Annotated in this window: 52 protein-coding genes (1 of these 52 running past the window's edge); 15 read left to right on the top strand and 37 right to left on the bottom strand. The window is 56.2% G+C overall.

What is annotated here, in order from left to right:
• Nucleotides 1-871: the 3' portion of an LL-diaminopimelate aminotransferase gene (locus tag H8E27_15060; GenBank protein MBC8326938.1), read on the top strand. Its footprint begins 368 nt before the window's first position; only the last 871 of its 1,239 coding nucleotides appear in the window; its start codon lies beyond the left edge, outside the window; the stop codon is at nt 869-871.
• 92 nt (nt 872-963) lie between these two features.
• On the opposite strand, the gene H8E27_15055 is transcribed toward H8E27_15060, so the two are convergent.
• Complete coding sequence (locus H8E27_15055) at nt 964-2,517, bottom strand: PQQ-like beta-propeller repeat protein (GenBank protein ID MBC8326937.1); 1,554 nt, start codon at nt 2,515-2,517, stop codon at nt 964-966.
• 139 nt (nt 2,518-2,656) lie between these two features.
• On the opposite strand from H8E27_15055, the gene H8E27_15050 reads away from it, so the two are divergent.
• Genes H8E27_15050 through H8E27_15040 form a run of 3 tightly spaced genes read left to right on the top strand, consistent with a single transcriptional unit; the run spans nt 2,657 to nt 6,399 of the window.
• Nucleotides 2,657-4,222, top strand: a complete 1,566-nt coding sequence (locus H8E27_15050; protein ID MBC8326936.1) for a GntP family permease — start codon at nt 2,657-2,659, stop codon at nt 4,220-4,222.
• On the top strand, nt 4,223-4,984 hold the full coding sequence (locus tag H8E27_15045; protein MBC8326935.1) for an aldolase: 762 nt from the start codon (nt 4,223-4,225) through the stop codon (nt 4,982-4,984).
• On the top strand, nt 4,981-6,399 hold the full coding sequence (locus H8E27_15040) for an amidohydrolase family protein (GenBank protein ID MBC8326934.1): 1,419 nt from the start codon (nt 4,981-4,983) through the stop codon (nt 6,397-6,399). The genes H8E27_15045 and H8E27_15040 overlap by 4 nt, the downstream gene beginning before the upstream one ends.
• Here H8E27_15040 and H8E27_15035 read toward each other — a convergent pair whose 3' ends face one another.
• From H8E27_15035 to H8E27_15025, 3 genes are all read right to left on the bottom strand, one after another.
• A complete protein-coding gene (locus H8E27_15035) occupies nt 6,400-8,454 on the bottom strand; it encodes an acetylxylan esterase (GenBank protein ID MBC8326933.1) in 2,055 nt (684 codons plus the stop codon). It lies immediately after the preceding gene.
• Nucleotides 8,455-8,659: 205 nt separating this feature from the next.
• Nucleotides 8,660-9,997, bottom strand: coding sequence for a PQQ-binding-like beta-propeller repeat protein (locus H8E27_15030; GenBank protein MBC8326932.1), 1,338 nt, complete (start codon nt 9,995-9,997; stop codon nt 8,660-8,662).
• A gap of 35 nt (nt 9,998-10,032) precedes the next feature.
• Nucleotides 10,033-11,295, bottom strand: coding sequence for a PQQ-binding-like beta-propeller repeat protein (locus tag H8E27_15025; protein ID MBC8326931.1), 1,263 nt, complete (start codon nt 11,293-11,295; stop codon nt 10,033-10,035).
• Between the two features lie 101 nt (nt 11,296-11,396).
• Between H8E27_15025 and H8E27_15020 the strand changes: the two genes are divergently transcribed.
• Nucleotides 11,397-11,609, top strand: coding sequence for a hypothetical protein (locus H8E27_15020; GenBank protein ID MBC8326930.1), 213 nt, complete (start codon nt 11,397-11,399; stop codon nt 11,607-11,609).
• Nucleotides 11,610-11,668: 59 nt separating this feature from the next.
• Here H8E27_15020 and H8E27_15015 read toward each other — a convergent pair whose 3' ends face one another.
• From H8E27_15015 to H8E27_14980, 8 genes are all read right to left on the bottom strand, one after another.
• Nucleotides 11,669-14,074: a phenylalanine--tRNA ligase subunit beta gene (locus H8E27_15015; protein MBC8326929.1), complete on the bottom strand. Its 2,406-nt coding sequence runs from the start codon at nt 14,072-14,074 to the stop codon at nt 11,669-11,671.
• Nucleotides 14,075-14,079: 5 nt separating this feature from the next.
• Nucleotides 14,080-15,084, bottom strand: a complete 1,005-nt coding sequence (gene pheS, locus H8E27_15010) for a phenylalanine--tRNA ligase subunit alpha (GenBank protein MBC8326928.1) — start codon at nt 15,082-15,084, stop codon at nt 14,080-14,082.
• An 89-nt stretch (nt 15,085-15,173) separates the two neighbouring features.
• Nucleotides 15,174-15,542, bottom strand: a complete 369-nt coding sequence (gene rplT, locus H8E27_15005) for a 50S ribosomal protein L20 (GenBank protein MBC8326927.1) — start codon at nt 15,540-15,542, stop codon at nt 15,174-15,176.
• 29 nt (nt 15,543-15,571) lie between these two features.
• The gene (rpmI, locus tag H8E27_15000) at nt 15,572-15,781 is read right to left on the bottom strand and encodes a 50S ribosomal protein L35 (GenBank protein ID MBC8326926.1); all 210 of its coding nucleotides are present in this window, start codon (nt 15,779-15,781) and stop codon (nt 15,572-15,574) included.
• Nucleotides 15,782-15,888: 107 nt separating this feature from the next.
• Entirely contained in the window at nt 15,889-16,620 is a 732-nt protein-coding gene (locus H8E27_14995) for a DUF4339 domain-containing protein (GenBank protein MBC8326925.1), read from the bottom strand.
• A 1-nt stretch (nt 16,621) separates the two neighbouring features.
• Nucleotides 16,622-17,332: a hypothetical protein gene (locus H8E27_14990; GenBank protein ID MBC8326924.1), complete on the bottom strand. Its 711-nt coding sequence runs from the start codon at nt 17,330-17,332 to the stop codon at nt 16,622-16,624.
• Nucleotides 17,333-17,389: 57 nt separating this feature from the next.
• Nucleotides 17,390-17,830 (bottom strand): type II secretion system protein, encoded by a 441-nt coding sequence (locus H8E27_14985; GenBank protein MBC8326923.1) that lies wholly within the window; start codon nt 17,828-17,830, stop codon nt 17,390-17,392.
• Nucleotides 17,831-17,936: 106 nt separating this feature from the next.
• The gene (locus H8E27_14980) at nt 17,937-18,845 is read right to left on the bottom strand and encodes a glycosyltransferase family 9 protein (GenBank protein MBC8326922.1); all 909 of its coding nucleotides are present in this window, start codon (nt 18,843-18,845) and stop codon (nt 17,937-17,939) included.
• Between the two features lie 78 nt (nt 18,846-18,923).
• On the opposite strand from H8E27_14980, the gene H8E27_14975 reads away from it, so the two are divergent.
• Nucleotides 18,924-19,985 carry a hypothetical protein gene (locus H8E27_14975; GenBank protein MBC8326921.1) on the top strand — a complete coding sequence of 354 codons (1,062 nt, stop codon included), beginning with the start codon at nt 18,924-18,926 and terminating at the stop codon, nt 19,983-19,985.
• 51 nt (nt 19,986-20,036) lie between these two features.
• Here H8E27_14975 and H8E27_14970 read toward each other — a convergent pair whose 3' ends face one another.
• Both H8E27_14970 and miaB read right to left on the bottom strand, forming a co-directional pair.
• A complete protein-coding gene (locus H8E27_14970) occupies nt 20,037-20,588 on the bottom strand; it encodes a hypothetical protein (GenBank protein MBC8326920.1) in 552 nt (183 codons plus the stop codon).
• Nucleotide 20,589: 1 nt separating this feature from the next.
• Nucleotides 20,590-21,948, bottom strand: coding sequence for a tRNA (N6-isopentenyl adenosine(37)-C2)-methylthiotransferase MiaB (gene miaB, locus H8E27_14965; protein ID MBC8326919.1), 1,359 nt, complete (start codon nt 21,946-21,948; stop codon nt 20,590-20,592).
• A 117-nt stretch (nt 21,949-22,065) separates the two neighbouring features.
• Here miaB and H8E27_14960 point away from each other — a divergent pair, with 117 nt between their 5' ends.
• Nucleotides 22,066-22,371, top strand: a complete 306-nt coding sequence (locus H8E27_14960) for a DUF4212 domain-containing protein (protein ID MBC8326918.1) — start codon at nt 22,066-22,068, stop codon at nt 22,369-22,371.
• Nucleotides 22,372-24,276: a cation acetate symporter gene (locus tag H8E27_14955; protein MBC8326917.1), complete on the top strand. Its 1,905-nt coding sequence runs from the start codon at nt 22,372-22,374 to the stop codon at nt 24,274-24,276.
• Here the strand turns inward: H8E27_14955 and bioA are convergent.
• The 9 genes from bioA to H8E27_14910 all read right to left on the bottom strand — a co-directional run bounded on the left by bioA (nt 24,273) and on the right by H8E27_14910 (nt 35,063).
• Nucleotides 24,273-25,700: an adenosylmethionine--8-amino-7-oxononanoate transaminase gene (gene bioA, locus H8E27_14950; protein ID MBC8326916.1), complete on the bottom strand. Its 1,428-nt coding sequence runs from the start codon at nt 25,698-25,700 to the stop codon at nt 24,273-24,275. The genes H8E27_14955 and bioA overlap by 4 nt on opposite strands.
• Complete coding sequence (bioF, locus tag H8E27_14945; protein MBC8326915.1) at nt 25,693-26,874, bottom strand: 8-amino-7-oxononanoate synthase; 1,182 nt, start codon at nt 26,872-26,874, stop codon at nt 25,693-25,695. The genes bioA and bioF overlap by 8 nt, the downstream gene beginning before the upstream one ends.
• Nucleotides 26,867-28,090, bottom strand: coding sequence for an amidohydrolase family protein (locus tag H8E27_14940; GenBank protein MBC8326914.1), 1,224 nt, complete (start codon nt 28,088-28,090; stop codon nt 26,867-26,869). Before H8E27_14940 ends, bioF begins: the two co-directional genes overlap by 8 nt.
• Nucleotides 28,091-28,131: 41 nt before the next feature.
• On the bottom strand, nt 28,132-28,485 hold the full coding sequence (gene raiA / locus H8E27_14935) for a ribosome-associated translation inhibitor RaiA (GenBank protein ID MBC8326913.1): 354 nt from the start codon (nt 28,483-28,485) through the stop codon (nt 28,132-28,134).
• Nucleotides 28,486-28,579: 94 nt separating this feature from the next.
• A complete protein-coding gene (gene xylB / locus H8E27_14930) occupies nt 28,580-30,109 on the bottom strand; it encodes a xylulokinase (GenBank protein MBC8326912.1) in 1,530 nt (509 codons plus the stop codon).
• Between the two features lie 7 nt (nt 30,110-30,116).
• Complete coding sequence (gene hisS / locus H8E27_14925; GenBank protein ID MBC8326911.1) at nt 30,117-31,382, bottom strand: histidine--tRNA ligase; 1,266 nt, start codon at nt 31,380-31,382, stop codon at nt 30,117-30,119.
• 59 nt (nt 31,383-31,441) lie between these two features.
• A complete protein-coding gene (locus H8E27_14920; protein MBC8326910.1) occupies nt 31,442-32,257 on the bottom strand; it encodes a heme-dependent peroxidase in 816 nt (271 codons plus the stop codon).
• A gap of 67 nt (nt 32,258-32,324) precedes the next feature.
• Nucleotides 32,325-33,986, bottom strand: coding sequence for an Nramp family divalent metal transporter (locus H8E27_14915; protein ID MBC8326909.1), 1,662 nt, complete (start codon nt 33,984-33,986; stop codon nt 32,325-32,327).
• Between the two features lie 42 nt (nt 33,987-34,028).
• Nucleotides 34,029-35,063 carry a M48 family metallopeptidase gene (locus tag H8E27_14910; GenBank protein ID MBC8326908.1) on the bottom strand — a complete coding sequence of 345 codons (1,035 nt, stop codon included), beginning with the start codon at nt 35,061-35,063 and terminating at the stop codon, nt 34,029-34,031.
• Between the two features lie 85 nt (nt 35,064-35,148).
• On the opposite strand from H8E27_14910, the gene larA reads away from it, so the two are divergent.
• Together larA and H8E27_14900 are read left to right on the top strand one after the other, a co-directional pair.
• Complete coding sequence (larA, locus tag H8E27_14905) at nt 35,149-36,414, top strand: nickel-dependent lactate racemase (protein MBC8326907.1); 1,266 nt, start codon at nt 35,149-35,151, stop codon at nt 36,412-36,414.
• A 99-nt stretch (nt 36,415-36,513) separates the two neighbouring features.
• Nucleotides 36,514-38,046 (top strand): arylsulfatase, encoded by a 1,533-nt coding sequence (locus tag H8E27_14900; GenBank protein ID MBC8326906.1) that lies wholly within the window; start codon nt 36,514-36,516, stop codon nt 38,044-38,046.
• A gap of 54 nt (nt 38,047-38,100) precedes the next feature.
• Here the strand turns inward: H8E27_14900 and H8E27_14895 are convergent, their stop codons facing one another.
• Complete coding sequence (locus tag H8E27_14895) at nt 38,101-39,069, bottom strand: formylglycine-generating enzyme family protein (protein MBC8326905.1); 969 nt, start codon at nt 39,067-39,069, stop codon at nt 38,101-38,103.
• A gap of 428 nt (nt 39,070-39,497) precedes the next feature.
• On the opposite strand from H8E27_14895, the gene rsmI reads away from it, so the two are divergent.
• A complete protein-coding gene (gene rsmI / locus H8E27_14890) occupies nt 39,498-40,190 on the top strand; it encodes a 16S rRNA (cytidine(1402)-2'-O)-methyltransferase (protein ID MBC8326904.1) in 693 nt (230 codons plus the stop codon).
• Between the two features lie 47 nt (nt 40,191-40,237).
• Nucleotides 40,238-40,480, top strand: coding sequence for an RNA-binding protein (locus tag H8E27_14885; GenBank protein ID MBC8326903.1), 243 nt, complete (start codon nt 40,238-40,240; stop codon nt 40,478-40,480).
• 58 nt (nt 40,481-40,538) lie between these two features.
• On the opposite strand, the gene H8E27_14880 is transcribed toward H8E27_14885, so the two are convergent.
• From H8E27_14880 to acs, 12 genes are all read right to left on the bottom strand, one after another.
• On the bottom strand, nt 40,539-41,912 hold the full coding sequence (locus tag H8E27_14880) for an FAD-binding oxidoreductase (protein ID MBC8326902.1): 1,374 nt from the start codon (nt 41,910-41,912) through the stop codon (nt 40,539-40,541).
• Nucleotides 41,902-42,126 carry a DUF2007 domain-containing protein gene (locus tag H8E27_14875; GenBank protein MBC8326901.1) on the bottom strand — a complete coding sequence of 75 codons (225 nt, stop codon included), beginning with the start codon at nt 42,124-42,126 and terminating at the stop codon, nt 41,902-41,904. The genes H8E27_14880 and H8E27_14875 overlap by 11 nt, the downstream gene beginning before the upstream one ends.
• A 3-nt stretch (nt 42,127-42,129) precedes the next feature.
• Nucleotides 42,130-43,302 (bottom strand): MCE family protein, encoded by a 1,173-nt coding sequence (locus H8E27_14870; protein MBC8326900.1) that lies wholly within the window; start codon nt 43,300-43,302, stop codon nt 42,130-42,132.
• A complete protein-coding gene (locus H8E27_14865; GenBank protein ID MBC8326899.1) occupies nt 43,299-44,048 on the bottom strand; it encodes an ATP-binding cassette domain-containing protein in 750 nt (249 codons plus the stop codon). The genes H8E27_14870 and H8E27_14865 overlap by 4 nt, the downstream gene beginning before the upstream one ends.
• 9 nt (nt 44,049-44,057) lie before the next feature.
• Nucleotides 44,058-44,789, bottom strand: coding sequence for an ABC transporter permease (locus H8E27_14860; protein MBC8326898.1), 732 nt, complete (start codon nt 44,787-44,789; stop codon nt 44,058-44,060).
• 90 nt (nt 44,790-44,879) lie between these two features.
• Nucleotides 44,880-47,378 (bottom strand): ATP-dependent Clp protease ATP-binding subunit, encoded by a 2,499-nt coding sequence (locus H8E27_14855; GenBank protein ID MBC8326897.1) that lies wholly within the window; start codon nt 47,376-47,378, stop codon nt 44,880-44,882.
• Nucleotides 47,379-47,507: 129 nt separating this feature from the next.
• On the bottom strand, nt 47,508-48,581 hold the full coding sequence (locus tag H8E27_14850) for a protein arginine kinase (protein ID MBC8326896.1): 1,074 nt from the start codon (nt 48,579-48,581) through the stop codon (nt 47,508-47,510).
• Nucleotides 48,581-49,144, bottom strand: coding sequence for a UvrB/UvrC motif-containing protein (locus tag H8E27_14845; protein ID MBC8326895.1), 564 nt, complete (start codon nt 49,142-49,144; stop codon nt 48,581-48,583). Before H8E27_14845 ends, H8E27_14850 begins: the two co-directional genes overlap by 1 nt.
• Nucleotides 49,145-49,156: 12 nt before the next feature.
• The gene (ilvE, locus tag H8E27_14840) at nt 49,157-50,026 is read right to left on the bottom strand and encodes a branched-chain-amino-acid transaminase (GenBank protein ID MBC8326894.1); all 870 of its coding nucleotides are present in this window, start codon (nt 50,024-50,026) and stop codon (nt 49,157-49,159) included.
• A gap of 43 nt (nt 50,027-50,069) precedes the next feature.
• Nucleotides 50,070-50,783, bottom strand: coding sequence for an ABC transporter ATP-binding protein (locus H8E27_14835; protein MBC8326893.1), 714 nt, complete (start codon nt 50,781-50,783; stop codon nt 50,070-50,072).
• Complete coding sequence (locus H8E27_14830; GenBank protein ID MBC8326892.1) at nt 50,740-52,014, bottom strand: ABC transporter permease; 1,275 nt, start codon at nt 52,012-52,014, stop codon at nt 50,740-50,742. Before H8E27_14830 ends, H8E27_14835 begins: the two co-directional genes overlap by 44 nt.
• Nucleotides 52,015-52,117: 103 nt before the next feature.
• Nucleotides 52,118-54,058: an acetate--CoA ligase gene (gene acs / locus H8E27_14825; GenBank protein ID MBC8326891.1), complete on the bottom strand. Its 1,941-nt coding sequence runs from the start codon at nt 54,056-54,058 to the stop codon at nt 52,118-52,120.
• Between the two features lie 190 nt (nt 54,059-54,248).
• Between acs and H8E27_14820 the strand changes: the two genes are divergently transcribed.
• A complete protein-coding gene (locus H8E27_14820) occupies nt 54,249-55,076 on the top strand; it encodes a shikimate dehydrogenase (GenBank protein MBC8326890.1) in 828 nt (275 codons plus the stop codon).
• Nucleotides 55,069-56,250: a prepilin peptidase gene (locus tag H8E27_14815; GenBank protein MBC8326889.1), complete on the top strand. Its 1,182-nt coding sequence runs from the start codon at nt 55,069-55,071 to the stop codon at nt 56,248-56,250. Before H8E27_14820 ends, H8E27_14815 begins: the two co-directional genes overlap by 8 nt.
• Before the next feature lie 26 nt (nt 56,251-56,276).
• On the opposite strand, the gene aroC is transcribed toward H8E27_14815, so the two are convergent.
• Nucleotides 56,277-57,359, bottom strand: coding sequence for a chorismate synthase (aroC, locus tag H8E27_14810; protein ID MBC8326888.1), 1,083 nt, complete (start codon nt 57,357-57,359; stop codon nt 56,277-56,279).
• Between the two features lie 138 nt (nt 57,360-57,497).
• On the opposite strand from aroC, the gene H8E27_14805 reads away from it, so the two are divergent.
• Nucleotides 57,498-57,671, top strand: a 174-nt coding sequence (locus tag H8E27_14805; GenBank protein ID MBC8326887.1) for a hypothetical protein, incomplete at its 3' end; no start/stop codon positions are given.

Below are 57,671 nucleotides of genomic sequence, written 5' to 3'. Positions count from 1 at the left end.
CCAAAACCGCATCGCCATCACCGACCCCGTTTACCCCGTGTACCTTGATACCAACGTAATGGCCGGCCACACCGATGACGCCGATGGCGCGGGCCAATACGGCAAAATTATTTATCTCCCGTGCACTGCGGAAAATAATTTTGTGCCCGCCACCCCCGATGAAAAGGCGGACATTATTTATCTGTGCTACCCCAACAACCCCACCGGCGCCACCGCCACGCGCGAGCAACTCGCCGCTTGGGTGGCGTACGCACAGGAAAACGATGCACTAATTTTATACGATGCCGCGTACGAAGCGTTCATCCAAGACGGCGACATCCCGCATTCGATTTATGAAATCGCCGGCGCACGCAACTGTGCCATTGAGTTTCGCAGCTTCTCCAAAAACGCCGGCTTCACCGGCACCCGCTGCGCCTTCACTGTGATCCCCAAGGAATTGACGGGCACAGATTCCAATGGTAACGCCCACAGTTTGCACAGCTTGTGGTCGCGCCGTACGGCGACAAAATTCAACGGCACCAGTTACCCCGTCCAAAAGGCCGCCGCCGCTGTATACAGTGATGCGGGCAAAACCCAAGTGCAGGAACTCATCACACATTATATGGGCAACGCCAAAATCCTCCGCGAAGCTGCCATCGCTGCGGGCCTCGAAGTTTTCGGTGGCACTAACGCCCCGTACATTTGGCTCAAGACCCCCAACACCATCCCAAGCTGGGACATCTTCGACCGCGTCCTCAACGAAGCGGCCGTGGTCATCACTCCCGGCGCCGGCTTTGGCAACGCCGGCGAAGGCTACTTCCGCATCAGCGCCTTCAACAGCCGCGCGAATGCAGAAGAGGTTGCGGAGCGGATTGGGGCGATGGCGTGGTGAGAATGACCCATCACTAAGGAAACCCCAAATGTCCACTGGGTATTGGTCGTTCCTTGGGACTTGGCTATTGAGAATTGCTTATTTGGAACCAGTCATTTCCCCGCCTTCAAATCAAAACAGGCCACTCCATTGTCCATTCGCAAAAACAATTTCCCGCGGCTGAGCACCGGCGATGGGCACCACATGGCGCGCACGCGTGCCTTGCCGATTTCGTAGTGCGCCAACGGGTCGGCGCGCAACATCACCAGCTCGCTCCCTTTTTTCTCAAAAGTAAACAGCCGACCGTCAGCGATGAAAGGCGAGGAGATGTTGCTCAGCCGTTTCTCCTTCCACTTCATCTTGCCGGTTTCCATCTCCACACACATTTGCGTGTCACCGCCGGCGAGGTAAACATGGCCATCGTAAATCATCGGCGTGGACTGTGTTCGCCGCGCCTCGATTGGAATGTTCCAGAGCATTTTGGCACCCATTGCGGAAATGCTGTAACCGGCCAGCCCGATTTTTTTGTCGTGGCTGTAAACCGCCATTCGATTTCCATCGACCACTGGCGTGGAGTCGCCCCCGCCCTTCACCCGCCACACTAGCTTGCCGTCGGCGGGGTTCAGGCAAACCACTTCCCGGCCCGCGTTCACAATTAAAAATGATTTGCCATCATTCTCCCAATATACCGGCGACGAATTTCCGCCCCGCGCATCATCGCTTTCCCACGCCACCTTACCGGAACCCGCATCCAGCGCGACCAGCCGCCCCGCCATCACGAATGCTTTCCCTTCCGCGATCAAAAATGATGATGCCACATTCCTGCCGGGCAACACCGCCGACCACACCGGCTTGCCCGTGGCCGCATCCACGCAAAGCGCCTGCCGCCCGCCCATGGCATAAACCCGCCCATCGGCCACACACGGCGTGCTCGACGACCGCCTGCCCGTTGGCTCGCCCGGCATCTCTGTCTTCCAAAGCGTCTTGCCCGAGATGGCGTCCAAACAAATCACCACGTCCTGTGCCACCTTGCGTGTAGCCGGCACGGTGTTCACCACTTGTGTCTTCACCGCATCGCTGAATTCCTGTTCACCCAGCCATTTTTTAAACGCTGCATCATCCGGGAACCGATGCTCGCGCATCGTGGCCAACTTCTGAAAATCCTTGATGGGAACCGCCGACTTTCCCTTTTTGAATCGACTGGCAACCCAACTCCCCAGCATCTCCTGTTGTTCCTTATTTAAATTCTCCGACACCCATTTGTCACTCCACTCCGTCAACTTCTCTCCTCGCAGACGCGGGCTGAGCCCCATCCGGTCCAATTCCATTTTTGCCACCAGTTTGTCGCCCAGAATGGACACCCCGCGATTACCCAGCTTACGCAACACCAAGTCATCGATGGCCCGTGTCTGCGTCGGCACATCCGTATGCCACACCAGCGCCAAGTATACCCGCTGGCCCGCCACCACCACGCTGCCGTGTCCGCCATCGTCATCGCTCGGGATAAACTCACTCACCCAAAGCCGCCTCAACCCCTCCTTCGGGAAAGCATCGAGCAACGGCACGCCATCGGCCACCACGCCATTGCGGTTCGGCCCACGCCATTGCGGCCAGTCTGCGGCAACGGTAAAGGCAACGAACAAGGATAGAATTGATATGCGTTTCATGACGGGGTTGGACTACCGCAGAATACAATAAAATTCAATTTCCAATGACCAATCGACAAGCCACAACAAACACACCGAATTGGGTTTTGGTCATTCCTTGGAGCTTGGGTTTTGGTCATTGAACAATTACCCTCCCCCCGTGAATCCGCTGCTACTACTCGCCCTCGGCCTCGCCATCGTCCTCGGCGGCATCCTTTGGCTCCGACTGCATCCGTTTCTCTCGCTCATCCTCGGGGCATTTGTGGTCGGCGGATTAACTTCATCTGAGTACATCGAGAAATCTTTAGCGGCAAAATACGAAGGCGATGAATTCCGCAAAGAAGTCAAGGCACGCGTCATTACTGAAATCATCGCCCTCAAGAAATTGGGCCAACCATTTGACGAAGCGGAAATTCGCGAGGCCGTTCGTGGCAAAATCAAAACGGAATCCGCAGAATTCAAAACCGTTGCGCACAAGAAAGCCGCCACACAGGCAAAGCAAAACACTCTGGAACGCATCACCACCGCCTTCGGAACCACCTGCGGTAAAATTGGCATTCTCATCGCTATGGCGTGCGTGATCGGCCGCTGCCTGCTGGCCAGTGGTGCCGCTGAACGCATTGTGCGCGGGGCACTTTCACTGGTGGGAATCCGGAATGCACCGGTGGCCTTTTGTGCCAGCGCTTTTCTGCTAGGAATCCCCGTATTCTTCGACAGTCTTTTTCTATTGGCCATTCCCTTGGTGAAAGCCACTTGGCTTAAAATGAAAAAAAACTACGTACTCCTCGTAGTCGCTCTCGTCGCCGGCGGCACGATGACTCATTCATTGGTGCCACCCACTCCGGGGCCACTCTTCGTTGCGGAAGAACTGGGTGTCAACATTGGCACCATGATTCTCACCGGCATGGCGGTCGGTATTTTTTGCAGTGTAGCCGGCCTGTTGTATGCACAATGGATCAACCGCCGCATGGAGGTACCGCTCCGCGAGACGCCCGAGGCCATGAAAAAACTCGAGGAACTGTCCAACCGCAATATTTCTGAACTTCCCTCTCTCGCACTCTCGCTAATCCCAATCCTATTGCCCGTGCTGCTCATCAGCGGGGTGACCATTTACAAAAGTGGACTGGATCCTACACAAACCCTCCACCCAATCCTCAACCTGTTGGGTGACAAAAATATCGCTCTCACCATCGCCGCGGGTTTGGCGATGCTCCTCGCCGCGACACGCCTGAAAGACCGCCAAGCCCTCGCCGACCACGTACAACAGGCAATGCTCGAGGGCGGCCTCATCATTCTCATTTGCTGCGCCGGCGGAGCCTTCGGAGCGATGCTACAACAATCAGGCATCGGCCCGTACATCAGCGGCATGATGGGCAGCGAACCCCTCGATTTTGGACTGCTGCCACTGGCGTTTGTTGTCACCGCCATCATCCGCGCAGCCCAAGGTTCGGCCACCGTGGCGATGTTCACAGGAGTGGCGATCGTCGGCAGCCTTGTGACCGACCTTGACGTGCTATCGTATCATCCCGTTTACCTCGCCGTGGCCATCGGCTGCGGCTCCAAGCCGTTACCGTGGATGAATGACAGCGGCTTTTGGGTCATTAGCAAAATGAGCGGCATGACCGAAAAGGAAACCTTGAAAGTCCTTACACCGATGGCGACCATTATGGGGATTACAGGCATCATCGTAACCATGGTCGCCGCAAAACTAATTCCAATGAATTAAATGCAAACCAACACCACCAAACAAAAACTCAACAATGGCGAAACGGTTTATGGCGCGTTCTTCCGCACGCCAGACAACAGCCTCATCGAACTGCAGGGCTACCTCGGCTGGGATTTTCTCGTACTCGACGGCGAACACGGCACGCTGCAGCCGCGCGACGTTGAGGACCAATGCCGCGCCTGCGAACTGCACGGCGTGACGCCCATCGCCCGCGCCACAACCAACGAGCAGTCCATCATTTTGCGCTTCATGGACACCGGCGTGCAGGGCGCACTGATCCCTTTCGTAAACACCGCCGCCGACGCCGAGCGCGCCGTGCAGTCCATCAAGTACCAGCCGCGCGGCCAACGCGGCCTCGCCGGCATCCGTGCTGCCGACTTCGGCCGCACCGGCCCGCTCGGCGATTATGTTAAAAAAGCCAACGCCGAAACCTTGGTTATCGCCCAAATCGAGACCACCGAGGGGCTCGATAATCTGGATGAAATCGTAAAGGCCGACGATGTGGACGTCATCTTCATCGGCCCCAACGACCTTGCCAATTCACTCGGCCACCCCGGCAACATCCCCCACCCCGACGTTCAGGCCGCGATGGACAAAATCGCCGAAACTACCCTCGCCGCAGGCAAAATCCTCGGACTCATGATTTACAACAGCGAAGGCGCCCGCCAATGGCGCGACAAAGGGGCGCGTTTTATCACCGTCCCCTTCGAAGCAATCATGACCACCGCCGTGACAAACTTTTTGGATGAAGCGAAACAATGAAAACTTGGCTCCCACTGTTCCTCGCGATCTTGACCACGACCGCCGCGCAACCCTTCGATACCGTCATCGCCAACGGCCGCGTGTTAGACCCCGCCACTGAACTTGACGCCATCCGTCACATCGGCATCACCGCCGGCACCATAAAATCTATTTCCAAAACCCCGCTCAAGGGCAAGACCGTCATCAACGCCAAAGGCCTCGTGGTCGCACCCGGATTTATCGACCTCCACCAACACGGCCAAACCGCGGAAGATTATCCGTACAAAGCCATGGACGGGGTGACAACCGCACTCGAGCTGGAAGTCGGCACGGCAGATGTCGACCTTTGGTACCAGCGACGCAAAGGCAAAACCCCCATCAACTTTGGCGTCAGCATCGGCCACATCCCCACGCGCATCAGCGTGATGGGTGACCAACCGGCGTTTCTGCCGCCGGCCAATTCACGCGGGGCAAAACAGCGTGCCACCCCGGAACAACTGGCCACCATCAAAAAGAAAATCGAGCACGGCCTCCGACGAGGCGCATTGGCGGTCGGGTTCGGCCTGCAATACACGCCCGAGGCCACCCAATGGGAGGCACTCGAAATCTTTCGCGTCGCAGCAAAATTCAACGCCTCTTGCCACGTCCATATGCGCAGCAAAGGATTGGCGACCGGATTAAATATTTACACCGCCGTGCACGAGGTCATCGCACTCTCTGCCATTAGCGGTGCACCCGGTCACATTGTGCACATTCAAAGCACCGGCAATCTCACCACCCCTGCACTCATTGAAATGATTGCCGCCGCACAGAAACGCGGGCTCGATGTGTCGTGTGAAGTTTACCCCTACACGGCGGGCATGACCGATATCAAGTCAGCCATCTTCGACCCGGGCTGGCGTGACCGCACAAAAATCACCTACAACAATTTACAATGGGTCGCGACCGGTGAACGGCTCACCAAAGAATCATTTGAAAAATATCGCAAACAAGGCGGCAAAGTCATCGTGCATGCCAACCCGGAAAGCCTCGTGCGAAAAGTGGTGGCGAGCCCGAACACGTTGATTGCCAGCGACGGATTTATGGGGCATCCGCGAAATGCCGGCTGCTTTTCACGCATTCTTGGCAAATACGTCCGCGAAAATAACGATTTACCACTCATGCTCGCGCTAAAAAAATGTTCGCTGTGGCCCGCGCAACGGTTGGAACGATGCGCGCCTGCGTTTAAGAAAAAAGGGCGACTGCAAATTGGGGCCGACGCAGACATCATTATTTTCGATGCCTCAAAAATCATCGACAACGCCACCTTCACTGACGCTGCGAAACATTCCAGCGGGATCAAATACACCCTCATCCACGGAGTGCCGGTGGTGAAAAACGGGGCGTTCCAGAAAAATGTTTTTCCGGGAAAAGCCGCACGCGGAGCGATCCGCTGATCACTTTTTCTTATCCAGCAAATGCACCGAAGACCGCAGCGCGGCGAGCCCCAGAATTTGCTTGGGCGTGGCGATGCGTGAAATATTCAAGTAATCGGGCTGCACTTTATCATCTTTCGGATATTCGCTGAGATTGAGCCGGCCGATGAACGGTTCGTACAATGAGGCGAGCGTCACCACACTGGCCATGTTTCCTTTGCCCCATAGTTCGGTTCGCGAACGCTCAAAACCCGGCAGCGCCTGAACCGCTTGGAGACACCGTCGAACATCCCAAACCTGCATACCCGCCAGCGTTTGCCCGAGCAGCATAAAGCGGCGACGCGTTTGAGTGATGTGGCGCTCGTCGGCGCTCAACGTGGTCAAGCCAACGCCACGCGGCATAAACGTAATGTAAACCACTTCGGATTGTTTGCGGATGTGGTTGAGCTGCTGTTCCAGCGCCTGCCCCATCTTGGCAGTGACGGGTGCATCCGCCTTGATCCCAGCCAGTTTTAATTCCTCAGCCCAAACTCCAGCAAAGGCGGGGCGCCCCAGCTTCAAATAATTACGCCAGTTCTCCTCACCCAAAACCTCGACGTGGACGGTAGACAGATTTTTTAATCCCGCGTGATGGGCCACATACATGCGCAGTCGAATCTTGTCCTGACTGTCAAAATCGTAAGCCGCAAAACGCACTCCCTTGTGATTCAAGTCAAAGGCTTTTTTGAGATTCAAATTTCCGGATTCAGAAGGCCAACCGCGAAATGTCTTGGCGCGTAATTGAGCCAAAGCTTTATCCGGCTTAAGCCGCTCCTTTCCACTGGCCACGCCGATGAAGCTGTCTTGAATCTTTGTGTTGATTTCATCGGCAGGTAGTTTTTTGAAAACCCGCAATTGCTCCGGCTCAAAAAGCTTCTCCGCAGTAATAGTAATCGGCGATTCTTTGCCTTTCAAATGTTTGTTGAACCAGTTAAACGCCGGCACGCGCAATGGTTGCGTGTCGCTGTGTCCGCCGGGGATGATGACCAGCCCGAGCTTGTCTCGCGCACCGTGGAGGTCGTAAATTTTGCGGGCGCCATTAAACACCCGCGTCACGCCATCGAGCGGAAAAATGCGGTCATCATCGGTGTTGAGGATCAACAACGGACGCGGGGCGACAAGCGCAGCCACTTGAGGGAAATCCCAGCGAAATGTGTTCACATGAAACATGCAGTCACAATGCCCCTCCACCACGCCGTGGGCTAGGCGGCCGCTGTTGGGAAACCCTGCGTACACGTGATTTTTCAAATCCGCAATGCCGGCTACCGGCGCGGAAGCTTTGATGCGTTCGTCGAGCACAGAAACCCACCAACTATACGCACCGCCGCCGCTGCGACCGGTGACGCCGAAACGGTTTTTGTCTACAAAGTTTAGCGTTTCCAAATAATCCAGCGCGCGAATGCAATTCCACGCCTCCACGGCGGCGGAGGAATAGCCGCGCGAATTCCACCACCACATATCGTGATTGTAAGTGCCGTGATGGATGCCCTCAATCTCCCCAAGCTGCAGCGTGTCGATCACCAAACACACAAACCCATTGCGCGCGAACCAAACGCCATGGTGCTGATAATGCACCTTGTTGCCGTAGCTCACCCCATTCTTTTTCACACGCCCATGACCGCACACATAAAGAATCGTCGGTGCAGGATCCTTGATGCCGTTGGGCACATACAGATTGGCGGTGACGTAAAGACCTGGCTTGGATTGAAAGTGCACCTTCCAAATTTCAAATTCCTTATGGTGCAGTTTACCGGTGACCGTGGCTTTCAGTGGCGTCCGCGGAGGCATCGGATCTAACCCCAGCATTTCATGCATCTGTTGGCGATACGTTTTTTTCTGTGCGTTCCAATCTTCGATTGTTTTGATTTTCGAAAGTGATCGTGAAGCAATTTGATCCGTTTGGTGCTTGAAGTACGCCGCGAATATTTTGTCGCCGGGGGTATTGAGCAACGCGGCCCAGACAGATTGAAGAATTGTGAATTGAAAAACACAAAGCACAATCGCTCCGATTCTTGGTGAGAGGAAAAATTTTTTCATCAATGAATTCTTTGCAATGCTGCCAGTTGAGAGATGCGTTTCCTAGTGTTTATTCAATCAAACGATAAAAACCCACGCCGCGAGTGTTTCACGGGTCAGCATCAGATTATGAACCTGAACTCTCCAGCGGCCGGTAACGCCCCCACTAACCCGTTAAAAAAATGATGAATGGACCGGCCTGTATGTGCTCGAGGAATAAACGCGCCTACTTTTTGGAATTGCTGAAGCAATAAACCCGCGCATCCGTGCGAATCAGTAGCTTGCCCCCCACAAGTGCCGGAGTGGCCATGCACATATCCTCTTTGGGATTCAACCTATTGGCGCGGAGCAGTTTGAATTCGCGACCGGCTTTCAACACATAGGTTGCGCCGCTTTCATCGAGGAAAAAGATTTTGCCGCTATATGCCCAAGGCGAGCTGGTGAAGGCCCCGCTCCGGGGCACTACCCGTTCGGGCCCGAAAACATGCTTGCCGGTGCTGGCCTCGTAACAGGCAACAAGCCCACGATCTAACAGAACGTACATAAGATCGCCGTACACAATTGTGGAAGGATTGTACGGCCCGCCGCGGCGCTGGCACCAGGCGACGTACTGGTTGCTGTCCTCATCGGATTTGAGTGAAATGTCGCCTCTTGCCCCGGGGCGGATAGCGAACACCGGCTTCCGGCGATCGCCCACGTAGCCTGAAGTTACGTACAACAAACCAAACTTCGCATACGGCGTGGCGATGGTGATGGAGGAATTCCCGCTGAACTGATACAGCAACTTGCCGTCCAGATTGTACGCCCGATTTTTGTGCGAACCCGGCGTGATAATTTCCGTGCGCAATTCATTTTTCCAAATAAACGGCGTGGACCAGTTGCTCTTCTCTCCCTCGCGTTTTACTTTCCAAATTTCCCGGCCGGTTTTTGCATCCAATGCCACGAGAAAAGATTGCTGCTCGTTGTCGTTCACAATGTACAAACGCCCCTGATGCAACACCGGCGAGGCGGCGAGCCCCCAGCCGAAACGCGTCTTGACCGCGGGCCATTCTTGTTTCCACAAAAATTCTCCACCCACCGTATAACAATAGAGACCCTGATTTCCAAAGTAGGCGTACACGCGCTCGCCATCAGTGATTGGCGTCTCGGAGGCGTAGCTGTTTTTGATGTGGATGCTGCTCTGCGGGGTGCCCGAGTGCACGGTTTGCTCCCAATCCACTTTGCCGGTCTCAAGGCTCAGGCAAATCACTTTCCAATGATGTTTGCCCGTCGGCGGCTTAAACCGTTCGCCACCGAAATATAAACCCTTGCGTGCCTCCCAAGCCTTGCCCTCGGTAACCACCGTGGTGAGAAATACCCGCTTGCCCCACACCACCGGCGAGGACCATCCGCGGCCGGGAACGTCCTGTTTCCAAACGACATTTTCCGTAGCGCTCCAACGATCCGGCAAATCCGCGTGCTCGGCCACACCCATCGCATCAGGCCCGCGAAACTGTGGCCAATTGTCCGCCGCGCCGGCATTGCCAACTATCGTGACAACCAAAAGTGATTTCAGAATGCCCATTATTAATTTCGGATATTAATCAAATCGATTCGGAATTACTCGCCGCTAATGCACCAAAGGCTTTTGTAAGTGCGAATGAATATTTCGCCATTGGAAAACGCCATCGACGACTGCGTCATTTCGCCTAACGAATTCACCGCCAACAACTGATATCGCGGTGCGGCGCGCAGAATGAACGCATCACCTGATTGATTGATGGCGTAAAGCTTATCGCCCGCCGCCACCATCGATGACCATGATTTTCCGTTCCCGCCAGGGCCGCGCAGGCGCTCGGCCCACACCTCTTTGCCCTTGCGCGCCTCGATGCACTGGGCCACGCCGTCTTCGTTCAAAATATAAATGTGGCCGTTCACCAATACCCCGGAACCGATGCGTTGCTTTTCGCGTGGACGCGTCCAGAGTTGGTGGGTTTTTGTCACGTCGCCCATGCCACCGGCACGCACGCCCATCGCCGTACCGCGAAACCCGCCCATCGCCACCACGATGCCGTTCCCATAAATCGGTGAAGTATAAATCAATGGATTAAGCCCCGCGCAAGTCCACAGCTCGCGCCCCTTTAGCGGATCAAACGCCGCCACGCGATTGGGATAACTCATAACCAACTGCGGCCCGCTTTTGGCGTTCATTAAAATTGGAGTCGTCCACGAGCCCACCCATTTGCCGCGCGCGCCGCCTTCAATTGGAATGCCCGAACTGCCTCCGGGTTCATCGTGCTGCCAAACGGTCGAGCCGTCTTTCAAACTCACCGCAACCAAAAACGTCCGCTCGCCGGGGCCAAAGTTAAGGATGCACAAATCGCCATGAATCACCGGCGAAGCCGCATTACCCCACACGTGATGCTGCTCGCCGAGGTCGCGGCTCCACAATTGTTTCCCCTTCATATCGTAGCAGAATAATCCCGCCGAAGCGTGCGACACGATCACGTGCTTGCCATCGGTCACCGGCGAAGCGGAACAGAAGGGATTCGTCCGATGCGTCGGCTCCTTCACTTTGTATTCCACCTCTGATTTCCAAAGCTGCCGGCCCGTGCGGCGATCAAAACAAATCAATTGCCGCAGCCCCTGCGCCTCGATGGCTTGCGTAATAAAAACCTGATGACCCCACACCACCGGCGACGAATTCCCGCGCTCCGGCAACGGCACGCGCCACTTGGTGTTTTGCTTCACCGCCCACTTCGTGGGGAAATTTTTCTCCGCACAAACCCCCGTGCCCAATGGTCCGCGCCAAGCCGGCCAATTATCCGCGCGGAGAGTAGAGGCTAAAAGTGCCAACGCGCCAATCATTCGAATCAGGTACATGGCGCAATGCTAACCGATGAGGAGGCGGGGTCAATCAGGAAGCGGCAGGTAAAGGCGGTTCGCGCAGGCAATCTTTGCGAGCACGCTAGTTACGGTAGAATTTGAACGGTCTCTTCCAAATCAAAAAACTGACGAAAAATACCATTAATAAAAAACCAAAATTGGAATCACCACAGCCAGCACTGCGCCGCGCCAATGCCGGCGATAACCAGCAGCGGGATGAAAATGTTAAACCCGCATGCCTCACTGAGGCCCACGCCGGCCATGACGCTCAAGATGATTTGTCACGCTTCCATGAATCAAACTTAAGCTGAATCTACGTTTTCAAAAGTGGTATCGATTACAAAACCGCGCGGTGTTTACAGTACGCAAATTAGTTGTCGCGAATGGTGGCGCCGAGCGTGGATTTGAACGCCATCACCAATGAATCGTGGGCGCTGTTGACGTCTTTGTCGGTGAGAGTCTTCTCCGCGTTGCGATAGGTGAATGAATAGGCGAGGCTCTTTTGACCATCGGGCACGTTTTTTCCCCGGAAGACATCGAAGAGTTGCGTGTCAACAAGATTAGCGGGCTTGGTTTTTTTCACAACGGCGAGCACGTCGGAATGCGTCACAAAATCGGACACAAGCATTGCCACATCGCGTTCGCTCGCGGGGAATTGCGGCAGCGATTTGAAAGATTTATTGGTGGTACGGCGTTGGAGCAACATATCGAGATTCAACTCGGCAAGAAAAACGGCATCGCGTGCTTCGTATTTTTTACCCAGCGGCGGCAGTAGCTGCCCCATTTGACCGATGACATTGTTGCCCATTCTCAATTCAGCCGATTCAAGAAACAACGCCGTAGCTTCTGTGCGCCGTTCGTATTGCACGCCAAACACGCCAAGATTATCGAGCAGCGCTTCCACCGCGCCTTTCAAATCCATCGCGTCGATCTTGTCATCTTCGCCCCGCCAAAAGGCGGCGTGGCGCTTGCCGGTGAGCAACAGCGCAAGCGTCCGATGCTCGGGTTGATTCGGTGCAAACACACGGCCAATTTCGAATAACGCCACATCGTGGTTTTGTCGCGTCAAGTTATTGCGAAGCGAATCGAGCAAGCCCGGCAACAAACTCGGCCGCAAGACGTTCATATCACTGGAGAGTGGATACTCCAATTCCACGATGTCACTGGAGGCCAGCTGTGCAGCGGTGTCACTAATGAGCGATTGGCCTTGGGCTTCATTAAGGCCAAGACCGGCGAGGATGCCGCGTGTTTCGGCAATCGCATCTTGCGTGGCATCAAATTCATTTTCGCCACGACACCCCATCGGCAGCGTTGCAGGAATCTCATCCACACCGTGCACACGGCACACTTCCTCGATGAGATCCACCTCGCGTTTCAAATCCACACGCCACGTGGGTATGCGGAAGATCGCGGCATCGTCATCGCTCGAAACTGTTTCCAAACCGAGCCCTTCCAAATACCCGACCGCTTTCGAAGGCTCAATGGTGATGCCCAGCAACGCGTCGGTGCGCGCGTGGCGTAATTTGATTTCAACCGGTTCAGGCTTGATCGGAAATTCATCTACCGCGCCCTCGGCCACAGTGCCGCCAGCGGTTTCGGCGATTAACTGAGCGGCGCGTTGGCTGGCCCAGTCGGTGACGCCGAGGTCCGCGCCGCGCTCGAAACGGTAACTCGCATCAGTTTGCAATTTGGTGGCTTTCGAGGTGGCGCGGATATTTTGCGGATTGAAATACGCCGTTTCCAACAGCACATCCTGCGTGGTGTCGTTGATTTCCGTGTTCATCCCGCCCATTACGCCGGCCAGCGCGATGCCTTTTTCGGGATCGGCAATGAGGAGGTTGTCGGCGCGCAACTCGTGCTCAGCTTCATCGAGCGTGGTGAATTTTTCGCCAGCATTGGCGCGGCGCACGACGACGGTGGGTTTGCCGTCGACCTTAGCAAGCAAATGCAAATCAAAGGCGTGCAGCGGTTGGCCGGTTTCCATCATCACGAAATTGGTGACATCCACCACATTGCTGATGGGGCGAATGCCGATGCTTTCCAGCCGAGCGCGGAGCCAATCGGGGCTCGGGCCAATTTTCACACCGCGAATCACACGCGCGTTGTATCGCGGGCAAAGATCGGAATCATTGATTTGGACCGCCACCAGGTTATCGGCTTTTTCATTCGAGACGTTGAGTGGGATTTCCGGGCGCTTCAGCGGGTTGCCGGTAAGCGCGGCAATCTCGCGTGCGAGGCCGATGACGCCGTTGAGGTCGGGGCGGTTGGGCGTCACTTCCAAATCAAAAACCACATCCTTCCCCGCACGGCCGAGGTGTTCGGCATAGGGCTGGCCCAGTTGGGCGGTGGCCGGCAAAATCAAAATGCCTTCGTGGTCGTCGTTAAGTTTTAGTTCGCGACCGGAACACATCATCCCCTGCGACAATTCGCCACGGATTTTCCCCTCTTTGAGCACGAAGGGTTTTTCGCCCGCTTCAACCGGCATTGACGTGCCGACCTGCGCCAATGCCACTTTGTCTCCCGCTTGAAAGTTTGTGGCACCGCAAACTATTTGCAGTTCGCTTTTGCCATCGGTCACTTTGCAGAGCGTCAATTTATCAGCGTTGGGATGCTTGTCGCGCACGACCACTTGCCCCACCACAATTCCATCAAACGCGCCGCCTGTTTCTTCAATGCCTTCGACCTCCACGCCGAGCATCGTGATCCGCTCAGCGAGTTCTTCCGCCGACCATTCAAAATCGACGTATTCTTTGAGCCAATTATAAGTAACCTTCATGTGCTCTAAAATTGGCGGAGAAACCGCAGGTCGTTTTCGTAAAAGAGGCGAATGTCGTTGATGCCATAGCGAAGCATGGCGATGCGTTCGATGCCGAAGCCGAAGGCCCAGCCGGTCCATTCTTCGGGGTCGAGGTCGACTTCCTCCAAGACCGCCGGGTGCACCATTCCGCAGCCGGCGATTTCGAGCCAGTCTTTGCCCATCTTGCGGGTGAGTGAGTTGGCGAAATCAATTTCGAAACTGGGCTCGGTGTAACTAAAATAGTGCGGGCGAAAACGGATTTGAGTTTTTGGCCCCATCAAATCGCGGAAGACAAATTCGACCGTGCCTTTGAGGTCGGCGACGGTGACGTTTTTGTCGATGTACAATCCTTCGACTTGGTGGAAGGTGGGGTTGTGCGTCGCGTCGGCGGTGTCCCGGCGATACACGCGGCCGGGCACGATGATTCGCACGGGCGGTTTCTGTTCCTTCATCACACGGATTTGCACGCTGGATGTGTGAGTGCGAAGGAGTGGCCGGCCATCGGTGGCCACATAAAAAGTATCCTGCGCGTCACGGGCGGGATGATCGGCGGGGGTGTTGAGGGCATCGAAGCAATGATACTCGTCTTCCACCTCGGGGCCATCGGCGACGGCGAAACCGAGTTTGCGAAAGCTCTTGACGATATCCTCAGTCACTTGCGTGAGCGGATGCAGCTTGCCGAGTGCGCGATGGCGTCCGGGCGCGGTGAAATCCGTGGGTTCGATGGGTGCGGCGGCGGCTAACTCGATGCGATCGCGGGCGGTTTGCAGAGCAGCCTCGAGTTCGCCTTTGGCGGCGTTAACGGATTTCCCCGCGAGCGGGCGCTCTTCTTTGCTGAGCGAGCCCATCTGTTTCATGAGGCCTGTGAAACGGCCTTGCGGACCAAGCCAGATGCCCTTGGCTTGGTCGAGCGCGGCTTGGTCGGTGGCGGCGTTTAGCTCCGCCAAAGCCTCAGCCTTCAATGGTTCGATTTCATCAAGCAATGACATCTTGTGCGGGGAATGTAGTGGAGACGCTTGCGGCTATAAACAAAAAACGGGCGACCTTGAATTGGTCGCCCGTCTTGAAAGTGTACCGTCTACTTGGCGGCCTTCGCTTCCAAGGCGCCTTGGGCGACCTTGACCAGCTCGGTAAACGCTGCTTCGTCCTGCGCGGCGATATCCGCCAGCACCTTACGGTTGACCTCCACTTCGGCAGCTTTAAGGCCTTCGATGAAGCGGCTGTACGTCATCTCGTTTGCGCGGCAGGCGGCATTGATGCGCACGTTCCACAGGCCGCGGAAGGTGCGCTTCTTGTTTTTGCGATCGCGATAGGCGTACTGCCGACCGTGGTCGAGCGCGTCTTTGGCGTAGCGGTAAAGTTTGCTGCGGCGCATTCGAAAGCCTTTGGCGGCTTTCAACCAGCGTTTGCGGCGTTGACGTGAGGCGGGTCCGTTGGTGGTGCGCATGGTAAATTCTCCTGAAAAACTGGGTGGGGTTAGTGGCTAAACGGAAGACTCTCGGTGATGCGGCGCATATCATCCTTCTCCACATAGGTGGCGGTGCGAAGACGGCGCCGACGTTTAGCGTTTTTCGATGACAACAGGTGGCGCTTGCCTTGGCGGTTACGCTTCACTTTACCACTGGCGGTGACTTTGAACCGCTTGGCGACTGCTTTCCGCGTTTTATTGACTACTTTATTTGGCATGAAATTCCTTCTGTTCCCCTCAAAATGGGCGCGCAGTGTATGAACACCCCTATTATGTGGCAAGCGATTTCTCTCAAAAAGTGAAGGAATTTCGGGTTGCGAGGGTTTTATTGGCCGCGATTGACCATATTTCCCACCGCATCCCAGTTTTTCCGGCTGATAGCCTCGCCATTTTGATAGACATAATGGCTCTGCACCTCGCCGTTTGGATGATAATAGATGACTTTTCCGTGAAATTGCCCGTCAACCAGCGTCCCTTCGCTTTGTTTTTGGCCATCAGCAAAAAACGAAACCATCTCGCCGTGTTGCTTCCCATCGCGATAAGCCGCTTTGAACATCATCTGTCCATTAGGATGGTGGGAAACGGCATTTCCGTCAAAAGGCTCACTCTTATTTGGCTCAAACGCGAGTCCCTCACGCGTTTGCAGCAAATTGTATTCCGCCACCGCCGGCGGACGCAGCACGAGTAAAGCAATTAACCCCACCGTGCCCAAGCCAAACGCGAAAAAGAAAAAGTGGCGATTCCACCACGAAGTGCGTCGCGGTTTGGCAGCCGGCTGCGTGGGTTCCTCCTTCTGTGCTTCCTGCACCTCCATCTTATTGCGCGAAGGAGTCTCCTCCGCCAATTTCGCCACCTCTTTCTGAAATTCTAATTCCCGATACGCCGTCTCGGCCGCCTCCCATTCCTTCAGCACTTCACTCACTGGCATCCAATCCGCCTCGCCCTCAATCCATGCCCAATCATTATCCGCAAACGAACCGCGCTCCACCAACACACTCACTTGCTTGGACTCATAAGGCCCCCAATTCTTTCCCTCTTTGGCGATATAAATACTCATCTTATTTCCCGTCAACATTCGGCAGACGGTTCGGAGCTTGCCATTGTTTGTGCCACTTCAGTTTCCACAATTCAGCCAGCTTCACGGCATCCACACTGCCATCCATATAGGCCACGTTGTTGGCGCCGCTGTGATAGCGGTCAATGCACAACCGCGAAAGCCCCTGCCCCGTTTGCCCGCCGTATTCCAAATCCTTCGCCGGCTGATTGGATTCCATTGGCATCACCACCGGCCCAGTACCTTCACTGAACAAAGGCGCTTCACTGCCGCCCTCTTCCATTCCGCGGTAAAAATGGTTGGGCACCCCGTTCTTCATGCGCAAATGGTCCGACACCGCCCAGCCATTGAGCGTGTACGTGCTGCTTAAGTTTTTTTGATACTCCACGATCATTCCCGTCACTTTCCAATCAAAACTCGGCATGCTGAAAATATTTTGTTTTAGATACACCCCTTCTTTGTTTTTTTCCGGCTGACGATTCGGCACCATCGCGCCGAAATATTCGCCCTGCTGTTTCGCCGCATCCTCGTATTCGCCCAAGGCAAAATATTCCTGCTCGCACTCCGGGTTGCCCTGCTCTTTCCATATCCATTGGCCCCCGCCTACCGCACCCGATTCGTTTTCATTCACCACCCCCACCCACGAGAGTCGCGCCGGAAAATGCTTGGCCGCTTCCGCAAACCGATCCCATTCTGCATCATCCTCAATGGTCACTAACTTGCCGCCGCGACCTTCCGCAATGCGCTTGGCAGACTGCCAAGAAACGGAGGGTCAGACACGGGTCAAGTGCTCGTAAGTACTCTCCGGGCTGGTCGTGCGCCACGCCATCTTCGAATGCCCCGAGCTGATATTCTGATTCGGTGAACACGCCGGACTATGAAACACCTCCTGTTCATAGCCCTCACGGCGCGTCAGCGTTTCCACCCAAGTCCCCTCCGCCACCTTCGCGTGCGGCATGAATTCGCCCAACTCCACATCGTGCCCGATGTAACCTGTGCTGAGTTGCTTGAGATTGTTCCGGCTGAAAACCCCGTGTCCCTTGATTTGCGCCCGGCCAATTGCCACGAAAAGGATCGACGCCAACACGCCGATAATTCCAATGACCACCAATAGTTCCGTCAAAGTAAACCCCGCACGATGCAAAAAACGCAAACGGCGGGGACAGGAAAAACGGACGGTCACTTTTGTTGAGATACGCTGGTTAGTCTTCATACCCAAAAAAACTCCAACCGGCTCGACCGCACCGCTGTGTCAGCGCAGCTTCATCGCCTACTACAACGTGCCACACATTTTGGTTCTGTCAATAGGCGGAATATACTTATTTGAAAAAAGTTGTCACCGCCCGCAACACTGCATCTGTCGCGATGGGTTGCTGCAACAAATTCATCGCATCACTCGGCGGTCGCCACACCACCGCATCCGTCTCCGCCCACAACACAACACCCGGCAACCCCACCGCCGCCGCCAAATGCGTGATGCCCGAGTCGTGCCCCAGAAACGCACGACACCCACTCAACGCACGAGCCACCTCCACCAAAGGCGCGTGCAGCAAAACACGATGGCGTTCACGAGGAAGCCTCGCACTCAATTGCGCCAACCGCTCGGCTTCCGCTTCCCCGCCAACCAACAATAAATCCGCATCATTTTGAGTCAGCCACTTCGAAAGAAAAACCGCCCAGTTTTCTTCCGGCCAATTTTTGGCCGCACTGCCACTGCCCGGATGCACCGCCAGCACATTTTGCTTTTCATCAACAGCTGAAAGCCCCAGCCGCGCCACCGCGCTCGCCCCCGAAATCCCCACTGGTTCCAACGCCCGCAACAACACGTTCGCCGCCGGTTCCCCCATCCCATCCGCCGGCCGATGACAGCCCCTCAAAAACCGCGCGCCACTCGCAGCACAAATGTTAAGTTCAAAAACTCCTTCCGGGTCGTGCAAAAAAGAAATCACCCAATCAAATCCTGCCAACCATTGGCGAGCCCCCGCATCGCAATCGCCATTTTCTACGAAAAAACCGGCCCATTCGCGGGCTTCCAGGGAACGCGATTCATCCGCCAAGCCCCCCGTCACAGCCAATTCACCACACTCCCGCGCCCCCAATACCGCCACGTTCGCCTGCGGATGTGCCGCGCGCAAAGCTGCCAACACCGGCAGCGTCAACACAAAATCGCCAATCGCCCCGCCCCGCACTACGAGGATACGTTTGGGCACGTTTAAGAGGGTTGTCATAAACAAAGTTTCCCACTGGACAAACGTCGGAATGCCGCTAGCCTAAAGCCAAGCTAACCCTCAAACAAAAACATTCCTATGAAGAAATTAATTCCCCTAATGGCCACGCTGTTGATTGCAGGCGTGTGTTTCACTTGGACCGCACGGTCCTTCGACGACGACAAACGCCGCGACGGCGACAAACCCCGCGAAGGCGACAAACCCCGCGAAGGCGAACGTGACAAACCCCGCGAAGGCGACAAACCCCGCGAAGGCGAACGTGACAAACCCCGCGACGGCGAGCGTGCCCGTGACCGCGAGCGCGACGGTCAAGCCCACGAACTCGAAGCATGGCTCGAGCAACGCGAAAAGCAAATCAACACCCTACGCAAGCAAGGCAAGCCTGACCAAGCCGAAGCCCTCGCCAAACGCACCCGCACAGAATTAGCCGAACATCGCAAAGCAATGGCTCATCGCAACCGGGGCGACCACGACGAACACGCGCATCGCGAACACCCTCACAATCATGGCGGCGACAACGAAGAGTTTGGCAAATGGGTCAACCAACAAGAACGCCGTATCGCCGAGCTACGCAAAGCCGGTAAAAAAGAAGAAGCCGCCCACGTACTCAAGCGCGTGCAAGACGCCATTGCCAAATTCCGCGGCCAAGGCGAACGCCGCGAACGCGAAAAGACCGAGCGGGAAAATGACCACAAAGTTCACGAGTTCCTCGAACAAGCCGAACGCAAAATCAATGAACTGCGCAAACAAGGCAAACACGAAGAAGCTGAAAAATTGCTCCGCCACGTGAAAGCGGAAATGGCCGAACGCCGCGAACACGGCGAGCGCGAACGCGAAGGCGGCAACGAAGCCCGCATGAAACACATCGGCGCAGCCATCGAACATCTACAAGCCGCCGGAATGCGTGATTGGGCCGAAGAACTGGCCGCCCACGCCCGACGGATGAATCAAGGCGAACGCGAAGGTCACGCCCGCGAAGCGCGTGAGGATCGCCAAGAACCCGGCCACCGCCACGAGCGTCACGAACACGAGCACGGCGAGGACGAAGGCAATGGCGATATCAATCAATTGCGCCGCGAATTGAATGAAATGCGAAACGCCCTGCGTGAAATTCAAAAACATTTGGAGAAACGCCGCTAGGCAAATCTCCATCCCCTTGAAAAAGCCGTCCGCAAGGGCGGCTTTTTTTGTTCACTTAAAAACCGTCAAACCCAGAACCATCAACAGCACTGCAAACACCAACCGCACGCTGCACATCATTTTGAACCGCCGTTCGCTGACGGTTGCCCAATCAATAATGTCCCGCATCCGCCACGGAGCCACGGTAAACCACATCGCCTTCACTACCAACGCGTAGGCGAGGACCACGAGCACAAGCCGCCAATCGCTTGGATGCCAACGAGCCGCGTCCACGATGAGTTTGGCGAGCATCAGGAACACCACCGCCAAGCCGCGCACGGCGAGAAAGTCTTTCAGAAAAAAACACGAGCCCACGCCGGTGGCGACAATGAAGACCTGAAAGTGCGTGCGAAATTTTTCGAAGTCGGCCAGCGTCTCGTCGCTGAGGACCCAAAGAAACCACGCCATCCCTGCGAGCATTAGCGTCCAGCCGGCCGTTTCGTTGCGTGGGAATTGATTGATCCAGTCCATCGAACCTTTCGGCTTAGCCAAACCCACGGCAGCCGTCAGCACCATCAGCGCACCCAGCGCGAGCGACAAATTGGCGAGAGAAATTTCAGGCATATCAGTTCAAATTTAAAATGGCGGGATCGCCGTACAAAGTCGTTTTGCTGGCATCGGCGATTTGCACATCGATCACTTGGCCGATGAAACGTTCACCCCCCTCGAACACCACAATTTTATTACACCGCGTGCGACCCTGGAGACGCGTCATGTTGCGGCGACTTGGGCCTTCCACCAAAATTTCCATTTGGCGGCCAATGTATTCGTTCAACTTGCGCACGCGAATCTCGTCCACCGCCTCGAGCAAGCGCGCGTGGCGTTCCTCGATGACCGATTCGGGCAATTGATCCGGCATCGCCGCCGCCGGCGTGTCGCGGCGTTTGCTGTACTTAAAAAGAAACGCGTTATCGAACTCCACTTCGGCACACAGACTCAGCGTCTCATCGAAATCCGCTTCTGTTTCGCCAGGGAAACCGACAATGATGTCGGTGCCGATTCCCATTTCTGAATCGGCAGCACGCAGTTTACCCACCAACTCCACAAACCGCTCGCGGGTGTAGCCGCGATGCATCAGCTTGAGCATTCGATTGCTGCCGCTTTGCACGGGGAGATGCGCGTTCTCCACAAGCTTGGGAAGACGTATGTACGATTCCACCAAATCATCGCCGTAGCCTTTGGGATGCGGCGAGGTAAAGCGAATCCGTTCGAGCCCATCGATTTCGTGTACGGCTTCGATGAGTTGCACGAAGGCACTTTTGCCATCGCGCACGCCGATCTCGCGTTTGCCGTAGCTGTTGACGATTTGGCCGAGCAAAGTGATTTCCCGCACGCCGCCCGCCACCAACTCACGGCATTCCGCGACGATCTCCTTGATACTGCGGCAGCGTTCTCGGCCTCGTGTGTAAGGCACAATGCAAAATGTGCAAAACTGATTGCAGCCCTGCATGATGCTGACAAAGGCGGTGATCGCCTTACTCTCGCCCGCGCCCAATGAAAGATGCTCGCGGATGGTGGCTTCGCTGCCGGTTTCTTCAGCGGTGTCCACCACACGGGCGCGGCGGCCGGCGAGGAGGTCATCAAGGTATTCGCCGGCGCGATGAAATTTTTGCGTACCGAGGACAAGATCGACATCGGGCAGTTGATCAATCAATTCCTGACCGCGGCTTTGCGCCATGCAGCCCATAAACCCAAGCACCGCATCGGGATGACGTTTTCGCGACTGGCCGATAAGCGTTTGCATTTTGTTAATCGCCTTTTGCTCAGCTGCATCGCGCACACTGCAGGTGTTGAGCAAAATCACATCGGCGGCTTCCTCGTCCGGCGCGACGGCATAGCCCTTGGCCACGAGCTGCGCGGCGACCGCCTCGCTGTCGCGCTCATTCATTTGGCACCCGTAAGTTTTGATGAAAACACTCGGCATTTCCGGACGGCGGACGGTACGCCAGTCGCACAAGTTTGGAAAGAGCAAACACACCCTGTTTCCCGTTGCCTCCGTTGGGAAGCTCTGCTACAACCCCGCAACGTTCGTCGATGCGCTATGCCCGATCCTGAATCCTCTCAACAACGCCGCCGCGATTATTGGCGGGAAAACCTCCGCATCATGGCTTGGCTGTTGGCCGTGTGGTTCACCGTCTCCTACGGCTGCGGCATTTTATTTGTTGATGAGCTCAACACAATTTCGCTCGGCGGATTTCAACTCGGCTTTTGGATGGCGCAGCAGGGCTCCATCTACGTCTTCGTCGCACTCATTTTTGTGTACGTCCGCCTGATGAACAAGTTGGACAAAAAATACGGTTTCGACAAAGAGGACAAGCCCGCCTCCGACAAAAAGGAGGACGCCTAAATGGACGTCAAAACCTGGACTTACCTCATCGTCGGCATCACGTTCGCGCTGTACATCGGCATCGCGATTTGGAGCCGTGCGAAATCCACCAGCGAATTTTATGTGGCCGGCGGCGGCGTGAGTCCGCTCGCCAACGGAATGGCCACCGCGGCCGATTGGATGAGCGCCGCGTCCTTTCTTTCAATGGCCGGGCTCATCGCCTTTTCCGGCTACGGCGGTTCGGTGTTTCTGATGGGATGGACCGGCGGCTACGTTTTGCTCGCGTTATTGCTCGCGCCTTACCTTCGCAAGTACGGCAAATTCACCGTGCCGGAATTCATCGGCGAACGCTTTTATTCCAAAACCGCCCGCGTGGTGGCTGTCGTCTGCCTCATCCTCGTTTCGGTCACTTACGTCATCGGCCAAATGAAAGGCGTCGGCGTCGTCTTCTCGCGCTTTCTCGAAACCGATTACAACACCGGCCTCTTCGTCGGAATGGGCATCGTCTTTTTTTACGCCGTGCTCGGCGGCATGAAAGGCATCACCTACACCCAAATCGTCCAGTACGTTGTGCTGATTTTCGCGTACACCGTCCCCGCAATTTTCATCTCACTTCAATTGACCGGAAACCCCATCCCCCAATTCGGCCTCGGCGGCGATGTTGACGGCACGCCGCTCTTGGCCAAACTCGACACCGTCATCCAAGACCTCGGCTTCAACCAATTCACCACCGACGTGATGGGCAGTAAACTGAATATGTTTGCGTACACCCTTTCGCTGATGATCGGCACCGCCGGTTTGCCGCACGTCATCATCCGATTTTTCACTGTGCCCAAAGTCAAAGACGCCCGCCTCTCCGCGGGTTACGCGCTCATCTTCATTGCCATCCTTTACACCACCGCCCCCGCCGTCGCCGCGATGGCGCGCCTTAATCTCACTCAAACAATCCAAACCGGAAAAGTCGGCGCACTCGAAGGCAACCTTAAATATGAGAAACGCCCCGAGTGGTTCAGGAACTGGGAAAAAACCGGCCTCCTTGAGTTTCGCGATTGGAACCAAGACGGCCGCATCCAATATTACAGCGACCCAAGCGGATTGGGTGAAGCGCATTTTGCCCTCGAAAAAGCTCAAGCCCAACTCGCCACAGCTGAATCTTCAAAAGATCAAAACGCGGCCACGCTCATTGCCGAAACTCAAGCCGCCATCGTCGCAGCTGAAAAACAAATTGCTGCCGCTAAAACCAAACACGCCAAAACCTCTTTCGCCCAACACGGCTGGCAGGGAAACGAAATGGTGAAGGTCGACAAAGACATCATCGTGCTCGCCAACCCCGAAATCGCCAAGCTCCCCGGCTGGGTGATTGCCCTCGTCGTCGCCGGTGGTTTGGCCGCCGCCCTTTCCACCGCCGCCGGACTCTTGCTCGCCATCGCCTCCGCCATTTCACACGATTTGCTGAAGGGAATTATGCGGCCGAACATCACCGAAAAAGAAGAACTCAAAGCCAGCCGCATCGCGATGGTCGGTGCGATTTTGATGGCCGGTTATTTCGGCCTCAACCCGCCTGACTTCGCCGCCGGCACGGTCGCTATCGCCTTTGGCCTCGCCGCCTCATCCATTTTCCCCGTCCTGATGATGGGCATCTTTTCAAAGCGCATGAACCGCCAAGGCGCAATCGCCGGAATGATCGCCGGCATCGGCGTCACCTTGCTCTACGTCTTCCAACACAAAGGAATTATGTTCATCCCCGGCACTTCGTTCTTGGGTGACTTGAAAGAAAATTGGTTCTTCGGCATCACCCCAAATGCCTTTGGCGCAGTGGGTGCAGCCGTTAACTTCGCCGTCGCCTTTGCCGTTTCAAAAACCTCCGGTCCACCCCCGGATGAAGTTCAGGAATTAGTCGAACGCATCCGCACGCCGGGCGATTAAACTTTCGCCCCGCCCAACACCTCCACAATCGCTTCCCGCAACGCCCGCACCATTTTACGCAACTGCACCGCCGTCGTGCAATATGGCGGCAACAGCGGAATCACATTTCCAATCGGCCGCGTCAACACCCCGCGCCGCGCCATCGCCTCGCACACACGAATGCCCGCTTGCGCCTTCAGCGGAAATGCCTTGCGCGTTCGCCAATCCGCCACCAACTCCACGCCCGCCACCAAGCCTTCCTGCCGGACATCCCCCACCGCCGCAAGCGGCCACAGCGTTTGCAATTCATCACGCAAATTTTTCTCCAGCGCGCGCCGTTTCTTTTTGGATTCCGCCCCCTGCAAAATTTCCAAACTCGCCAACGCCGCCGCTGCGCCCAATTGGTTGCCCGTATAACTGTGCCCGTGAAAAAAAGTTTTGAACTCCTCGTACTCGCCGAGAAACGCATCGAACACATTCTGCGTCGTCAACGTCGCCGCCATCGGCAAATACCCGCCCGTCAGCCCCTTCGCCACACACAAGAAATCCGGCGTCACCGTTTCCTTGTGGCAGGCGAACATCGACCCCGTTCGGCCAAACCCCGTCATCACCTCATCGGCGATCAACTGCGCCCCACTCGCGCGCACCGCTTTGCCCACGCGTTTCAGCCAACCTTCCGGATGCGCGATCATTCCCGCCGCCCCTTGCACGAGCGGCTCCACCACCAAGGCTGCGTACTTCCGTCGCTTCAATTTCGCCTCCGCTTTACCCACGCATTCCCAGTTGCATTTGCGAGTGACCCGCGCATCCGCCCGTTCCGGTTTGGCTCGATTAAACGGGCACCGATAACAATACGGCGACATCACTTGATCACTTTTGAAAAGCAATCCGCCGTACGCTTTATGAAATAAATCAATGTGCCCCACACTCACCGCCCCCACCGTGTCACCGTGATACGCCCCTTGCAGCGAAAGAAACTTCGGCGCACGCGAACGCCCCGTGCGACGCGTAAATTCATACGACATCTTCAAGGCCACCTCCAACGCGGTGGAGCCATCGTCCGAGAAGAAAACTTTCGCCAACCCTTTCCGGGAGGAGGAAGCTCCTGCGATTCCGGTTGCATTGCGGCGCGCTGGGACAGCGCGCCCTACCTTCAGCAACCGCTCCGCCAACAACGCCGCCGGTTCATTGGCAAATCCCAGCGCCGAAGTGTGCGCCACTTTTTTCAACTGCCGCTGCAACGCCGCGTTGAGCTTCGGATGATTATGCCCGTGCAGATTCGTCCAAATACTGGAGTTTGCATCGAGATATTTTTTGCCGCGCACATCTTCCAGTACCGCCCCCTTTCCGCTTGCCAACACGATGGGCTCGCGCTTGGCCCAATCGCGCATTTGCGTGAACGGATGCCACACAAATTTTTGGTCCAACCGCGCCAGTTTATGCATCGCTTTTGCTTTCACCTAAAGTCTCCAATAATGTTTTGATGTCCTCGGGCGAATGCGCCGCGCTCACTGTAACCCGCAACCGCGCTTCGCCTTTGGCCACGGTCGGATAACGAATGGCCGGCACAAACACGCCCGCTTCCAACAACCGTTCCGACAACGCCACCGCCTCGGCTTCGACGCCGATCATCAGCGGCAAGATCGCGCTTTGCACCACGGGCAATTTCCAACCGCGCGCGATGAGACCGTTTTTTAATTCATCCACCAAACTCCACAAACGCGTCCGGCGCTCTTCACCTTCCGCTGATTGCACCACTTCGATCCCCGCCCGCGCCGCCGCCGCCTGTGCGGGCATCGGTGCAGTGGAAAACACAAAACTCCGCGCCCGATGACGCAGCAATTCAATCAACTCATTTGAGCCACAAATATAACCGCCCGCCGCGCCGAGCGCTTTACCGAGTGTGCCCATTTGAATTTCCACGCGATCGCCCACGCCGAATTCCTCCGCCACGCCGCGCCGCCCTTCGCCGTACAATCCCGTCGCGTGCGCTTCATCGAGCATCAACCACGCGCCGTGTTGCTGTTTCAATTCCACCAAATTCAGCAACGGCGCGAGGTCGCCATCCATTGAATAAACACTTTCAGCCACCACCAACGTGCGCCCGCCCTGCTCCGCCGCCCATTCGAGAATGCGTGCGAGGTCGGCAAGGTCGTTGTGTTTGCACACGCGCAGTTTCGCCGCTGAAAGTTTCGCTGCATCCACCAAACTCGCGTGCACAAGTTTATCGACCACCACCACATCACCCGCGCCAACCAACGCCGGGATGGTGCCGAGCGCGGCGGCGTAGCCGGAAGAAAACGCCAGCGCGTCTTCAGTCCCTTTAAAATCCGCCAACGCACTTTCCAATTCGTGATGCGGTGACTGCGATCCACTAATGAGCCTCGCTGCCCCCGCACCCGCGCCAAATGTTTCAATCGCCGCCACGGCGGCCTTTTTCAATGCCGAATGATTGGCCAGTCCCAAATAGTCATTCGATGAAAAATTCAACACCTCGCGCGCCCCGAACCGAATCCGCGCCCCCTGCGTCGAAGCCACTTCGCGTACGGTGCGGCGCAAGTCGCCCGAATCAATCCCGGCCAACTCACCCGCTATTTTTTCCTGAAATTGATCAGTCATCTGTACTCTTAACCTCCCACTCTCCATCAAGCATGACCAACCGCGCAGGGCCGGTATGGTTCAAGATCGCTTCGCACGCAGACTCAATCGAGTCATTGAACGGCAAAGCAATCAAGTCCGCGAATGCACCCGCCGCCAATTCGCCCACTTGTCCGGCCATTCCCAGCGCGCGGGCGGGGTTCACGGTGACGCGCTGTAAAAGGGTTTCCAATTCTGAATCAGGAAAGGCTTCGCGATAGGCGCGCAGTTCGTCGAAGAGACTCAACTCCGCAACACCATCGCGCATTGTGGCAAGGCTATCAGTGCTGAGACAGAGATTCACGCCCGCCGTGCGCAATGCCTCGGCTCGGAATGGCGCGTGCCCAAAGTAATTATGACTGCGCGGACAATGAATAAGACTCACTTGGTTTTCCGCAAGCAATCGAATGTCGTCGTCATCCAAATAATTCCCGTGAACGGCAAGAAGGTTTTTGCTCAACAATCCATAGCGTTGCGCGTGCGCGGTGGGTGAGCCCACCCCGCAATCGGCCATCACGCGCCCCACGGCGGCAAGGCGTTCGTAAAGCGCGCCCTTGCCTTGGCGAAACATTTCGTCTTCCTCGGCCGATTCCGCCAAGTGCATCGCCAGCGGCAAGCCCGTTGAGGCACACGCTTCGAGTAAATCCGGTTTGGTGGTGTACGGCGCGTGCGGTGACAATCCCACGTGCCCGCGCGGCGGTTTGTGGTTGGCGACCCAGCCCGTCGCATCAGTCACGGCTTGCTGCGCATCGCTTTGGGTGCGGATGACAATCAACTCCAAAAACGAAATCATTCGTAAGGGCGTGGCCGCCCACAAATCTGGCAGCAAATCAGGTCGTGTCTCGATGTTGCCCAGCGTGGTGGTCCCGTAGCACAAACATTGAGCTGCGCCATTCAACCACGATTCGCGGTGGGCGGCGTCATTCACATCCGCTTTGAGATCGACGATGGCATTGATCCAATCGGTGAAGGAACGCGGCGCGGGAATGGCGCCGACGAAATCGGTGTAGTCAAGATGACAATGAGCGTTGACTAATCCGGGCAATAAAATCACCTCGCCTAAATCTTCCGCCTCATTTTTATTTTCCGCCTCCGCCCATTTGCCCACGGCGGTTATGCGGTTGCCATCCAGGCGCACAAAGCCATCCGCAATGGGCGGTTGGGAAACGGGAATAACAATACGCGCGCGCAAGAGCACGCGCCACGCTAACGGGGAACCCGCGTCGCGGTCAACCTATGTCAAGCGGCCACCGCTTGCAGTCCGCTCTTTATTTGAGCCGCCTGTTTATGATTGCGGGCCTTGAACTTACTGTGCCGTTTGCGCAGTTGCGCCTGCACCTTTTTGGTAACTAGATCAATGGCTGCGTACAAGTCATCTTCGGCATCACGAGCGATTAGATTCTGGCCGGGTAAGGCCACCTTCATCGTGCACGTGTATCGCTTGTCGGGGTGACCTTTATGATCGCGCTCGAGATTCACGAACGCTGCAAGCGCATGCGTTTCCTGATGATCAAGTTTCTCGATACACATGCGAACATGATCTTTGAGACCATCGGTAAGGGTAACTTTATGAGTAGACAGGACTAACTTCATATGAGGTTAATATACCACACATTCTGGGTTCTGCCAATGAATCGAAGGAAAAAGATGTCCACTTATTAACACTGGCCACCCATTTACTCACAAGTTATACACAATTCAAAAAGCGGCGGTGACCGGAAAATGCGGTGCGAAGATCCATGGATAATCCGCCTTGAATCGCTTGTATTTGCCGATAAACAGCAACATTTGCTTTATTAGGCTGAAGCGTTTGGCGCGAGTTTAGTTTCACAAATTGATCCGAAAGGTCATTTATCAGAACTTTTTCACCGCTATTTTGGGCCACGCACCACATGGCTTGGAGGGCTGCGCCGTACGCCGCACCCTCGCTGACGGCGAGTGTGACCACTTCCGTGTTAAAAATGTCAGCCATGATTTGCCGCCAGAGTTTGGATTGCGCCCCGCCTCCGGTGGCTCGGATTTGTTTAGGTTTCACCCCGAGCGCGGCCAGGCGGAGCAATCCGAAATTCATCCCGAGCGTAACACCCTCCATCGCCGCGCGCGCAAAATGGCCAGTGCTGTTTGTGCGCGGATTGATGCCAAACCACACACCCGTGCCGTCCGGCACATTCGGCGTGCGCTCACCTTCGAGGTAGGGCAACAGAATGAGGCCATCGCTTCCGGCACGAACTTTGGCGGCCGCTTTTTCATATTGCACGTGCGAAAGGCTGTAATGGTTTCGCACCATCTCGGTGGCCACGGTGACGTTCATCGTGCAAAGCAACGGCAGCCAACGATTGGTAGAATCGCAGAACGCGGCGATCTCGCCTTTGGGATCGATCACCGGTTTTGCCGCGCACGCATAAATCGTTCCACTCGTTCCAAAACTTGCAGTGACGATTCCCGACCGTGTATTGCCGGTGCCGATCGCGCCCATCATATTGTCGCCGCCGCCGGCGCTCACGAGGGTGCCCGTGGAAAGGCCAAGTGATTTGGCAGTTGCGGCGGAAAGATTCCCGACGGGTTGATCGCTGGAGATGAGCGGAGGCAGTTTGTCTGCCAATGCGGGGTCGATTGCTTTGATGGCGGCGGCTGACCACTTGCGGTGTTTAACATCGAGCAACGCTGTGCCGCTGGCGTCGCCGTATTCCATCACGGCGTTTCCGGTGAGCCAAAAATTCAGGTAATCGTGCGGCAACAAAACCGTGGCGAGGCGTTGGTAATTTTTGGGTTCATTTTTTTTCAGCCACGCTATCTTTGGCGCGGTGAATCCCGGCAACATCGCGTTCCCGATACGACGGATGGTTTTTTTTAGGCCACCGAGTTTTTGAGTGATGGCCTCGCACTCAGCGGTGGTGGCGGTATCGCACCAAAGTTTGGCAGGGCGAATCACTTTGCCCGTTTTATCGAGTGGCACAAAGCCGTGCTGTTGGCCGCTGACGCCGATCCCCTTCACTTCGGCCGCGCTGGCTTTGGCTTGTCTGAGTGCGGCTTTGATCGTGGCCGCCGTAGCGCGTTTCCATGTCTCGGGATGCTGTTCCTTCGCGCCTGCGGACAATCCGGAAATCAGCCCATAGGCCCGTTGAGCGCTGCCGAGCACGTTGCCATTTTTGGCATCAACCACCAATGCCTTGGTGGATTGAGTGCCGCTGTCGATGCCGATATATAGGTCGCGCATGGGTTGGCTACTCCAATTTGTCGGCGCAAATGATTTGAATCATTCGCTCCTCCAGTTCTCCAAAGGGAATTTTTTCCTCTTGTTTTGTTTCAAAATTTTTCAATACGGCGAACTTATCATCCTCAATTCGGACTGTAAATTCGGCTCCAATTTCGAGGGCGCGTTTGATTTGCTTGTCCGGCTTAATCGGTGCGAACGGATAGTCCACACTCCATCCTTCCTCCCGCAGCATCTGGATGATCGACAGGGTGGCGGGACGTTTAGTTTCATCCTCAATCAGAGCATAGACTTCGATGTTGCCTTGGAGTTCCGGCATCAACCCCCGTTCTTTCAGCAACTCCACCAACACCACATCGCCCATCGCAAAGCCGGCGGCGGGGATATCTTTTTTGCCCTTTGAAACGAGGCTTACCAATTGATCGTACCGGCCGCCACCGGCGATGGCGCGGAATTCGCCTTTGCGATCGAAGGCCTCGTAGACAACGCCGGTGTAATAAGCGAGCCCTCGGATGACGTTGTAATCGATTTTCACAAAACCGCTCATCCCGCGCGCGGCGAGATTGTCGAGCACGGCTTGGAGTTCTTCAGTGGGCTCGCCGGCGGTGATGAAATTGCGAACTTGCTCGAGCGTGAACCCGAGGGCTCGGAATTTCTTTTCGCTTTCTTCGGGCGCAGTGCGTTCGAGTTTATCGACGGCTTGATAAAAATCGTACGCCTTTGATTTGTCGCCGCCGTTTTGATTGAAAAAATCCTGCCACGCGTTGCGGCTGCTGAGGCGAATGACAAAGTCTTCGGCGGTGAGTTCGAATGCCCGCAGTAAATCGATGAGCATTGCGATGAGCTCCGCATCGGCGGCGGGATTAGCTTCGCCAAAGATGTCGGCATTAAACTGGAAGTGCTCGCGCAGCCGGCCTTTTTGCTGGCGTTCATAGCGGAAGAGTTGCGGAATGGAATACCATTTGATGGGCTTCTTGTAATGCCGCTCGCGGGCGGCGACCATCCGCGCCACGGTGGGGGTCATCTCCGGACGAAGGGCCACGGCGCGTTCACCTTTGTCTTCAAAGTTATAAAGTTGGCCGACGATTTCTTGGCCGCTCTTGGCGGTGAACAGGCTCAGTGGTTCGAGCGGTGGCCCGTCGTAGGGTTGGAACGCGTAGAATTCGGCGATCTCGTGCCACGCGTCAAAAATATGTTTGCGCAGATTGGCACTCCACACCTCGCCGTCGGGCAAGGGTTCAGGATAAAAATCACGAAATCCGGGTAGTCGGTCCACGTGGGGAGAAAACAACCGGCAGCGACGATGGTCAAGCGCGGAAGCGGGGCGGTTCAAATCTACAACCCCAAATGCGCCCATAACGCGGGCGGCTCAAGACGGAGATTAATGTAAAACGGGCCGAACTCGCCGTAGCGGGCGGTGACTTCGTCTTTGCGCATTTCGTGGACGATGTCTTTTACCGAGGCCACTTCCTTCGCCATCAGCGTGACGCCCCATTCCCAGTCGTCGAGGCCAGTGCTGCCGGTGATGAGCTGGCTGATGCGGCCGGCGTATTTGCGGCCGGTGATGGCGTGGGTGCGCATTAGTTTTTTGCGCGTGTCGAAATCGAGACTGTACCAGTTGTCCTCGCCCTGCCGTTTTTTGAGCATGGGATAAAAACACATCACCTCCCAGTCAGGCATCTCGGGATAGAGCCGGAATTTTTCGTAATCCACTTTCCACGCCATCAGCTCTTCCATTTTGGCATCAAACTCCGGCGTGCCTTCGGCGAGTTTGAACTCCCGTTGGGCGCGGGCTTTGAGGTCGTCTTCAGTGGGTTGATATTCCGTCAATTCCGTCACGCTGAAGTAGCTGTAAACCAAATCGATACTGCCCGCCGGAAAACACGCTTCGAGGTCGCGATGCATTTGCGCGAGCTGCGCGAGATCCTCGTGGAACAGCCAAAACGCAAAATCGGCCTTACCGCTCACGTTGGTGTAGCAGCGCAACAGCGGATGCGAGGCGTCGTTGTTGGCGGCACAGAGGGCTTCGAGTCGTTCGCGCGCGGCCTCGCTTTCGCTCGGTGACAATTCATCCCACGCCATGCGATCCACGCGATAAAACAAATGCATCACGTGGATGCCCTCGGTCATTTTTACATTTGGCAAACTCATCGTAATAAAAAGCAGGGCGGAGCCTCTTCAATCTTCCGCCGTTTGGCAAAGGAAAAGCGAGGACGGCTCATCCACTAGTAATTTTTTGATATAACTGAAACAATCCCACACTCGCCATCGCCACCGCGGAAATCCAAAGGAAAACTGTCCAGATCGCCCCCGGCTGAAGCGGTTTATCCGTTTGTTTGTAACGGAAATAGAGTGCTGCGATGGCTAATAACGGCAGCATCAATGCCTGCGCCACGCCCCCCACCAGAACGAGAGTCACCGGTTTCGGCACAAAGATGAACATCAACGCACAAGCAACCGGAATCGCGATGCAACATTTAGAAAGAAGTTTTGCTCTCGCTTCCTCGGTTGAAGGTTTCTCAATGCGCCTGAATAGCACGAGCCCATCCGCCAGCAATCGGGCGTTGGACGCGGAGGCCGTCACCATGGTTGAAAATAAAACCACAAACGCGCCCACCAAAAAAATCGTTAATCCGGCTTTCCCTAGCGGACGATACATCTGGGACAAATCCTTGATCATACTATCATCACTCACCCCCACGGCGGCGACCTTCAGATCCGCCACCGCCTTTTCCATCGGCTCAATCATTTCCGACTCCTTGTCCCGCTTTATCTCAGCGGCGATCAACTTGTCCAAATGACCGGTCGCAACCGCGATCTGCGCTTTGATATGGTCAAGACGCTGCGCATCCGACATGTCCACCCCAAACACGGTGGATGTGTTCATAGCTGCGCGCGCCTTATCGAAGTGTCCTTTCACCTCCGCTGAAGGTGATTGATCCACCGCGGACACCAAAGCGGGCATCTGGGCTTCACGGAATTTTTCCATTTTTTGCTCAGGCATTTCAGCGCGATGCAGCAACGCTGACCCCAACAAAAAGAAAGCCACCGTCGCGCCGGTATACACGACCATCGACAACCATGCATCCACCCGCATGATCCGCAACCATCCCTTTGCGCGTTCATACCAAACTGTCGTGGGATTGGCGGTCCCCACATTTTTTGCGTACCCCTTTTCCAGACACCAATACGGGTAATAGATCAGCTCTGAGGCCCCGACCCCGATGATTCCGAACGCCGCAAAAGCCGTCGAAAAATCGCCCGGCAACTGGAACTTCAATCCCTCCTTGATATCAGCCCAAGAGATGGAAAATTCTTTCATCCCTTCGGACGTTTGCAAACTGATCAAAGCAAACAACGTGGCGAAGGTGAAAAATACCACCATGATCGTCGAAAAAATTTCCACCGGCTTGTACTTACCGGAAGCAAGAATCGCAATGGTCCCCCCCGAAACCACAACCGCAATAATACTCGCACCGTGAGTTCCCAGCTCAGAAACCCAGCCCAACTCCATCACCACTTTCCCGACACTCCCGACAATTCCTCCGAGTTGAAACAAAATCCCCACAAACATCAGCAACCAACACCACACCACCCAAGAGACAATGAACCGCGGCCCCGGAACGGTATCCAACGCTTCCAGCGTGGTCATGCCCTTGGAGATGGCAAAGCGGCCCAGCTCCACCTGCACCAGCACCTTGATCATGCAACCGGCAATAATGAACCACAGCAGGCTGAAGCCGTATTCAGCCCCCACCTTGGGCGTGGCAATCAATTCGCCAGAGCCGACAATACAGGCGGTGATGATGAGGCCGGGACCGAGGTGTTTGGAAATGCCACGCCAGTCCTTTGGCGCGTCTTGTGGGCCGTCCGAAGACATAGCGGGAGGCTAGGGATTCGCCCGCACGATGACAAGCCCCACCTATTTCCAGCGGATCACATCCCCCGGCTGAAGAGCGGTGGCGGGGTTGGCGGGGCGTAGTTTTCCGGCGCGGGTGAGTTGAGGCAGTCCGGTGGGGCGAATGCCGGCTTTGCGGCGGGCGGTGTAAATGGTCATCCCGGATTTCCACGGAATGATTTTTCGCTCACCGGTTTTGGGATGGATGAGAGTGATGGTTTTGGAAATTTCTTTTGGCAAAGTTGGCGTCGGGGTGGGCGAATCTTCTTTTCCCCGCGGACGGTATTCGAGTTGGGCTTCGGGCAGGAGGCGTTTAAGATCTTCGATGCGTTGTTCATCCAGCGGATGGGTGCGCAGAAACCACGGCATGCGGCTGCCACCTTGGGCGCGATTGTATTCGGCGAAACGTTCCCAGAATTTAACCGCCTCCGCCGGATCATATCCCGCCCGGGCCATATAAATCAGCCCGATACGGTCGGCCTCGCTTTCCTGCAGCCGACTGTGCGGCAGCTCGGTGCCGAGCGTGGTGCCGAGACCGTAGGCAATCATCAACGCATTTTTACCGGCGGCATTCATTTTGGTAAATTGTGAAATCAACGCCATCCCCACCCCCTGCACCACAAGCACACGGCTGATGCGTTCGGCCCCGTGATGCGCCACCGCGTGTGCCACCTCGTGCGCGAGCACCGTGGCGAGTCCGGCCTCGGTTTGCGTGATTTGCAACATCCCCGAGTACACGCCCACCTTGCCACCGGGCAAACAAAAGGCGTTTGCCTGGCTGTTTTCGAAAAGCACAAACTCCCACTGCGCCTTGGGCAAATTCGCCACGGCGGCAATGCGATTGCCCACGCGCTGCAATATCGCAGTGGCGTTTTGATCGCTGCTCAGCGGCGTGCTTCCTTTCAAATTGTTAAACGCATCACGCCCCATCCCGCGTTCCATCGAGGGGGAAATCAGATTGAGCTGTGAACGGCCGGTCTCCGGAACTGTCGTGCAAGCAGTCAACCCCGCCATCAACACGGCCAAGCTCAAACGCTTTATGTGTTTCCACAACCTCATTGCCGGAGCATACGAAAAATATCGAATTGTTCAAGCACCGCATTTGCCTTGGCCCCGTGCGGCGCCGACGGCATACTGCGTGCGGATGGAAATCCAACTCGCATACGGCGAAGGGCAATTGCCCATTGAATGCCCGGACGACCGCACGACGGTCATCGCCCCCACCCCGCGCGAAGGGTTGCCTGATGAACGCGCCTCGCTGTTGGCCGCGCTGGAAAACCCCATCGGCGAGCGCCCGCTCAAGCAGTTAATCAAAGCCGACACCAAAATCTGTATTCTCTTCACCGACCTCACCCGCGCCACGCCCAACGAACGCATCATCCCGTGGTTGCTGGAACACTTGGCCCACGTGCCGCGCGAAAACATTTTGTTACTCAATCAACTGGGCACGCACCGACCCAATTCGCGTGCGGAGATGGAGCAAATGCTTACGCGCGAAGTGGTCAATCATTACCGCGTGGTCAACGCCGAGCCGAACAACCCCGATGCCCACATCGCGCTGGGCACCACCCACGATGGCACGCCCGCGCTCATCCATCGGCACGCGGTGGAGGCGGATCTGCGCATCGTCACGGGCTTCATTGAACCACACTTTTTCGCCGGCTACAGCGGCGGCCCCAAGGGCATCATGCCCGGCGTGGCGGCATTGGAAACGGTGATGAGCAATCACGGCGCAAGCCACATCAGCAATCCTAAAAGCACGTTTGGCGTCACGTATGGCAACCCGATTTGGGAAGAAATGCTCGCCATCGCCCAACGCACCGGCCCGAATTTTTTACTAAACGTCACGCTCAACGAGCAGCGCCAAATCACTAACATCTTTGCCGGCAACCTCATCGAGGCGCACAAAAGAGGCTGCGAATTTGTGGGGCGCACCGCGATGCAACCGGTGGAAAAACCTTTCGACGTGGTGGTGACCACCAACAGCGGTTATCCGTTGGATCTGAATTTGTATCAGGGCGTGAAAGGCATGAGTGCCGGAGCGCGCATTTTGAAAGACGGCGGCACGCTCATTCTCACCTGCGAATGCCGAGAAGGCGTGCCCGAGCACAGCCCAATGGATCAACTCCTGCGCACCGCGCGCAGTCCCGAAGAAGTGTTGAGCTTGTTAGCCACGCCGGGTTTTACAAAACCCGAACAATGGCAGGCGCAAATTCAAGCGCTTATCCAGCGCAACGCCGATGTGCGCGTGCATAGTTCGCTCTCCGCCGAAACGCTGCGCGCCGCTCACCTCACACCCTGCGAAGACATCAGCGCAATGGTCGCTTCAGAACTCGAACGCCACGGGCCCGAAGCCCGCGTGGCCGTGCTGCCACAAGGGCCGTTGACAATTCCATATTTGGCGGAATGAGTGACGACCATTGTGAATAAATAATTATTCACAAACGGCCTGATTTATTTACACTTTTCCTAATTGCTGATTCCAGCAACTCGAGGAGGGAAAAAAAATATGGAGAAATTGATTCGCAACAGCATTGCGTTTGCTTGCTTGTTTGCCGTAACTGCGCCCGTTTGGGCTCAACCCACACCGCAGCCCGTGCGCATTCCTGTGCCACGCCCCACACTGGGCACGCCCAAACCCAACGCACCCAAAATACCCCTCGGCGTGCAGTCGCAAAAACGCAAAGGGCCCAGCTCGCCCAATATTATTTTGATCATGGCCGATGACCTCGGCTGGGGTGAACTCGGCAGCTACGGCCAACCGGTGATCAAAACGCCTTACCTCGACCGGATGGCGGCAGAGGGCATGCGCTTCACCCAAGCCTACGCCGGCAGCTCCATTGGCGACGCCTCGCGCGGCTCGCTCTTCACCGGCAAACACACCGGCCACGCATACATCCGGGGCAATCGCCGCGTCCCCCTGCGCGCCATCGACATCACCATCCCGCAAATCCTGATGGCCGCCAACTACGAGACTATCGCGCTCGGCAAATGGAACCTCGGCGAAAAAGGCACCACCGGCGAACCTTTCCGCAAAGGCTTCCGCCACTGGGCGGGCTTCTCCGACCAACTACACGCCAACAATTATTACCCAACCTTCCTCTGGCGATACGCACCGGGTATCGGCGGCATCAACCAATTCAACGGCGATGTCCCCATCCACGCAAACGCGGGCGGGCGCCGCATTAAATACAGCACCGACATCATCACCAAAATGGCATTGAACGCCATCCGCATTTACAAGCCCGCTCCGGAAAGCAAATACAAACCCTTTTTCATGTACGTTTCTTACACCGCGCCACACGCGAATAATGCGCTCGCGCAAAAAACCCGGAACGGAATGGAAGTGCCCAACAATGCGTTCCCCTACGCCGGCGAACGCTGGCCACGGCCGGAACGCAACAAAGCCGCGATGATCACCCGAATGGACCAGGCGATCGGTCAAATCCTCGCCAAGCTGCGCGAATATGATATCGAAGAAGATACCCTCGTCCTGTTCACCAGCGACAACGGCCCGCACATGGAAGGCGGAAACGACCCGAAATTCTTCCGCGGCGCCGGCCCCTTCCGAGGCATCAAGCGCAGCCTTTACGAAGGCGGCATCCGCGTCCCGATGATTGTAAAATGGAAAGGCAAAGTAAAAGCCGGCACCGTAACCGACCAGCCCTTTGCCTTTTGGGATATGCTCCCCACCCTGCTCCAGGTAGCCAAACTGCCCGCACCACGCGAAACCGACGGCATTTCACTGATGCCCACGCTCATCGGGTTGCCGCAAAAACAACAACACGAATTTCTATACTGGGAAGTTCACGAAACCGGCTCCCAACAGGCCGTCCGTCAAGGCGACTGGAAAGCCGTGCGCACTACGCCAGGCAAACCGCTGGAACTGTACAACCTAAAAACCGACAAAGGTGAAACGCGCAACGTAGCCGCGCAGCACCCCGATGTGATCAAACAAATTGAAGCTCATTTGGCCGTCGCCCGGGTGAAATCAACCTATTGGCCGCTCCGTGCGGCACCCGAAAAATCTGCCCAGCGTTAGCTGCTTGGCAAGATCGATATCACACACCGTTTGGCTGAAAGGCCGGGCGGTTTTTTATTGGGTCGGCGCAGGCCCATCGGCCACCACGCGAAACCCCGAATGTTGAGAACCGGAATCCGGCGTGTTTTTCATCCGCCGTGAAGGACGGAATGCGCCACAATAAAGATCCGTGCACAAAAACGAACCACCCCGCTGAATACGTTTCGGAATCCGATTACGCCCGTCATTAGGATCAAAACTATCCTGCTGCAACGGGCCGCCAGGATTTTTCACCGGACTCTGGCTGTAATATGTTGGCGCGTACCAATCCGCGCACCACTCCCAAACATTCCCAGCCACATCATGCAGGCCATAGCCATTAGCGGGAAACGTGCCCACCGGGGCTGTGCCATAAAACCCATCCACTTTTGTGTTTTCCCGTGGAAAACGGCCTTGCCAAATATTGGCGTGAGGATTGCCGTCGGGCTGCTGTTCATCACCCCACACATATTCTTTACCCTCAAGCCCACCGCGCGCAGCGTATTCCCATTCCGCTTCAGAGGGCAGCCGATGTTTCACGCCGCTGGCATCGGTAAGCCACGCACAATAAGCGTGGGCATCATCCCAACTGACATGCACGACCGGATGATTGCCGCGCCCGGAAATATCAGAATCCGGCCCCTCGGGATGCCGCCAATTTGTGCCTCCCACATGACGCCACCACACGCTCCACATGTTGTGCTGTTTGAGCATATTTACTGGAATTTCTTGCGCCGGCGGCGTGAACACTATTGATCCAGCCACAATTTTATCCTTGGGAATATTGGCAAATTCTTCCGGCGTAATGCCAAGATTCTCCGCCGTGGGCTCTTCCTCGGCGAGGGTCACATATTTTGTGGCAGCGACAAATTTAGCAAACTCATCATTAGTCACCTCATGCACACCCATCCAAAACCCATCGAGTTTTACCCGGTGCACCGGAGCCTCATCGGTGGGCCCATCCGCCCAGCCCATTTTGAATGTGCCCGATGGAATCCATACCATGCCGGTGGTAGAAAAATTTTTCTTACCGGAAGAATTTTCAGGTGCAGCCGATCCGCCGCTCTCTTCGCCCGGTTTGCAACCGACAATCGATATTGCCAGCGAAATAAATAAAATCAGTTTCATTGCTCTACGGCACCATTTACTGCGCCACTTTATTGGTTTGTACTTTAGGATGGCCGAAGTCATCCAACCCTTCCCGTTCTTTCCGTTGATCAGTAGTCATTCGGATACTCCAAAGCGTCCACATAATCCCAATCACAATGCCCAGTAGCACCAAGGCCCCCAAAAAATACGGCCAACGATACGTGGGTAGTGATTCAGGCGCGTTATCCGGGGGCGTCATGGGAGAGCGAAAGACTAATCCCACTCTGCAAAAATGCAATGCGAATCTGGTTGCGCGCAAGGCGGGCGGCGTGGTTTCCTCCGCCATGCCTCCCGCGCCACTCCAGCCCGGCACTCTGTACCTCGTGGCCACGCCAATCGGCAACCTCGAGGACATCACCCTGCGCGCGCTGCGCACCTTGCGCGAGTGCACCATCGTGGCCGCGGAAGATACCCGCCGTGCACGGCAATTGATGCGCGCGCACGACATCGATCGGCCCACGCTGAGTTGCCATAAATTCAATGAAGCCAAACGCTCCGGCGAATTGCTCGAGCGTTTGGGACGCGGCGAAACCATCGCGATGGTGAGCGACGCCGGCACGCCGGGCATCAGCGATCCGGGTGAACGCATCGTGCGCGCCGTGCTCGCCGCCGGATATCGCGTGGAACCCGTGCCGGGCCCGTGCGCGTTGGCGACGGCACTTCCTGCGAGCGGATTGGCAACAGCCGAGTTTCATTTCGTGGGTTTCCTCCCGCACAAAAGCGGCGCGCGTTTGCGACAATTGGAAGCGCTTGGGGAAGTGCCCGGCACGCTTTGTTTTTATGAATCGCCCCATCGCGTGGTAAAATTTATGGGCGAACTCGATGGCCTTTGGCCCGAATCCCAAGTGGTGTTGGCACGGGAGTTGACCAAAAAGTTTGAAGAATTCCTGCGCGGCACACCCGCCGAATTGCTGGCCCATTACACCGAACGCAAACCCAAAGGGGAATTTGTGGCGCTCGTACAACGTGCCACTTAAGTTGGCTTGAGCTTGCGCGCGCGGGCGCATCGTGGTTCCCTCCCGCTATGGCCATTTTGTACGTGGGCAACCTGCCCTTCAAAGTTACTGACGAAGCACTCGCCGAACATTTCGCCACCGCCGGCGAAGTAGCCGAAGTCCATCACGTCCGCCAAAGCGAAACCGATCGCTCACAAGGCTGCGGCTTCATCACGATGGGCGATGACACCGCCGCAGCCAACGCAGTGGAAACGCTCAATGGACAGGAATTTGAAGGCCGCGAACTCAGCGTGTGCCTCGCACGGCCTTGATTGAACAATGATATTTAGGAAATCTAGGATTCAATCCTGTGCATCGTGAATATCTGTGTTAACTCAAAAACTTCCCCGGATTCATAATGCCTTTTGGATCGAGGGCGTCTTTTATAGTTTGGTGCAAGCGGCGCACTTCGGCGGGGGCGGCCAATGGCCACCATCGTTTTTTGGCAAGGCCGATGCCGTGTTCGCCGGTGATCACGCCATCGTGTTTGAGCACCCACCGGAATAGCTCATCCAACGCCGCATCGCGTCGGCGGGCGTGCCCGGGCTTTGATTCGTCCACCATCACGTTCACGTGAATGTTCCCATCCCCGGCGTGGCCAAAACAGGCGATGGGCATCGCGTGTTTTTTCTGCAAACGCGCGGCGAAGGCAAAGAGTTCCTCCAATTTACCGCGCGGGACGACGATGTCTTCATTTAATTTCACCAAACCCGTGTCGCGCAGTGAATACGAAAACTCTCGGCGCAGTTGCCAAATGGCCTCGACCTTTTCCGCGCCCAACGCGGCGTCAATAAAACGCGGCTTGAGCGGGGCCATCAGTTTTTTCAAATCGCGCAGCTCGGAGCGCACGCTTTTTTCCTGTCCATCCAGCTCAATAATAAGATGCGCGCGGCAGCCGTTGAAGCGATCACTGCCGGTGCGTTTTGTGGCGGCGCGCAGTGTAAATTCATCGGCCACCTCCAACGCGCTGGGCAAATACCCTGCCTTGAAGACCGCCGCAATGCCGCGCGTGGCGGCGCGCATCGAGCCGAGCCCAACGGATAACGCGGCGCGAAAGGGTGGCAACGGCAACAGTTTCAGCGTGGCCTCGGTGACAATGCCGAGCAATCCTTCGGTACCGGTGAAGAAATGCGAAAAGTCAAAGCCGGTTTTGTTTTTGTGCGCGCGCCCGCCCACGCGCACGAGCGTGCCATCGGGCAGCGCGAATTGCAGACCAAGGACGTAGTCGGACGTGACACCGTATTTCAGACTGCGCGGCCCACCGGCGTTGGTGGCAATGTTGCCACCGAGACTGCAGTCCGCGCGACTGGCGGGGTCGGGCGGATAATACAGCCCTTTCGCCTCGGCCTTGTTTTGCAAATCAGCGGTGATGACGCCCGGCTGAATGACGGCTACAAAATCGTGTTCGTTAATTTCCCGAATGCGCCGCATTCGCGCGGTGCTCAGCACAATGCCGCCGCGCATCGGCACGCAACCGCCCACGTAACCGTAGCCCGCGCCGCGCGGGGTCACAGGAATTTCATGCCGATGAGCGAAGCGCAAAATGGCGCTGACACTTTTGGCACTCCGCGGCAGAGCCACGGCTTCGGGTGTGCCGGTGGCAAACCATTTATCGCCGGCATGCGCGGCGAGTGCCGATTCGTCGAGGCGCAGTTCGCCGGGGACGAGTTTGCTTTGGAAGCGTTGCCAGAATTTAAGGTTCATCCGATTCAATCGATTTAATTAACGCGCGCGCATCGTCGCGTTCGTTTTCGGGAACCTGCACACGAATGCCGCCGGTAGCAAGTGAGTACCCTTCCATACTGAACGCCGCCGCTTCACCTTCGACGGTGGCTTGGAAACCGGCGGTGCGCAGCCGGGCGCAAACCAACTGCGCCTCGGGCCCGCTGAACGAGGTGAACACCGTAACGCGATCCATCCGTCACCTTGATCGTCCACTCTTGGGTGGAGCGCGGTTATTCGTGGGCGGCGGTTTGTATAACAACCCGCGGGAATTGAGGTTGCTGGCCAGGATAGAAAAATTTCCGGCGGCATTATTGAGGTTGGTCATCAGTCTGGAAAATTCTGTGCGCAACGCGTCGTCTTTCAATAATCCGCCGGCGAGCCCTTTGCCCTCTTCCAGCTGGCCCACGATGCGGTCGGCGTTTTGGGTGAAGTTTTTGAGATTGGCGGTGACGGCGGCGACGTCTTTGACAATGACGTCGATGCTGGTTTGATTGGTGGAAATGGTGGCCTGTAATTTTTCCGTGCTGATTTTGAGGCTGGCGGAAATGGCGGTGAGGTTGGTGAACACTTTGCTCACCATCGGGGCGTTGGTGGCGATGAGGGTTTCCAAATGGCTGGCGGAAGTATCAAGGCGTTTTGTAAATTGCGCAAAATTGTTGAGGCTCACCTGGAGGGTATTGGTGTTATTGGCGAGCATCGTGTCCACGCGCGACACGGCGTCGTGAAATTTCTGCACGGTGAGATCCACGTTGGGGGCAATGTTGGTGGTGAGATTATTGGCAAAAGTATGAATGCTTTCGGAGGTCATTCGAAACTCCGCAATCGCGGCGGTGAGGTTAGTGAGCGTTTCAGTGCTAAGCACGGTTTGATCCAGGCGATTGATGGCGGAATCGAGCGTAAGCATACTGTTATCCACGCGGCGAATGAGATGCTGTGCGTCACGCGCGACGCTCATGAGGTCAAAAGGCGCTTCGCAATCCCGACTCATGCCGGGCTTGAGTGCCTCGCCTTTCTCAGCCCCAGGAACGACCGCAATGTATTCGTCGCCCATCAGGCCGGTGACTTTAATTCTAAATTGCGTATTGCTGTCCAAAGCATGCCAAAATTCCTCAAAAATATCTGCATGAATGACAACCCCGCGCCCGTCGTTGTTGAGGGTGATTTTACCAACTACACCAATTTTAACGCCACTCAATTGAATAGGGGCATCAACAATCACGTTGCCCGCGCTTGCGGATTGTAGCTTGAGGGGGATCGTTTTGGTAAGGCCGAAGCCTGTTTCACTGAAACGCAGCGTCATCACTGCAGCAATCCCGAGCATCACGATGACGAACATCCCTACTTTTAATTCCAAACGGCTGGCGCTCATAATAACTCCACCTCCTTGAGATCCGCCTCACCGTTCACAAAACGGCTCACCCGCAAATCCTCCGAATTGAATACTTCATCCGCAGGGGCGTCCAGATAAACTTGTCCTTCGCGCAGATAAATAATCCGCTGCCCAATACGGCGGGCACTGCGCATGTCGTGGGTGATGACAATGGTCGTGATGTTGAATTGGTCACGCACCCGCAAGATGAGCTGGTCAATGCTGTCGGACACCACCGGATCCAGCCCCGTGGTGGGTTCGTCATACAAAATAATTGCCGGCCGATGAACGATGGCTCGCGCGAGGCCGACGCGTTTACGCATCCCGCCCGAGAGTTCCGAGAGTAATTTCTCCTCCACGCCGGGCATTTCCACGAGACGCAACATTTCCGAAACACGTTGTTGAATTTCCGATTCGTCCACCCCGCCCGCGCGGCGCAGTGGAAACGCGACATTTTCAAATACATTCATGGAATCAAACAAAGCCGCGCCTTGAAACAACATCCCGAACTGCCGCCGCACATCGAGCAATTCGCGTTCGGGCATATTGTTAATTTCCACACCCTTAATGCACACGGTGCCGGCATCGGGCATCAGTAGTCCGACCAGATGTTTGAGCAAGACGCTTTTGCCCGTGCCACTACGGCCGATGATCGCGAGGCTCTCGCCTTCCGCCACCGAGAAAGATATATCGCGCAACACATTGTTGCCGCCAAAACTTTTACTCATGTTTTGAACTACGATCATTGGAAGTTTCTATGGATACAACAGCATACGCAAAAGCAAAGTGAGGAAAAAATTACTGACGAGGATGGCGATGCAGGATTGCACAACCGCCTCGTTGGTGGCGCGGCCCACACCCTCAGCGCCTTCCCCGCAGTTGAGGCCGCGATAACAGCCGACCAGCGCGATAATGCCACCAAAGAAAATGGCTTTGATACAGCCCATCAAAACGTGCTGTTCATCCACGAAAAAGTAAAGGTGGTTAAGCCCGTAAGCACCTTCAAGCCCAAGCACTGTGATGCTCAGCACATACGCCGCAGCGATCCCCACCCCCCAGGTGAGCACCGTAAGCAGCGGCATGGCGATGACTGTGGCAAGGAAACGCGGCACCACAAGGTAATCCACCGGATGCGTGGCCATCGTGCGGAGAGCATCAATTTGTTCAGAAACACGCATGGTGCCCAGCTCGGCAGAGATTGCCGCGCCCACCCGGCCGGCGACCATAAGCCCTGCCAAAACGGGACCTAGCTCGCTGATCATGGCCACGCCCACAACGCTCATGGTGGCGTTGTCCATTTTCATTTTGTGGAATTGGAAAAAAGTTTGTGCGCAAAATACCATACCGGTAGAGGCCCCGGTGGTGAGAACTACGACCTGGGATTTCCAACCGACAAAGTGGAGTTGCTTGATGAATTCGCCCCAGTGAAGGCGGGTGGTCAAGAGAGAACAAAACACCTCGACGGCGAGCAATGCGATGCTCCCCATACTGGTAATGAAACTGGAAACTCCTCCTACTGCGGTGTGTGTGGACACCTCTCCCCCTTTAGTTTTTGCCGCCCCCACGGCACAGCTCGATTAGTCGCCGGCAGAAACCGTTTTCTCTTCAGTTTCAGTGGAAGCTTTTTGTTTAAACGTCAATTTTTCATTTTTGGTGGAAACTTTGATGGGGTCGCCCTCAACCAGAGTTCCGCGCAAAATTTCCTCAGCCAGCGGATCCTCGAGGAACCGCTCCACCGCCCGCCGCATAGGCCGGGCGCCATACTCGGGGTCATACCCTTTTTCAACCAGCAAATCGTGCGCCTTTTTGTCGAGCACGAGTTCGATTTCTTTTTCCTTAAGGCGTTCAGTAACTTTGTGGAGTTCGAGGTCCAGGATTTTGCCGAGATCTTTTTTCACCAACGAGCGGAACACAATTACATCATCCAACCGATTTAAGAATTCCGGGCGGAATGCCTTTTTAGCTTCGTCCATAATCAGCTCACGCATTTTTTCGTAATCGATTTCGTTCCCCGAATTATTGAAACCGATAGCCGTGCTTTTCTTTGCGCTCTCGGAGCCCACGTTGGACGTAAGCAAAATAATGGTATTCCGAAAATCAACCGTGCGGCCCTGGCTATCGGTGAGTTTGCCTTCTTCCAAAATCTGAAGCAGCATATTCATCACGTCCGGGTGGGCCTTTTCAATCTCATCAAAAAGCACCACCGAGTACGGCCGACGCCGCACTTGCTCAGTCAACTGGCCGCCTTCCTCGAAACCGACGTAGCCGGGAGGCGAACCAATAAGGCGCGAGCTGGCAAATTTCTCCATGTACTCGCTCATATCAATTTGAATGAGCGCCTTGGAATCGCCAAACAGTTGTTCGGCAATGGTTTTTGCCAAAAGCGTTTTGCCCACGCCAGTGGGACCCATCAGGGCAAAGGCGCCGATTGGACGCACGGGATCCTTGAGGTCCGCCCGCGAGCGGCGCAGGGCTTTGCTGAGTGAAGTGACTGCGGCGGATTGACCGATGACCACTTTCTCCAGCTCCTTTTCCATGCTGAGGAGCTTCTTGATTTCATCCTTCTCCATGCGTTGCAGCGGGATGCCGGTCCACTTGGAAATGACGTGCATGATGTCCTCATCGGAAATGACCACCTTGGTTTCCTCGCTGGCGGCTTTCCATTCGGCCATCGTGTTTTCGAGGTTTTCCTTGGCGTGCTTTTCTTCGTCGCGCATGGAAGCTGCGCCTTCAAAATCCTGCTCTTTAATGGCCGTTTCCTTGCGGGTTTTGATCTCATCAATGACGGCCTCAAGTTCCTTGATTTCCGGCGGCCGCGTCATCGCCTGGATGCGCGCGCGCGAACCGGCTTCGTCCATCACATCAATCGCTTTATCCGGCAAATAACGGGAGGTGATGTAGCGATCGGAAAGTTTGACGGACGCCTCCACCGCTTCATCGGTGATCTCCGCTTTGTGATGTTCCTCGTATTTGATGCGCAACCCCTTGAGAATTTCGATGGCTTCCTCGATGGACGGCGCCTCCACTTTTACATTTTGGAAACGGCGTTCCAACGCAGCATCTTTCTCGATGTACTTGCGATACTCGGTAAGCGTGGTGGCACCCACGCATTGCAATTCGCCGCGGCTCAACGCGGGCTTGATGATGTTGCTGGCATCCATGGTGCCTTCAGCAGAACCGGCACCCACGATGGTGTGCAGCTCGTCGATGAACAAAATCACATTCTTCGCACGGCGAATTTCGTCCATCACCGCTTTGATGCGTTCCTCAAATTGCCCGCGGTACTTGGTGCCGGCCACCATCAAGGCGAGGTCGAGCGTCACGACGCGGCGATCACGCAACAGTTCCGGCACGTTGCCCTTCACCACCTCCTGTGCGAGGCCTTCGACGATGGCGGTTTTACCCACGCCCGCTTCGCCGAGCAACACCGGATTGTTCTTCGTGCGGCGGCAGAGAATTTGAATGACGCGCTCGATTTCGTCTGAGCGGCCAATCACCGGGTCCATCTCGCCTTTGCGGGCAATCTCTGTGAGGTCGCGGCCAAAGGCGCGCAGCGCTGGCGTCTTGTTGCCTTTTTTTCCACCGCCCTTGGTTGGGGCAGTTTCGCCTTCCTCGTCCATTTCTTCCTCGCCCATTGCGAAGTTCGGATCGAGTTCCTTCAAAATTTCCTGACGCGTTTGCTCGATGTCGATATCGAGATTTTTAAGCACGCGCGCGGCCACGCCTTCGCCTTCGCGCAGGAGTCCCAGCAAAATGTGCTCCGTACCCACGTACGTGTGCTGGAGTTGTTTGGCTTCCTTGGAGGCGAGGTTGAGCACTTTTTTCACGCGCGGCGTGTACGGAATGTTGCCAACCTGTTTTTGGTCCGGCCCGGTGCCGACTTGTTTCTCGACTTCCAATCGCACGGTCTCGAGATCCAGCCCCATTTTTTGCAGCACGTTAACGGCCACGCCCTGACCGAGCTTGATGAGCCCCAGCAATAAATGCTCGGTGCCCACAAAGTTGTGGTTGAAACGATCCGCCTCTTTGCGCGCCAATGCCAGCACCTGTTGGGCGCGTGGCGTGAAATTGCTCATTCCTTCATCACTCATTTTCTGGGTAAATTTTGACTGTTTTCGTCGGTTTTGTCGAGCATTCCAGATGCCAACTTATGCCCAAACGGCTCGTTTTTTTGGGCCGCAGCGTGTCATAATCTATTTGACGAATTATTCCGGCAGTTTTAGGCCCTTTATTTTGCCTAAATGTTTGCGCAATAGATCCGCGCGATGGAGGTCACGCTCTTCACCGGAAAGTTTTTCCCCCACCAATTCCTGCATATGCGCCGGTTGGCTGAGTAAAAACAGTTCGTCGAGCAACGGCGTGGTGAGGCCTTGGAACAGTTCCAACTTCACGCCCAGCCGCAGCAACGACAACTGGTTCATCGTCTCTTTGCTACTCACAATATGCGCGTGCGCCAGCGTGCCGTACGCGCGCCCGATGTGATTATACAACTCCTTGGCCTTGGTGCGCAGCAAAGTTTGCCGTGCGTTTTCTTCGTGCTCGATCACTTGCAACACCACTTTGTGAATGCGCTCGATGATGTCCGCCTCGCTTTCGCCCAGCGTCATTTGGTTGCTTACCTGAAACAAATGCCCCAGCGCCTCCGTGCCTTCGCCGTACAACCCGCGCACCGCATGGCCCAGCTTGGTGACCGCCTGCACAATTTGATTCACTTGATCGGTCAACACCAATCCCGGCAAATGCAACATCGCGCTCACGCGAATTCCTGTTCCAAGATTGGTGGGACACGCGGTCAGATAACCCAGTTGCGAGTCGAATGCGAAATCCAGTTTCTTTTCCAAGCTGGTGTCAAACCGATCCATCTTTTGCCAAACCTGTTTCACCTGCAACCCCGGCAACAACGCTTGCATCCTCAAATGATCCTCTTCATTGATCATCACGCTCAACGTCTCGTCCTTGCTGAGCACCAACCCGCTCCCCGCGCCCTTGGCCGCGTGCTCGCGACTAATAAGATGCCGCTCCACGAGCAGTTGCTTGTCCAGCGCCTGCAATGGCTTCATCGATTCCGAAAACCCACCGCGCATCGCCGAAGCCGCCGCGATGGCCGGCTGAATAAATTCGCACGTCTCCACCCGACTCGCTTTCTTCGCGCGTCCCGGAAACGGCCGCCCCGTCACGTTACGCGCCAAACGCACGCGGCTCGACAGCACCACGTGATCCTGCGGCCCTTCGCAATTGGACAACTCGGTGGTGCTGCTCAAAAATTTCCGCAATTCCATTAAGCCTCTCCTCCCTTCGTGCTCTTTGCGCTCTTCGCTCCTTTTGCCTTTGGCTCAAGCGGTTCCACCGGATCCTCCGGCGGCACATCCAATCCCCGCAACTGATCCCGCACCTGCGCCGCCTGCTCGTAGTCCTCCGTCTCGATGGCTTTGCTCAATTGCTTTTCCAATTGCTGCCGTTGTTTTGTGAAATCCATTTCCTGCCGCAACGCCTTGGGCACCTTGCCCACGTGCTGCGTGCCCTTGTGCATTTGCTTGAGCATCCCCTCCAAAGGCTCCGCAAACGTCGCATAACAATCGGAGCAACCCAACCGCCCGCTCTTTTTAAAATCCGCCTGCGCAAACCCGCACGCCGGACATTCCAATTCCCCACTGCCCGATTCCATCTCCGAAGCCGCGCCCAAGCCCAGCAACAAATCCGCCAGCGCGAACCCTTTCGGATCGGTGACCCCCTGTTCCTTGGCGCACTCCTCGCAGAGATCAATCTTCTTCATCTGACCATCCACAATCTCAGTCAAATGAACCGTGGCCTCGTTCTCACAATCTGGTTGGCAACATTGCATTGTCTTAATATATCACAAAATTTCTGATCCCGACGCATTGGTCAATGCGTGGTAGGCTTGCATAAAGGCTCTGGTGTGTTTGCCGGGGCGGCCGGAGCCGATTTTTCGACCGTCGATTTTTACCACGGGAACCACTTCGGCGGCGGTGCCGGTGATGAAGCATTCATCGGCGTTGTATAAATCGTAGCGGGTGAGGTTGGGTTGGGTGATCTCGATGTCCAATCCTTCGGCCAATTCCATCACCACTTTGCGGGTAATGCCGTGCAACGCGCCGGAAGCCAGCGAGGGCGTGAACATTTTGCCGTCCTTGAGCATAAAAATATTGTCGCCCGTGCATTCGGCCACGTAACCCTGCGAGTTAAGCATAATGGCTTCGACACAACCGGCATTGCTGGCCTCGATTTTGGCGAGAATGTTGTTGAGGTAATTCAGCGATTTAATGGCCGGGTTCACCGCGTTGGTGTGGTTGCGCGTGGTGGGCACGGTGACAATTTCCAGCCCTTTATCATAAAACGCCTTGGGATAAAGCTGAATGCTCGCGGCAATAATGATGACCTGCGGATTGCTGCAGCGATTGGGATCCAGCCCCAGGGTACCCGCACCGCGCGTGACGACCAGCCGAACGTAGCCATCGCGGATTTTGTTGCGGCGGCACGTTTCCACCACCGCCGCGCACAGCGCCTTGTGGCTCATCGGCAGCTTCATCAAAATCGCTTTGGCGGAATAAAATAGACGGTCGATGTGTTCCTCCAACCGAAACACGCGCCCGTTGTACGCGCGAATGCCCTCGAATATTCCATCGCCGTACAGCAGACCGTGGTCAAAGACCGACACCGTCGCCTTCGCTTCATCAACAAATTTTCCGTTTATATAAACCTTCATCGGTCGGCGGAGAGTGCCGCAACGCGCGCGGCGGGGCAATCCTTCAGTCAGCAATCCTTCCATCCTTCAGCCGAACAATGCGCTCGGCAGCGGCGGCGACCACGTCATCGTGCGTAGCCACCAAAAGCGTAAGATTGCGCTCGCGATGCAGCTGAGCGAGCAGCTCGATGATTTCCGCTTCGGTGCCGGTGTCGAGATTGCCGGTGGGTTCATCGGCCAAAATAATTTCCGGTTCATTCATCAACGCCCGCGCGATGGCCACGCGCTGCTGTTCGCCGCCAGAAAGTTCCGTGGGCAAATGCGTCATCCGATCCGACAGCCCCACTGCCGCGAGCAATTCCCGCGCGCGAGCCTCGGCCTTTGCCTGCGGCGCGCGCTGCACCTGCGCAGGCAGGCACACGTTTTCCAGCGCGTCCAAATCCGGCAACAAATGATACGCCTGAAACACAAAGCCAATGTGCCGCCCGCGAAATGCCGCCGCATCCTGCGCGGTGTGCAGCCGCAATGGTCTGCCATCAAAAATAATTTCCCCTTGCGAAGGCGCGTCCAATCCGCCGAGCAATTGCAACAGCGTGCTTTTGCCTGAACCACTAGCCCCTTGCAGCGCCACAAACTCACCGCGTTCCAACGCGAGATCAACGCCACTGAGCACCGTCAAGGGTTGGCCTGCCATTCGGTAGGTTTTTCCCACGCCACTTGCTTTCAAGACGGCGTCACTCACTGCGCAAAGCCTCCACCGGCCGCAAACGGGCCGCATTCCAAGCCGGCAATAATCCGGCCAGTAAACAAATTAAAATCGATACGCCGCAAATAACCACGAGATCGCCCGGCACCACTTGGGCGGGGAGTTCGCGAAAACCATAAAGTTTTTCCGGAAACAACTCCACATCGTGCCCGCGCAGGAATCCCAAAAACTGGTTGCGGTATTTGAGCACCAACAATCCCATCGCGATGCCCATCCCCGTGCCGAGCAATCCCACCACGGCACTTTGAATGAGAAACACAAAACTCACCTGCCCGTTGCTCGCGCCGAGCGCTTTGAGCAAACCGATCTCTTTGGTTTTTTGTACACCGAAAATAATCAACGAACTCGCAATGCCAAATGCCGCCACTACCACGATAAAAAACATCAGGAATTGGTTGATCATTTTCTCCACCTGCACCTGCGCGAGCAACACCGGATTGAGATCTTCCCAAGTGCCGATGCGATAGCCCTCCCCAAGCAATTCCCCCAACGCCGCCTGCTGCGGGCCGAGCTCCAGCGGGTCTGTGGTTTCCACCCATAACGCGCTTGCGCCTTCCTCAAGGCCATATAAATCCTGTGCGTTATAGAGGCTGCAAAAGATAAAATCGTTGAGATCCTTTTGGCCGGCATCGAACACGCCGGCCACGATGTATTCTTCTGGAAAAATGCCCAGTTCTTCGCCAGCTTTTTGGGCCTTACGCATTTCCTGAATCATCTTGGGCGAATGGATCAGCACCCGATCGCCCACGCCCAATCGGAATTCGCCATCCATCCGCGCAAAGTTATAGCCAATCACCAATCGATTTCCGCGCAGATTGAATTCGCCCGCCTCCAAACTATCCGGCACTTGGCTCACGGTTTTCATTCGCTCAGGATCCACGCCCAGCAACACCGGCGCATCGAATGCCGGCGCGCCGATTTCCGGATCGGTCTCCATCATCACCTTGCCGCCGATGATTGGGGAGACGCCGGTGACGCCCGGAATTTTTCCAATGCGATCGGAGAGCGCCTCGTATTCCACAATCGGCCCTTCCATCGAACGCACGGTGAGATCGGCTGAGAATTGGAAAAAGGATTTTTTCAGTTGCAAATGGAAGCCAGAAAAAACCGAAGTAACGATAATGAGCACCGCCACGCCCAACATCACCCCCACCACCGAGATGAGTGTGATGAACGAAACCGAGGTGCGTTTGGGCCGCAAATACCGCAGCGCCAACGCAAACTCAAAGGGCAGCCATTTCATCGCCGCGAAGTTAGGGCGCGGGCAAAGGCGGTGCAAGGATTAGACATTCACACGGTATGAATGAGAGGAATGGATTGAATCGCCAAGCTTGGCGGTTCAAAAATTATTCCACGCGCCCCGCCACCAATGATTCCACCACAGCTGGATCGGCCAAGGTGCTGATGTCGCCGAGGTTGTCGGTGTCGCCTTCGGCGATTTTGCGGAGGATGCGGCGCATGATTTTTCCGCTGCGGGTTTTGGGGAGGCCGCCGGTGAATTGGATTTTCTCAGGCGAAGCGTGCGGGCCGATGTCGGCGCGGACTTGTTTCACAATCTCAGCACGCATCGTGTCGGTGATTTCCTCGCCGGTTTTCAGAGTAACGTACGCGTAAATGGCATTGCCTTTGATGTCGTGTTCGTAGCCAACCACTGCCGCCTCGGCCACGGCGGGGTGGCCGCCGATGGCGCCCTCGATTTCCGCGGTGCCGAGGTTGTGGCCGCTCACGATGATGACGTCGTCCACGCGTCCGGTGATCCAATAGTAGCCGTCCGCATCGCGTTTGCAGCCGTCGCCGCTGAAATATTTGCCGGGGAACCGCGCGAAGTAGGTGTCGAAAAACCGCTGTTGATCGCCGTACACCGTGCGCATTTGGCCGGGCCACGGCTCGAGGATGCAGAGATTTCCCGAGACGCCGTTGCCCTCGATGATCTCGCCCGTGTCATCGACGAGGGCCGGTTTCACGCCGAAGAACGGCAGCGTCGCACTGCCCGGTTTGGTGGGCGTGGCGCCCGGCAGCGGCGAAATCAAAATGCCGCCGGTCTCCGTTTGCCACCACGTGTCCACGATGGGGCATTGTTCTTTGCCGATGACGGTGTTGTACCAATTCCATTCCGGTTCTTTGATTGGCTCGCCCACGGTGCCGAGCAAACGCAGACTGGAAAGATCGTGTTGGCTCGGCCAACTGTCGCCTTCTTTCATCAACGCGCGCAGTGCGGTGGGCGCGGTGTAAAAAATGTTGACCTTGTGCTTCGCCACGATTTCCCAGAAGCGGCCGTGGTCGGGATAATTTGGCACGCCCTCGAACATCATCGTGATCGCGCGATTGGCCATCGGGCCGTACACGATATACGAATGCCCCGTCACCCAGCCGATATCCGCCGTGCACCAATAGACATCACCCGGATGATAATCGAAAACATAATGATGCGTCGTGGCGGCATAAACGAGGTAACCGCCGGTGGTGTGCAGCACGCCCTTCGGTTTGCCGGTGCTGCCGGAGGTGTACAAAATGAACAGCGGATCCTCCGCGTCCATCGGCTCGGCGGGGCATTCCGCATCCGCTGCGGCCAGCGCCTCGTGCCACCACACATCGCGACCTTCGGCCATCGCCACTTCGGTGCCGGTGCGTTGCACAACCATAATTTTCTCAATGGACGGTGTGGTTTCAACCGCCGCATCGGCGTTGGCTTTCATTGCGATGTCCAGCTTCGTGCCGCGCACGCCGGTGTCTTGCGTGAGGATGGCTTTGCATTTGGAATCGTTGATGCGGGTGACGAGGCTGTCCGCGCTGAACGCGCCAAACACAATCGAATGCACCGCGCCAATCCGCGCGCACGCGAGCATCGCAATGGTGAGTTCCGGAATCATCTGCATATAAATGCAAACGCGATCGCCCTTCGCGATACCGAGATTTTTCAGTGCGTTCGCCGCCCGTTGCACTTCCGCCTGCAGTTGGCTGTAGGTGAACGTGCGGCTTTCGGTGGGGTCATTGCCCTCCCAAATCAGCGCCGTATCATCGCCGTGGCCGTCGTCCACGTGGCGATCCACGCAGTTGTAACAGGCGTTTAACTTGCCACCGAGGAACCACTTTAGCTCTGCTTTATGGTAATCCCATTCGCGCAGTGTTTCCCATTTATCGGCCCAATGCAGACGATCGGCGTGCTCGGCCCAAAACCCCTCGGGGTCGTTGATGGAGCGGTCGTACAGTTCGCGGTACTGTTCAAGGGAGGCGACGTGTGCGCCTTCGGAGGCTGAGGCAGTGGGAGGGAAAATTTTATCGCTCATTATAAAAACAAATCATTTCGGGCGCGCATCATGGGAAAGCAACGCCCCGCCGTCAAGCCACTCCAATCTCGACCTCGGCACATAGCCTCGGTACATTGCGCGCGTGTCCGGCCACGCACATCCTGTTTCCGCCCGCACGCGTCTTTGCGCGGTGTATGGGTTTCCCGTGGGGCATTCGGCTTCGCCGGCGATGCAAAATGCGGGCATCGCGGAACTCGGGCTCGACTGGCGTTACGCCGCTGCCGAGGTGCGGCCGGAACAATTGCGCGAAGCGATCGCCGGCGCGCAGGCGATGCATTACATCGGCATCAACCTCACCGTGCCGCATAAATTGCTGGCGCTCGATATGGTGGATGTGCTCGACGAAAGCGCAAGCGAATGGGGCGCGGTCAACACGATTCTCTTTGAAGGACAGGATGTCAACGGCGATTGGCGTGCGTTACGCGATTTCGAAACCGCGCCGCACCAATTGCGCAGCCACGGATTTAATACGGATGCAGACGGCATCACCCAAAGTTTGCGTGAAGATTTGGGGATGGAAGTGCGCGGGGAAAATGTGCTGTTGCTCGGCGCGGGCGGTGCCGGTCGCGTGGCAGCAATGAAAATCGCGGCCACCGGTGTACGGCAACTGCACATCGTCAACCGCACCGAAAGCAAGGCCGAAGCGATTGCCCACGAAATTCGCACGCGCTTTCCCGCAGTAGCCGTTTCGGTGGGTTACCCCGGCGGCAAGGTGGATCTCGTGCTCAACTGCACTTCGCTTGGGCTCGCGGCGGGCGACGCGCTGCCGCTGGACACCGATCTGTTTTCATTGGATAAAACGCGCGCGGTGTACGATATGATTTATCAACCGGCCGAGACGCCGCTGCTGGCCGCCGCGCGCGCCGCCGGTTGCCAAACGGCCAACGGCCTCGGGATGCTGCTGCATCAGGGCGCGAAAGCGCTGGAAATTTGGAGCGGCCAAGCCGCGCCGCTAAAAATAATGCGCGCCGCGTTGGAGGGGGCTGTCAATGGCTGACCAATTGATTCAGTTTTTTGGCAGCGAATTGACGCTCTTCTCGATGGTGTTTTTTGTGCTCGGCTGCATTGTGGGCAGTTTTTTGAACGTTGTCATCCATCGCCTGCCGCGCGAGATGAGCATTCTGCACCCGCCCTCGCATTGCCCGCAGTGCGGCTACTCGATTCCTTGGTATCAAAATGTGCCGCTCATCACGTGGCTGTGGCAACGCGGCAAATGCGCCGGTTGCGAAGCGCGCATTCCCGCGCGCTATGTGTTGGTGGAGTTCCTCACCGGCGCGGCTTTTCTGGGCGCGTGGTTGTTGGTCTATTTTCAATTTACGCAAGGCTACGAGGCGCCCATCAAAGATCCACTGATTGCAGCGGGAGTTTCAATGGCGTTGGTTACGTTGTTGGCGGGATTGATCGCGTCCACCTTTATTGATTTCGAGCACTTCATAATTCCGGATGAACTCACCAAAGGCGGCATGGTAATGGGGGTGGTTTTTTCCGTCGCGCTGCCGCAATTGCACGGGGTCTTTCTCGGCCAAACGGTGAGCCACGCGCAGGCGCTATGGTTCAGCGTGTTGGGGATGGCGGTGGGCAGTGCGGTAGTGTACGCCGTGGTGCGGCTGGGCAAAGCGATGTTCGGCAAACAAACGTACAACAGCGACGTGCCGGTGACGGTTTCTTTTTGCACGGATTATATGTGCCTCGGCGGCGAACCGGGCGAGGAGGATACATTGATTCCATTCGAGGATGTGTTTTACCGCAAAGGCGACACGGTGACGCTGCACGCTGAGCACGTGGAATTGGTGGACGTCTGTTACTGGGACAAAGCCGTGGCACTGAACGCGGAAACACTGACCATTGGCGAAATGGACTTTCCTGCCGCCGATGTGCCGCATCTCGAAGTGTTGACCAGCGAAGTCACCATTCCGCGCGAGGCGATGGGCTTTGGCGATGTGAAATTTATGGCCGCCATCGGCGCGTTCCTCGGCTGGCAAGCCACCCTCTTCGGCCTAATGGCCAGCGCGATGGTGGGCGCCGTGGTGGGTTCGCTGATGATGCTCCTGCGCCGCGACAAGGCGAACATCATCCCCTACGGCCCATACATTGCTCTCGCCGCAGTCGGCTGGATCTTCGGCGGCTACGCGCTATGGCAATGGTGGTGGAAAAGCTTGGGGCCGGTTTAGAAAACAGTCACCGCCGTGTCTAAAAATCAATTCCCATTCTGCGCGCGATGGCGCAGGGCGTGATCGACTAACACCAACGCCGTCATCGCTTCCACCATCGGCACGGCGCGGGGGAGAACGCATGGATCGTGCCGACCGCGGGCTTTGAGTTTTACGTTTTTGCCATCCGTGCTCACGGTGTCTTGGCTTTGCAAAATGGTGGCGGTGGGTTTGAAGACGGTGCGGAAGTAAATGGTTTCGCCATTGCTGATGCCGCCCTGCACGCCTCCGGAACGATTGGCGGTAGTGCGCACTTTGCCCGCGCGCATTCGAAAGGGGTCGTTGTGCTCGCTGCCTTTCATCGCGATGCCGCCAAAGCCGGAGCCAATCTCAAAGCCTTTACTGGCGGGCAGGCTGAGCATCGCCTTGGCAAGATCGGCCTCGAGCCGGTCAAAGACCGGTTCCCCCCAACCGACGGGCACGCCGCGCGCCACGCCAAGGAGCACGCCACCCACGCTGTCGCCCGCTTTGCGGGTGCGATCGATGAGACGAATCATTTTCTCCGCAGTCGCCTTGTGCGGGCAACGGACGATGTTGGCTTCGACTTGTCTGAGCGTAAATTTATCTGGATTGATTTCGGCGGAAATTTTCTGCACCTGTTGAACACACGCGAGCACTTCAACGCCGAACTGTTTTTTCAAAATCTTTTTGGCAATCGCACCGGCGGCCACACGGCCGATAGTTTCGCGGGCGCTGGTGCGGCCGCCGCCGGGCCAAGCGCGGATGCCGTACTTGGCGTCGTACGTATAATCAGCGTGGCTCGGGCGGTATTTCGTTTGCATCTCCGTGTACGCCTCGGAGCGTTGATCGGTATTTTCCACCAGTAACGAAATGGGGGTTCCGAGCGTCTTCCCCTCGAATGTGCCGGACAAAATGCGGACGGCATCCGTTTCCTGCCGTTGCGTGGTGATGCGGGATTGGCCGGGCCGACGCCGAGCGAGGTCGGGTTGGAGATCTTTTTCGGTCAATGCCAGCCGCGGCGGGCAGCCGTCGATCACCACGCCCACGCCGCCGCCGTGGCTTTCGCCCCAGGTGGTGATGCGGAAGAGTTCGCCAAAAGAATTCCCCATGCGCGGAGGATGGCACAAAGCAGTCGCAAAATCAATCCGGCGCAGAACGCGCTGAAATGTGAATGATTTTCGCTTGAGTTGAGCAATGAAAACAGCACGATCAAAACGGTGATGAGGGGGCATTTCAAAATAGGTTTCATGGCAATCGGCGCGTTGGCGTTGATGGCGTGTGAGACGTTTGATCCCACGGATCCGTTCGCTTCGTCTACGGATTATTACAACAGCAAATCCCGCAAAGAATTAATGGCCATGGCTCGGAAGGGCGATTATGAGGCTATTCGGCGGCTAAGTGATACGCCGCTGCAAAATCTC

This window comes from Limisphaerales bacterium, assembly GCA_014382585.1.
Taxonomy (GTDB): Bacteria; Verrucomicrobiota; Verrucomicrobiia; order Limisphaerales; family UBA1100; genus JACNJL01.
The sequence above is the reverse complement of the archived record's forward strand: the minus strand, read 5'-3'. Positions and strand labels throughout refer to the sequence as shown.

What these genes read in the sequence shown, in the direction of transcription:
- H8E27_14865 (MBC8326899.1), bottom strand. Translation starts at nt 44,048, where the DNA reads ATGATCGTAGTTCAAAACATGAGTAAAAGTTTTGGCGGCAACAATGTG.
- H8E27_15055 (MBC8326937.1), bottom strand. Translation starts at nt 2,517, where the DNA reads ATGAAACGCATATCAATTCTATCCTTGTTCGTTGCCTTTACCGTTGCC.
- H8E27_14835 (MBC8326893.1), bottom strand. Translation starts at nt 50,783, where the DNA reads ATGCGGCCCGTTTGCGGCCGGTGGAGGCTTTGCGCAGTGAGTGACGCC.
- rplT (MBC8326927.1), bottom strand. Translation starts at nt 15,542, where the DNA reads ATGCGCACCACCAACGGACCCGCCTCACGTCAACGCCGCAAACGCTGG.
- H8E27_14880 (MBC8326902.1), bottom strand. Translation starts at nt 41,912, where the DNA reads ATGAACCTTAAATTCTGGCAACGCTTCCAAAGCAAACTCGTCCCCGGC.
- miaB (MBC8326919.1), bottom strand. Translation starts at nt 21,948, where the DNA reads ATGCCGAGTGTTTTCATCAAAACTTACGGGTGCCAAATGAATGAGCGC.
- H8E27_14895 (MBC8326905.1), bottom strand. Translation starts at nt 39,069, where the DNA reads ATGGTATGGATTCCATCGGGCACATTCAAAATGGGCTGGGCGGATGGG.
- H8E27_14915 (MBC8326909.1), bottom strand. Translation starts at nt 33,986, where the DNA reads ATGTCTTCGGACGGCCCACAAGACGCGCCAAAGGACTGGCGTGGCATT.
- H8E27_15035 (MBC8326933.1), bottom strand. Translation starts at nt 8,454, where the DNA reads ATGAAAAAATTTTTCCTCTCACCAAGAATCGGAGCGATTGTGCTTTGT.
- H8E27_15015 (MBC8326929.1), bottom strand. Translation starts at nt 14,074, where the DNA reads ATGAAGGTTACTTATAATTGGCTCAAAGAATACGTCGATTTTGAATGG.
- H8E27_14820 (MBC8326890.1), top strand. Translation starts at nt 54,249, where the DNA reads ATGCAAAATGCGGGCATCGCGGAACTCGGGCTCGACTGGCGTTACGCC.
- H8E27_14860 (MBC8326898.1), bottom strand. Translation starts at nt 44,789, where the DNA reads ATGGGGAGCATCGCATTGCTCGCCGTCGAGGTGTTTTGTTCTCTCTTG.
- H8E27_14845 (MBC8326895.1), bottom strand. Translation starts at nt 49,144, where the DNA reads ATGCAATGTTGCCAACCAGATTGTGAGAACGAGGCCACGGTTCATTTG.
- larA (MBC8326907.1), top strand. Translation starts at nt 35,149, where the DNA reads ATGGAAATCCAACTCGCATACGGCGAAGGGCAATTGCCCATTGAATGC.
- H8E27_14970 (MBC8326920.1), bottom strand. Translation starts at nt 20,588, where the DNA reads ATGCCTGAAATTTCTCTCGCCAATTTGTCGCTCGCGCTGGGTGCGCTG.
- H8E27_15025 (MBC8326931.1), bottom strand. Translation starts at nt 11,295, where the DNA reads ATGTACCTGATTCGAATGATTGGCGCGTTGGCACTTTTAGCCTCTACT.
- raiA (MBC8326913.1), bottom strand. Translation starts at nt 28,485, where the DNA reads ATGAAGTTAGTCCTGTCTACTCATAAAGTTACCCTTACCGATGGTCTC.
- acs (MBC8326891.1), bottom strand. Translation starts at nt 54,058, where the DNA reads ATGAGCGATAAAATTTTCCCTCCCACTGCCTCAGCCTCCGAAGGCGCA.
- H8E27_14995 (MBC8326925.1), bottom strand. Translation starts at nt 16,620, where the DNA reads ATGAGTATTTATATCGCCAAAGAGGGAAAGAATTGGGGGCCTTATGAG.
- H8E27_14885 (MBC8326903.1), top strand. Translation starts at nt 40,238, where the DNA reads ATGGCCATTTTGTACGTGGGCAACCTGCCCTTCAAAGTTACTGACGAA.
- aroC (MBC8326888.1), bottom strand. Translation starts at nt 57,359, where the DNA reads ATGGGGAATTCTTTTGGCGAACTCTTCCGCATCACCACCTGGGGCGAA.
- H8E27_14910 (MBC8326908.1), bottom strand. Translation starts at nt 35,063, where the DNA reads ATGAGGTTGTGGAAACACATAAAGCGTTTGAGCTTGGCCGTGTTGATG.
- H8E27_14960 (MBC8326918.1), top strand. Translation starts at nt 22,066, where the DNA reads ATGCCCGATCCTGAATCCTCTCAACAACGCCGCCGCGATTATTGGCGG.
- H8E27_14855 (MBC8326897.1), bottom strand. Translation starts at nt 47,378, where the DNA reads ATGAGCAATTTCACGCCACGCGCCCAACAGGTGCTGGCATTGGCGCGC.
- H8E27_14900 (MBC8326906.1), top strand. Translation starts at nt 36,514, where the DNA reads ATGGAGAAATTGATTCGCAACAGCATTGCGTTTGCTTGCTTGTTTGCC.
- H8E27_14975 (MBC8326921.1), top strand. Translation starts at nt 18,924, where the DNA reads ATGAAGAAATTAATTCCCCTAATGGCCACGCTGTTGATTGCAGGCGTG.
- H8E27_14830 (MBC8326892.1), bottom strand. Translation starts at nt 52,014, where the DNA reads ATGAAATGGCTGCCCTTTGAGTTTGCGTTGGCGCTGCGGTATTTGCGG.
- H8E27_14815 (MBC8326889.1), top strand. Translation starts at nt 55,069, where the DNA reads ATGGCTGACCAATTGATTCAGTTTTTTGGCAGCGAATTGACGCTCTTC.
- pheS (MBC8326928.1), bottom strand. Translation starts at nt 15,084, where the DNA reads ATGTCATTGCTTGATGAAATCGAACCATTGAAGGCTGAGGCTTTGGCG.
- ilvE (MBC8326894.1), bottom strand. Translation starts at nt 50,026, where the DNA reads ATGAAGGTTTATATAAACGGAAAATTTGTTGATGAAGCGAAGGCGACG.
- H8E27_15030 (MBC8326932.1), bottom strand. Translation starts at nt 9,997, where the DNA reads ATGGGCATTCTGAAATCACTTTTGGTTGTCACGATAGTTGGCAATGCC.
- rpmI (MBC8326926.1), bottom strand. Translation starts at nt 15,781, where the DNA reads ATGCCAAATAAAGTAGTCAATAAAACGCGGAAAGCAGTCGCCAAGCGG.
- H8E27_14955 (MBC8326917.1), top strand. Translation starts at nt 22,372, where the DNA reads ATGGACGTCAAAACCTGGACTTACCTCATCGTCGGCATCACGTTCGCG.
- H8E27_14875 (MBC8326901.1), bottom strand. Translation starts at nt 42,126, where the DNA reads ATGGATCGCGTTACGGTGTTCACCTCGTTCAGCGGGCCCGAGGCGCAG.
- H8E27_14920 (MBC8326910.1), bottom strand. Translation starts at nt 32,257, where the DNA reads ATGAGTTTGCCAAATGTAAAAATGACCGAGGGCATCCACGTGATGCAT.
- H8E27_14980 (MBC8326922.1), bottom strand. Translation starts at nt 18,845, where the DNA reads ATGACAACCCTCTTAAACGTGCCCAAACGTATCCTCGTAGTGCGGGGC.
- H8E27_15045 (MBC8326935.1), top strand. Translation starts at nt 4,223, where the DNA reads ATGCAAACCAACACCACCAAACAAAAACTCAACAATGGCGAAACGGTT.
- H8E27_14870 (MBC8326900.1), bottom strand. Translation starts at nt 43,302, where the DNA reads ATGAGCGCCAGCCGTTTGGAATTAAAAGTAGGGATGTTCGTCATCGTG.
- xylB (MBC8326912.1), bottom strand. Translation starts at nt 30,109, where the DNA reads ATGCGCGACCTATATATCGGCATCGACAGCGGCACTCAATCCACCAAG.
- bioA (MBC8326916.1), bottom strand. Translation starts at nt 25,700, where the DNA reads ATGCATAAACTGGCGCGGTTGGACCAAAAATTTGTGTGGCATCCGTTC.
- H8E27_14850 (MBC8326896.1), bottom strand. Translation starts at nt 48,581, where the DNA reads ATGGAATTGCGGAAATTTTTGAGCAGCACCACCGAGTTGTCCAATTGC.
- rsmI (MBC8326904.1), top strand. Translation starts at nt 39,498, where the DNA reads ATGCCTCCCGCGCCACTCCAGCCCGGCACTCTGTACCTCGTGGCCACG.
- bioF (MBC8326915.1), bottom strand. Translation starts at nt 26,874, where the DNA reads ATGACTGATCAATTTCAGGAAAAAATAGCGGGTGAGTTGGCCGGGATT.
- H8E27_14985 (MBC8326923.1), bottom strand. Translation starts at nt 17,830, where the DNA reads ATGAAGACTAACCAGCGTATCTCAACAAAAGTGACCGTCCGTTTTTCC.
- H8E27_15040 (MBC8326934.1), top strand. Translation starts at nt 4,981, where the DNA reads ATGAAAACTTGGCTCCCACTGTTCCTCGCGATCTTGACCACGACCGCC.